The sequence below is a fragment of the Gemmobacter aquarius genome (assembly GCF_003060865.1).
GTDB lineage: Bacteria > Pseudomonadota > Alphaproteobacteria > Rhodobacterales > Rhodobacteraceae > Paragemmobacter > Paragemmobacter aquarius.
On record NZ_CP028918.1, the window covers coordinates 1739705 to 1795806 of the forward strand.

54 protein-coding genes, 1 tRNA gene and 3 pseudogenes (2 of these 58 running past the window's edge) are annotated in these 56102 nt (G+C 63.9%); 31 read left to right on the forward strand and 27 right to left on the reverse strand.

Translation table 11 applies throughout. The features are described from left to right. Window positions 1-265, reverse strand: partial view of an IMP dehydrogenase gene (gene guaB / locus HYN69_RS08375; RefSeq protein ID WP_108435343.1) — the start only. The gene continues 1184 nt to the left of window position 1, outside the view; only the first 265 of its 1449 coding nucleotides appear in the window; the start codon lies at window positions 263-265; its stop codon lies off the left edge, out of view. Between the two features lie 260 nt (window positions 266-525). Here guaB and HYN69_RS08380 point away from each other — a divergent pair, with 260 nt between their 5' ends. Then, complete coding sequence (locus HYN69_RS08380; protein ID WP_108435344.1) at window positions 526-1224, forward strand: type 1 glutamine amidotransferase; 699 nt, start codon at window positions 526-528, stop codon at window positions 1222-1224. Here the strand turns inward: HYN69_RS08380 and HYN69_RS08385 are convergent. Beyond that, window positions 1221-2090 carry an NAD(P)-dependent oxidoreductase gene (locus tag HYN69_RS08385; RefSeq protein WP_108435345.1) on the reverse strand — a complete coding sequence of 290 codons (870 nt, stop codon included), beginning with the start codon at window positions 2088-2090 and terminating at the stop codon, window positions 1221-1223. The two genes, HYN69_RS08380 and HYN69_RS08385, sit on opposite strands and share 4 nt — an antisense overlap. Before the next feature lie 100 nt (window positions 2091-2190). Here HYN69_RS08385 and HYN69_RS08390 point away from each other — a divergent pair. Further along, window positions 2191-4655: pseudogene (locus HYN69_RS08390) on the forward strand (penicillin acylase family protein). After that, the gene (locus HYN69_RS08395; protein ID WP_108435346.1) at window positions 4652-5155 is read left to right on the forward strand and encodes a GNAT family N-acetyltransferase; all 504 of its coding nucleotides are present in this window, start codon (window positions 4652-4654) and stop codon (window positions 5153-5155) included. The pseudogene HYN69_RS08390 and the gene HYN69_RS08395 overlap by 4 nt, the downstream one beginning before the upstream one ends. Before the next feature lie 16 nt (window positions 5156-5171). Here HYN69_RS08395 and HYN69_RS08400 read toward each other — a convergent pair whose 3' ends face one another. Further along, window positions 5172-6005 (reverse strand): SDR family oxidoreductase, encoded by an 834-nt coding sequence (locus tag HYN69_RS08400; RefSeq protein WP_108435347.1) that lies wholly within the window; start codon window positions 6003-6005, stop codon window positions 5172-5174. 104 nt (window positions 6006-6109) lie between these two features. On the opposite strand from HYN69_RS08400, the gene HYN69_RS08405 reads away from it, so the two are divergent. After that, complete coding sequence (locus HYN69_RS08405) at window positions 6110-6481, forward strand: winged helix-turn-helix transcriptional regulator (protein ID WP_108435348.1); 372 nt, start codon at window positions 6110-6112, stop codon at window positions 6479-6481. Here the strand turns inward: HYN69_RS08405 and hflX are convergent. The 9 genes and pseudogenes from hflX to dusB form a co-directional block, all read right to left on the reverse strand. Further along, window positions 6466-7800: a GTPase HflX gene (gene hflX / locus HYN69_RS08410; RefSeq protein WP_407925257.1), complete on the reverse strand. Its 1335-nt coding sequence runs from the start codon at window positions 7798-7800 to the stop codon at window positions 6466-6468. The genes HYN69_RS08405 and hflX overlap by 16 nt on opposite strands. Next, window positions 7800-8033, reverse strand: a complete 234-nt coding sequence (hfq, locus tag HYN69_RS08415) for an RNA chaperone Hfq (protein ID WP_108435350.1) — start codon at window positions 8031-8033, stop codon at window positions 7800-7802. The genes hflX and hfq overlap by 1 nt, the downstream gene beginning before the upstream one ends. 160 nt (window positions 8034-8193) lie before the next feature. Further along, a complete protein-coding gene (locus HYN69_RS08420; protein ID WP_108435351.1) occupies window positions 8194-9708 on the reverse strand; it encodes a TrkH family potassium uptake protein in 1515 nt (504 codons plus the stop codon). Then, window positions 9708-11084, reverse strand: coding sequence for a Trk system potassium transporter TrkA (gene trkA / locus HYN69_RS08425; RefSeq protein WP_108435352.1), 1377 nt, complete (start codon window positions 11082-11084; stop codon window positions 9708-9710). The genes HYN69_RS08420 and trkA overlap by 1 nt, the downstream gene beginning before the upstream one ends. Window positions 11085-11157: 73 nt before the next feature. Continuing rightward, window positions 11158-12591 carry a nitrogen assimilation response regulator NtrX gene (gene ntrX, locus HYN69_RS08430; protein WP_108435353.1) on the reverse strand — a complete coding sequence of 478 codons (1434 nt, stop codon included), beginning with the start codon at window positions 12589-12591 and terminating at the stop codon, window positions 11158-11160. Between the two features lie 25 nt (window positions 12592-12616). Continuing rightward, window positions 12617-14875, reverse strand: a pseudogene (locus HYN69_RS08435) (ATP-binding protein); the annotation flags it as partial. Window positions 14876-14970: 95 nt separating this feature from the next. After that, entirely contained in the window at window positions 14971-16335 is a 1365-nt protein-coding gene (locus tag HYN69_RS08440; RefSeq protein ID WP_108435354.1) for a response regulator, read from the reverse strand. Continuing rightward, window positions 16335-17441: a two-component system sensor histidine kinase NtrB gene (locus tag HYN69_RS08445; RefSeq protein ID WP_108435355.1), complete on the reverse strand. Its 1107-nt coding sequence runs from the start codon at window positions 17439-17441 to the stop codon at window positions 16335-16337. Before HYN69_RS08445 ends, HYN69_RS08440 begins: the two co-directional genes overlap by 1 nt. After that, window positions 17438-18418: a tRNA dihydrouridine synthase DusB gene (gene dusB / locus HYN69_RS08450; RefSeq protein WP_108435356.1), complete on the reverse strand. Its 981-nt coding sequence runs from the start codon at window positions 18416-18418 to the stop codon at window positions 17438-17440. Before dusB ends, HYN69_RS08445 begins: the two co-directional genes overlap by 4 nt. A 191-nt stretch (window positions 18419-18609) precedes the next feature. Here dusB and HYN69_RS08455 point away from each other — a divergent pair, with 191 nt between their 5' ends. Genes HYN69_RS08455 through HYN69_RS08465 form a run of 3 tightly spaced genes read left to right on the forward strand, consistent with a single transcriptional unit; the run spans window position 18610 to window position 20737 of the window. Then, window positions 18610-19764, forward strand: coding sequence for a bifunctional 2-C-methyl-D-erythritol 4-phosphate cytidylyltransferase/2-C-methyl-D-erythritol 2,4-cyclodiphosphate synthase (locus HYN69_RS08455; RefSeq protein WP_108435357.1), 1155 nt, complete (start codon window positions 18610-18612; stop codon window positions 19762-19764). Continuing rightward, window positions 19761-20258 (forward strand): phosphatidylglycerophosphatase A family protein, encoded by a 498-nt coding sequence (locus tag HYN69_RS08460; protein WP_108435358.1) that lies wholly within the window; start codon window positions 19761-19763, stop codon window positions 20256-20258. Before HYN69_RS08455 ends, HYN69_RS08460 begins: the two co-directional genes overlap by 4 nt. After that, window positions 20255-20737: a CinA family protein gene (locus HYN69_RS08465; RefSeq protein ID WP_108435359.1), complete on the forward strand. Its 483-nt coding sequence runs from the start codon at window positions 20255-20257 to the stop codon at window positions 20735-20737. The genes HYN69_RS08460 and HYN69_RS08465 overlap by 4 nt, the downstream gene beginning before the upstream one ends. A 97-nt stretch (window positions 20738-20834) precedes the next feature. Here HYN69_RS08465 and HYN69_RS08470 read toward each other — a convergent pair whose 3' ends face one another. Then, window positions 20835-21299 carry a type II toxin-antitoxin system RatA family toxin gene (locus HYN69_RS08470; protein WP_108437104.1) on the reverse strand — a complete coding sequence of 155 codons (465 nt, stop codon included), beginning with the start codon at window positions 21297-21299 and terminating at the stop codon, window positions 20835-20837. A gap of 85 nt (window positions 21300-21384) precedes the next feature. Between HYN69_RS08470 and hpt the strand changes: the two genes are divergently transcribed. From hpt to HYN69_RS08490, 5 genes are all read left to right on the forward strand, one after another. Then, window positions 21385-21924 (forward strand): hypoxanthine phosphoribosyltransferase, encoded by a 540-nt coding sequence (hpt, locus tag HYN69_RS08475; RefSeq protein WP_108435360.1) that lies wholly within the window; start codon window positions 21385-21387, stop codon window positions 21922-21924. After that, entirely contained in the window at window positions 21921-22088 is a 168-nt protein-coding gene (locus HYN69_RS20980; protein ID WP_174213610.1) for a hypothetical protein, read from the forward strand. Before hpt ends, HYN69_RS20980 begins: the two co-directional genes overlap by 4 nt. Before the next feature lie 103 nt (window positions 22089-22191). Beyond that, complete coding sequence (locus HYN69_RS08480) at window positions 22192-23082, forward strand: cytochrome c (protein ID WP_108435361.1); 891 nt, start codon at window positions 22192-22194, stop codon at window positions 23080-23082. 104 nt (window positions 23083-23186) lie between these two features. Continuing rightward, window positions 23187-24086: a hypothetical protein gene (locus HYN69_RS08485; protein WP_108435362.1), complete on the forward strand. Its 900-nt coding sequence runs from the start codon at window positions 23187-23189 to the stop codon at window positions 24084-24086. 205 nt (window positions 24087-24291) lie between these two features. Then, window positions 24292-25185, forward strand: a complete 894-nt coding sequence (locus tag HYN69_RS08490; protein ID WP_108435363.1) for a hypothetical protein — start codon at window positions 24292-24294, stop codon at window positions 25183-25185. Between the two features lie 40 nt (window positions 25186-25225). Here the strand turns inward: HYN69_RS08490 and lipA are convergent, their stop codons facing one another. After that, the gene (gene lipA, locus HYN69_RS08495) at window positions 25226-26176 is read right to left on the reverse strand and encodes a lipoyl synthase (protein WP_108435364.1); all 951 of its coding nucleotides are present in this window, start codon (window positions 26174-26176) and stop codon (window positions 25226-25228) included. Window positions 26177-26406: 230 nt separating this feature from the next. Here lipA and HYN69_RS08500 point away from each other — a divergent pair, with 230 nt between their 5' ends. After that, window positions 26407-26967, forward strand: a complete 561-nt coding sequence (locus HYN69_RS08500) for a hypothetical protein (protein WP_108435365.1) — start codon at window positions 26407-26409, stop codon at window positions 26965-26967. Here HYN69_RS08500 and HYN69_RS08505 read toward each other — a convergent pair. Beyond that, on the reverse strand, window positions 26964-28067 hold the full coding sequence (locus HYN69_RS08505) for a DUF6456 domain-containing protein (RefSeq protein ID WP_108435366.1): 1104 nt from the start codon (window positions 28065-28067) through the stop codon (window positions 26964-26966). The genes HYN69_RS08500 and HYN69_RS08505 overlap by 4 nt on opposite strands. A gap of 227 nt (window positions 28068-28294) precedes the next feature. Here HYN69_RS08505 and HYN69_RS08510 point away from each other — a divergent pair, with 227 nt between their 5' ends. Continuing rightward, complete coding sequence (locus HYN69_RS08510) at window positions 28295-28597, forward strand: DUF6477 family protein (RefSeq protein ID WP_230426531.1); 303 nt, start codon at window positions 28295-28297, stop codon at window positions 28595-28597. Between the two features lie 54 nt (window positions 28598-28651). Here HYN69_RS08510 and HYN69_RS08515 read toward each other — a convergent pair whose 3' ends face one another. Beyond that, complete coding sequence (locus HYN69_RS08515; protein WP_230426557.1) at window positions 28652-30217, reverse strand: trimethylamine methyltransferase family protein; 1566 nt, start codon at window positions 30215-30217, stop codon at window positions 28652-28654. A 245-nt stretch (window positions 30218-30462) separates the two neighbouring features. Here HYN69_RS08515 and guaA point away from each other — a divergent pair, with 245 nt between their 5' ends. Then, entirely contained in the window at window positions 30463-32025 is a 1563-nt protein-coding gene (gene guaA / locus HYN69_RS08520; protein WP_108435367.1) for a glutamine-hydrolyzing GMP synthase, read from the forward strand. Window positions 32026-32134: 109 nt separating this feature from the next. Here the strand turns inward: guaA and HYN69_RS08525 are convergent, their stop codons facing one another. Beyond that, complete coding sequence (locus tag HYN69_RS08525; RefSeq protein WP_216824674.1) at window positions 32135-32731, reverse strand: nitroreductase family protein; 597 nt, start codon at window positions 32729-32731, stop codon at window positions 32135-32137. A gap of 176 nt (window positions 32732-32907) precedes the next feature. Here HYN69_RS08525 and HYN69_RS08530 point away from each other — a divergent pair, with 176 nt between their 5' ends. The 9 genes and pseudogenes from HYN69_RS08530 (at window position 32908) to HYN69_RS08570 (ending at window position 41705) form a co-directional block, all read left to right on the forward strand. After that, complete coding sequence (locus tag HYN69_RS08530; RefSeq protein ID WP_108435369.1) at window positions 32908-33903, forward strand: alcohol dehydrogenase catalytic domain-containing protein; 996 nt, start codon at window positions 32908-32910, stop codon at window positions 33901-33903. Between the two features lie 42 nt (window positions 33904-33945). Beyond that, the gene (locus HYN69_RS08535) at window positions 33946-35241 is read left to right on the forward strand and encodes an MFS transporter (RefSeq protein WP_108435370.1); all 1296 of its coding nucleotides are present in this window, start codon (window positions 33946-33948) and stop codon (window positions 35239-35241) included. Next, window positions 35238-36008, forward strand: a complete 771-nt coding sequence (locus HYN69_RS08540; RefSeq protein ID WP_108435371.1) for an SDR family NAD(P)-dependent oxidoreductase — start codon at window positions 35238-35240, stop codon at window positions 36006-36008. The genes HYN69_RS08535 and HYN69_RS08540 overlap by 4 nt, the downstream gene beginning before the upstream one ends. A gap of 219 nt (window positions 36009-36227) precedes the next feature. Further along, on the forward strand, window positions 36228-37304 hold the full coding sequence (locus HYN69_RS08545; RefSeq protein WP_108435372.1) for an OmpP1/FadL family transporter: 1077 nt from the start codon (window positions 36228-36230) through the stop codon (window positions 37302-37304). 115 nt (window positions 37305-37419) lie between these two features. Next, on the forward strand, window positions 37420-38283 hold the full coding sequence (locus HYN69_RS08550; protein ID WP_108435373.1) for an ATPase: 864 nt from the start codon (window positions 37420-37422) through the stop codon (window positions 38281-38283). 31 nt (window positions 38284-38314) lie between these two features. Next, the gene (gene metA / locus HYN69_RS08555; RefSeq protein ID WP_108435374.1) at window positions 38315-39232 is read left to right on the forward strand and encodes a homoserine O-acetyltransferase MetA; all 918 of its coding nucleotides are present in this window, start codon (window positions 38315-38317) and stop codon (window positions 39230-39232) included. Continuing rightward, complete coding sequence (locus tag HYN69_RS08560) at window positions 39207-40166, forward strand: alpha/beta fold hydrolase (RefSeq protein WP_108435375.1); 960 nt, start codon at window positions 39207-39209, stop codon at window positions 40164-40166. Before metA ends, HYN69_RS08560 begins: the two co-directional genes overlap by 26 nt. A gap of 48 nt (window positions 40167-40214) precedes the next feature. After that, a complete protein-coding gene (ppk2, locus tag HYN69_RS08565; protein WP_230426532.1) occupies window positions 40215-41093 on the forward strand; it encodes a polyphosphate kinase 2 in 879 nt (292 codons plus the stop codon). Window position 41094: 1 nt separating this feature from the next. Next, window positions 41095-41705 (forward strand): annotated as a pseudogene (locus tag HYN69_RS08570) (TetR/AcrR family transcriptional regulator). A 103-nt stretch (window positions 41706-41808) separates the two neighbouring features. Here HYN69_RS08570 and HYN69_RS08575 read toward each other — a convergent pair. The 5 genes from HYN69_RS08575 to HYN69_RS08595 form a co-directional block, all read right to left on the reverse strand. Beyond that, complete coding sequence (locus HYN69_RS08575) at window positions 41809-42885, reverse strand: ABC transporter ATP-binding protein (RefSeq protein ID WP_108437108.1); 1077 nt, start codon at window positions 42883-42885, stop codon at window positions 41809-41811. 14 nt (window positions 42886-42899) lie between these two features. After that, window positions 42900-43706, reverse strand: coding sequence for an ABC transporter permease (locus HYN69_RS08580; protein ID WP_108435376.1), 807 nt, complete (start codon window positions 43704-43706; stop codon window positions 42900-42902). Further along, complete coding sequence (locus HYN69_RS08585; RefSeq protein ID WP_108435377.1) at window positions 43703-44575, reverse strand: ABC transporter permease; 873 nt, start codon at window positions 44573-44575, stop codon at window positions 43703-43705. Before HYN69_RS08585 ends, HYN69_RS08580 begins: the two co-directional genes overlap by 4 nt. Window positions 44576-44712: 137 nt before the next feature. Continuing rightward, on the reverse strand, window positions 44713-44970 hold the full coding sequence (locus tag HYN69_RS08590) for a hypothetical protein (protein WP_108435378.1): 258 nt from the start codon (window positions 44968-44970) through the stop codon (window positions 44713-44715). Window positions 44971-45087: 117 nt separating this feature from the next. Beyond that, window positions 45088-46482, reverse strand: coding sequence for an aminotransferase-like domain-containing protein (locus HYN69_RS08595; RefSeq protein ID WP_108437109.1), 1395 nt, complete (start codon window positions 46480-46482; stop codon window positions 45088-45090). An 85-nt stretch (window positions 46483-46567) separates the two neighbouring features. On the opposite strand from HYN69_RS08595, the gene HYN69_RS08600 reads away from it, so the two are divergent. Next, window positions 46568-46780: a DUF1127 domain-containing protein gene (locus HYN69_RS08600; RefSeq protein WP_108435379.1), complete on the forward strand. Its 213-nt coding sequence runs from the start codon at window positions 46568-46570 to the stop codon at window positions 46778-46780. Between the two features lie 53 nt (window positions 46781-46833). On the opposite strand, the gene kdsA is transcribed toward HYN69_RS08600, so the two are convergent. The 4 genes from kdsA to HYN69_RS08620 form a co-directional block, all read right to left on the reverse strand. Beyond that, the gene (kdsA, locus tag HYN69_RS08605; RefSeq protein ID WP_108435380.1) at window positions 46834-47664 is read right to left on the reverse strand and encodes a 3-deoxy-8-phosphooctulonate synthase; all 831 of its coding nucleotides are present in this window, start codon (window positions 47662-47664) and stop codon (window positions 46834-46836) included. 10 nt (window positions 47665-47674) lie between these two features. Further along, window positions 47675-49492 carry a capsule biosynthesis protein gene (locus HYN69_RS08610; RefSeq protein ID WP_108435381.1) on the reverse strand — a complete coding sequence of 606 codons (1818 nt, stop codon included), beginning with the start codon at window positions 49490-49492 and terminating at the stop codon, window positions 47675-47677. Continuing rightward, window positions 49476-50135, reverse strand: coding sequence for an ABC transporter ATP-binding protein (locus HYN69_RS08615; protein ID WP_108435382.1), 660 nt, complete (start codon window positions 50133-50135; stop codon window positions 49476-49478). Before HYN69_RS08615 ends, HYN69_RS08610 begins: the two co-directional genes overlap by 17 nt. 145 nt (window positions 50136-50280) lie before the next feature. Next, the gene (locus tag HYN69_RS08620; RefSeq protein WP_108435383.1) at window positions 50281-51492 is read right to left on the reverse strand and encodes a Na+/H+ antiporter NhaA; all 1212 of its coding nucleotides are present in this window, start codon (window positions 51490-51492) and stop codon (window positions 50281-50283) included. A 148-nt stretch (window positions 51493-51640) separates the two neighbouring features. Between HYN69_RS08620 and HYN69_RS08625 the strand changes: the two genes are divergently transcribed. The 4 genes from HYN69_RS08625 to rpsI all read left to right on the forward strand — a co-directional run bounded on the left by HYN69_RS08625 (window position 51641) and on the right by rpsI (window position 54214). Then, a complete protein-coding gene (locus HYN69_RS08625) occupies window positions 51641-52246 on the forward strand; it encodes a uracil-DNA glycosylase family protein (protein WP_108435384.1) in 606 nt (201 codons plus the stop codon). Between the two features lie 9 nt (window positions 52247-52255). Continuing rightward, a complete protein-coding gene (locus HYN69_RS08630) occupies window positions 52256-53038 on the forward strand; it encodes an SseB family protein (protein WP_108435385.1) in 783 nt (260 codons plus the stop codon). Window positions 53039-53258: 220 nt separating this feature from the next. After that, entirely contained in the window at window positions 53259-53723 is a 465-nt protein-coding gene (rplM, locus tag HYN69_RS08635; RefSeq protein WP_108435386.1) for a 50S ribosomal protein L13, read from the forward strand. Window positions 53724-53725: 2 nt separating this feature from the next. Continuing rightward, window positions 53726-54214, forward strand: a complete 489-nt coding sequence (rpsI, locus tag HYN69_RS08640) for a 30S ribosomal protein S9 (RefSeq protein WP_108437110.1) — start codon at window positions 53726-53728, stop codon at window positions 54212-54214. 137 nt (window positions 54215-54351) lie between these two features. Here the strand turns inward: rpsI and HYN69_RS08645 are convergent, their stop codons facing one another. Next, complete coding sequence (locus tag HYN69_RS08645; protein ID WP_108435387.1) at window positions 54352-55530, reverse strand: BaiN/RdsA family NAD(P)/FAD-dependent oxidoreductase; 1179 nt, start codon at window positions 55528-55530, stop codon at window positions 54352-54354. 104 nt (window positions 55531-55634) lie between these two features. Here HYN69_RS08645 and HYN69_RS08650 point away from each other — a divergent pair. Both HYN69_RS08650 and HYN69_RS08655 read left to right on the forward strand, forming a co-directional pair. Next, window positions 55635-55709 (forward strand) — tRNA-Gln (locus tag HYN69_RS08650). 177 nt (window positions 55710-55886) lie between these two features. Next, window positions 55887-56102, forward strand: the 5' end (the start) of a protein-coding gene (locus tag HYN69_RS08655; RefSeq protein ID WP_108435388.1) for a WD40/YVTN/BNR-like repeat-containing protein. Its footprint extends 927 nt past the window's final position; 216 of the gene's 1143 nt are visible here — the first part of the coding sequence; the start codon lies at window positions 55887-55889; its stop codon lies off the right edge, out of view.

The following is a 56102-nucleotide window of genomic DNA, read 5'->3' on the forward strand; positions in this document are numbered from 1 at the left end:
TTTCGAAACGTTTGACCCGTCGCACTTCGGTCGCCTGCGCCTCGGTGTCGAGGTTGCGGTGGATCACCCCGATCCCGCCCGCCTGCGCCATGGCGATCGCCATGCGGCCTTCGGTCACGGTATCCATCGCGCTCGACAGGAGCGGGATGTTCATCCGGATCGATTTGGTCACGAATGTGGACGTATCCGCCTCGGACGGCAGTACCGAGCTTGCCGCCGGAACCAGCAGAACATCATCAAAGGTGTAAGCCTCGCGAATCTCCATGGGTCGCCTCCGTGGGAGTGTTCGTTTGGCAATTCCCCCTTTCACGACCCGTGCCGACGCGCAAGCGGGAATCCCCCGGTTTCCGACCGACACCCGCGTTTGCAGGATATAAGATGAGTATTTGGGCAAGGGTGAAACCGCAGACCACCTTCCTTTCACGCTGGCTAAATATCCCGGGGGTGCGGGGGCTGGCCCCCGCTTTCGCGCTTGCCCCCGCACCCCCGCCATGCAGATTGGGCGCACAAGCCGAAAGGGACATCATGCGCGTCGCCATCGTCGAGAACACCCGCATCACCCATCACGGTCAGGTCGGCGTGGCGCTGCACGAACAGGCCGCCCGCATAGATCTTTACAAACCCTGGGCTGATGGACGCCTGCCCGAGCTTGGCGACCATGACGCGCTGGTGGTGTTCGGGGGCGAACAATCGGCGCGGTCCGATGACACGCATCCCTATCTGCCCGCCCTTGCCGACCTGATGCGAGAAACCGCAGCCATGGACCGCGCCGTTCTGGGCATCTGCCTCGGGGCACAGATCCTCGCCCGTGGCCATGGCGCCGAGAACCAGCTTGGCGCCGCGCCCGAATTCGGCTGGCGCGACGTGACACAAACCGAAGCCGCAAAGACCGATCCGGTGCTTTCGGGCCTGCCCGCCAGCTTTCCGATCTTCCAGTGGCATTCCGACACCTTCACCCTGCCCGACACTGCCGCCCGCCTCGCCTCGTCACCCGCCGCGCAAAACCAGTGCTTCCGCATCGGCCGCGCCACCTATGGCATGCAGTTCCATTTCGAGGCCTCGCGCCCCATGGTCGCCGACTGGACACGCGAATTCGCGCCCCTCACCGACCGCCTCGAACCGGGGTGGAGCGGGGGTGGCCACAGCACCGCCGCCGCGCGTTTCGGCGCGCGGGCCGATGCGGCGGGGCTCGCCATCGCCCGCGCCTGGGTTGCGCTGATCTAGCCTTTGCGAAGCCGGCGGATCAGGCTTGATGTGTCGTTGCGTCCGCCACCCATTTGCTGCACGTCCTTGTAGAACTGGTCCACCAACGCTGTCACAGGCAGGCTTGCCCCGATCGCGTCGGCGGTTTCCAGACAGATCTTCAGATCTTTCCGCATCCAGTCCACGGCAAAGCCGAAGTCGAAATTGCCCGCCAGCATGGTCTTGTGCCGGTTGACCATCTGCCAAGACCCCGCCGCGCCTTGGGCGATCACCTCGACCACCGCCTCGCCATCCAGTCCCGCCTTCTCGCCAAAGGCCAGCGCCTCGGACAATCCCTGCACCAGCCCCGCGATGCAGATCTGGTTCATCATCTTGGCAATCTGGCCAGCACCACTTTCGCCCAAGCGCTTGCAGACCCGCGCATAGGCGGCGATCACCGCCTCGGCCCGTGCATAATCGGTCCCAGTCCCGCCGCACATCACCGACAGCGCGCCATTCTCGGCCCCGGCCTGCCCGCCCGACACCGGAGCGTCGACAAACCCGATCCCCAGCCCCGCCGCCACGCCCGCCAACTCGCGCGTCACCTGCGCCGACACCGTGGTGTGATCGACAAACAGCGTCCCCGCTGCCATCCCCGCAAAGGCTCCGTCAGGCCCCGTGCAGACCGACCGCAGATCATCATCATTGCCGACGCAAGCCAGCACCACATCCGCCCCCGCTGCAGCATCACGCGGGGTGGCGGCCATTTGCCCGCCATGCGCGGCAACCCATGCCTCGGCCCGCGCCGCCGTGCGGTTGTAAACCGTCACCTCATGCCCCTTGGCCGCCAGATGCCGCGCCATCGGGCCACCCATCACGCCCAAGCCCAGAAACGCCAGTTTCGCCATGCCGCTGATCCTTTGCCGATACGTTGCCCTTCGGGCGGTTCTGGACTAGGAAACCATCGCACCCCTGCCGTCAAGAACACCCCTAAAGAACTGGCACCCGATGTTTCTCGTATTTCGTTGGCTCATGCGTCTTCTGACCGGCCTGATCGTGCTGGGCGTGCTGTGCCTTGTGGTTGGCTATTACTTCCTGTCGCGGTCCTTGCCCGATTATTCCGCCGATTACACCCTGCCCGGCCTGTCGCAGCCGGTCGAGATCGTTCGCAACAACGACAACGTGCCCCATATCTTCGGCAAGGCCGATGCCGATGTCTATTACGCGCTCGGCTTTGCCCATGCCCAGGACCGGCTTTGGCAGATGACGATGCTGCGCCGCACCGCCCAAGGCCGCCTGTCCGAGGTGTTCGGCACCCGCACCCTGCGGATAGACGAGTTGATCCGCCGCTTCGACCTTTACACCCTCGCGCAATCCTCGCTTTCCGCACAGGACGCGGCGACCCACGCCGCGCTCGATGCCTATTCGCGCGGGGTGAACGCATGGATCGCACAGGTCAACAAAGACGCTCTTGGCCGCGGCGCGCCCGAATTCTTCTTCTTTTCCAACGAAATCGCCGCTTGGCAACCCGCCGATTCCATCGCGATCATCAAGCTCATGGCGCTGCAAATGTCTGGCCAGCTTGAAAACGAGGTTCTGCGCGCCCGCCTGTCGCTGCTTTTGCCCGCCGCACGGCTGGCCGACATCCTTCCCGACGATCCGGGACAGGGCATCATGGCCTTGCCCGATTACGCCAGCATCGTCCCCAAGGTTTCGCCCAGCACGGCCCCGTTCCGCAAAGCCGACCTCGGCCCGCTTTCGCCCTTTCCCGACCGCGACACGGCCGGAGCGTCGAACGCTTGGGCGGCAAGCCCTAACCGCTCGGCAGCGGGCGGCTCGCTGCTGGCCAACGACCCGCACCTTGGCTTTACCGCGCCGACCATCTGGTATCTTGCCCGCCTGCAACTGCAATCGGGCGGCGTGATCGGGGCCACCATCCCCGGCATCCCTGCCGTGCTTGTCGGTCGGTCCGATGTGCTGGGATGGGGCCTGACCTCCAGCTACCTCGACGATCAAGACCTGTTCATCGAAGAGGTGAACCCAGCCAACCCGAAGAATACCGCACCCCGAACGGCTGGAAACCCTTCCTCACCCGCAAATCCATCATCACGGTGAAAGACGCCGCCCCCGTCACCATCACCCTGCGCTGGACCGACAATGGCCCCGTCTTTCCCGGCAGTCATTACGACATCGGCTCGATCACCCCCGCAGGCCATGTCGCCGCCCTGTCATGGACCGGCCTTTCGCCCGCCGATACCAGCATGACCTCGGCCATCCGGCTGATGCAGTCCAAGACCGTGGATCAGGCGATCGAGGCAGGCCGCCTGTTCGTCGCGCCCTCGCAGAACCTGATGCTGGCAGACCAGAACGGCATCGCCCTGCAAATGGTCGGCGCCATGCCCAAGCGCGACCCTGCCAGCCAGAGCAAGGGCCGCATGCCTCAACCGGGCTGGATCGCAGCGAACCGCTGGCAGGGCGTGTTCCCCTATGAGGACAACCCGCGCGAGGTGAACCCCCGCTCGGGCCTGATCGGCAACACCAACAACAAGACCGTCGACCGCCCCTTCCCGTTGCATGTCAGCTATGACTGGGGCGACACCCAACGCATCCAGCGCTGGCTGTCGCTGATGAAAACGCGCGAGGTGCATACCCGCGAAAGCTTCATCGAAGCACAGCTCGATACCGTGTCGTTCACCGCCCGTTCGCTCTTGCCGCTGATCGGCGCCGATCTGTGGTTCACCGGCGAGGCCGCGCCCGAAGGCACGCCAGACCGCCTGCGCCAACAGGCGCTGCAACTGCTCGCGGCATGGAACGGCGAGATGAACGAACACCTGCCGGAACCCCTGATCTATCAGGCGTGGCTGCGCGCCCTGCAAGACCGGCTGATCCGCGATGATCTCGGCCCGCTTGCCGACACCTTCACGCATGTCGAACCGCTGCTGATCGAACGCATCTTCCGCAACATCGACGGCGCCAGCATCTGGTGCGATGTGGTGCAATCGGCCCCCGTGGAAAGCTGTACCGACACGGCCCGCATGGCGCTGGACGACGCGCTGTTGCAACTGACCGAAACCTACGGCCCCAACCCCGAAAGCTGGCGCTGGGGCGATGCCCACCTTGCCGCCCAGAACCACCCGATCCTCGGCGAGGTGCCGGTGGTGCGCTATTTCGTCAACATCACCCAATCGACCAGCGGCGACGACAACACCCTGATGCGCGGCGTGACCAAGGGCAGCGGTCCCGACCCTTTCCTGAACGTGCATGGCGCGGGCTATCGCGGGGTTTACGATTTTGCCGACCCCGACTCCTCGGTCTTCATTACTTCGACCGGCCAATCGGGCCATCCGCTGTCACGCTTCTACGATGATCTTGGCGAACTCTGGCGGCGCGGAGAATACGTGCCCATGTCGCTCGACCCCGACCTTGCCCGCGCCGCCGCCGTGGGCATCACCCACCTGAACCCGCCCCCATGATCCGCACACCGCGCCTGATCCTGCGCCCTGCGCGGCCCAGTGATCTGGCCGATGTCCACGCCATGCTGTCAGACCGCCGCGCCATGCGCTATTGGTCGCGCCCCGAACACGAAACGATGCAAGAAAGCCGCGACTGGCTGGCCGCGTTGATCGCCAATGATGCCGACGATTACCTGATCGAACATCAGGGCCGCATCATCGGCAAGGCCGGCATGTGGCGCATCCCCGAGGTGGGTTTCCTGCTGCACCCCGATTTCCAAAGACAAGGCCTTGCGTCCGAGGCGATGGAGGCCGTCATCCCGCATCTCTTTGCCACCCACGCCCTGCCCGAACTGGTGGCCGAGGCCGACCCCCGCAACGCAGCCAGCCTGAAACTGCTGTCCCGTCTCGGCTTTGTCGAAACCCGCCGCGCCAGCCGCACGATGCAGTGGCGCGACGAATGGTGCGACTCGGTCTATTTCGCGCTCAAGCGCGACGATTGGCAGAGACGGGGGCGCTGACCGCCCCCGCCTTTGGTCAGATCGCCGCCGCGACCGTTTGCGCCATCGGCGTCGTCGCCCGCCCGATCAGGCGCGACAGAGTGCCCGAATTCTCCTCCAAGGCCCCCCGCGACGCATGCACATCGCTGTCTGCCAGCACATGGGCAAAGCCCGCAGGCAGGCCAAAGGACTGCAGGATGCCGGCATAGGTTTCCGGCGGCAGGTCGCTGTAGCCTACCGCCTTGCCAGTCTGCCGCGCCACCTCCGCCGCCATCTCGGCCAGCGAATAGGACACATCTCCGCCAAGCTCGTAAACCTTGCCCGAATGCCCGTCACCCAGCGCCACGGCGGCAATCGCCTCGGCATAATCGGCCCGCGCCGCAGAACTGAACCGCCCCGCGCCCGCCGACCCGATCATCGCCCCCGCGGCAATGGCACCGCCCAGCGATCCGGTGTGGTTTTCGGTATACCAGCCATTGCGGAGCACGGTATAGCCAAGCCCCGATGCCTTGATATGCGCCTCGGTCGCCTTGTGATCGGCTGCCAGCAGCATGGGCGACGTATCGGCCCGCAGCAGGCTGGTATAAATCACCCGCCCAACGCCCGCCGCCTTGGCGGCATCGATCACGCGGGTATGCTGGCCAATGCGATCGTCGAAATCGTTCGACGAGATCAGCACCAGCGTCTTCACCCCCGCCAACGACGCAAAACTCGCAGGGTCGGTATAATCAAAGGCCCGCGCCTCGACCCCCTTATCGGCAGCTTTCGCGGGGGAACGCGCAAGGGCAACGGCACTTCCGCCCCGCGCCTTGATTGCGGAAATGGCAAGACGGCCCAATTGGCCCGTGGCTCCGGTAACGGCGATGGTCATGAACAAACTCTCTTTTCGCTGGTTGCCCACCCCAGTTACGCCTTTACTTACGAAAAGGAAGTACGTACATTTCTGTTAGTATGAACTTTTCACCAAGGCACCCGATGGACGGCTCTTTCGCCCCGAATGTCCTGCACCCCGCCTGCCCGTCTCGGCAGGTCCTGCACCACCTGACCAGTCGCTGGGGTGCGCTGGTTCTGGTGGCGCTATCCGGCAAGACGATGCGCTTTTCCGCCCTGCGACGCGCCGTGGGCGATGTCAGCGAACGGATGCTGGCGCAAACCCTGCAAGGGCTGGAAGCCGACGGCATGGTCACGCGCGTCGCCCATGACGTGGTCCCGCCGCATGTCGATTATTCGCTCACCCCCATCGGGACCGAGGCGGCGGGATTGGTGCGCCAACTGGCCGCTTGGGTCGAAACCCGCCTGCCAGATATCCTCGCCCACCGCGAATCCGCACCTCACAAGTCGCGGTAACGCTTTTCCTGCCGCGCGGTCCAGCGCACCTGAACGGCAAAGCCGGTATCGGTCGCGTTTTCCGACAGCACCACGCCTTCGGCATGCAACCACGCCCGCCGCCGCCCGTCACTGAACGGCACGGCGATCAAACGCTCGGTCTTTTCCTCGTCGAAGACGCCGGAAATCACGTCGAGCAGATGCGAAATCCCCTCGCCGGTCAGCGCCGACACCGGAAACACCCGCTCGCGCGTGGTGGCCTGTGCAGTCAAAGCCTCGCGCTGGCTGGCATCCACAAGGTCAAGCTTGTTCCAAACCTCAAGCTGCGGCGTCCCCGCACCAACGCCCAAGGATTGCAGGATATCGGCCACATCCTGCGCCTGTTCGCCGCTTTCGGGATGGCTGATATCGCGCACATGCACCACCAGGTCGGCTTCCAGAACCTCTTCCAGCGTCGCGCGGAAAGCGGCAACCAGTTGCGTCGGCAGGTCCGAGATGAAGCCCACCGTATCGGAAACGATGATCTTGCGCCCCGAAGGCAGCATCACCCCCCGCATGGTGGGGTCGAGCGTGGCAAAGAGCATGTCCTTTGCCAGCACATCCGCACCGGTCATCCGGTTGAACAGCGTCGATTTGCCCGCGTTGGTGTAACCCACCAGGGCAACGATCGGGAACGGCACCTTGCGCCGCGCCGCGCGGTGCAATTCGCGCGTCCGTACCACCTTGTCGAGCTGCCGCTTAAGGCGGATCACCTGATCGTCGATGGCCCTGCGGTCCGCCTCGATCTGCGTCTCGCCCGGACCGCCGACGAAGCCGAAGCCGCCGCGCTGCCGTTCAAGGTGGGTCCAGGCCCGCACCAGCCGCGTGCGCTGATAGGACAGCGCGGCCAGTTCCACCTGCAACACGCCTTCGCGCGTGCGTGCCCTGTCGGCAAAGATTTCGAGGATCAGGCCGGTCCGATCCAGCAGCTTGACCTCCCATTCCTTTTCGAGATTGCGCTGCTGCACGGGCGACACCGGCCCGTCCACCAGCACAAGCCCCACGTTCAATTCGTGGAACTTGTCGTGCAATTCCTTGACCTTGCCCGACCCGAACAGCATCCCCGGCTGCAAGCGCGGCAGGCGCACCACTTCGGCCCCCACCACCTCCATGTCTGGAAGTGCGGCGGCAAGACTGACCGCCTCGGCCAAGCCATGCTCGGGCAAGCGCCGCGAGCGGTCGTTGCGGATATCGGGATGCAGCACATAAGCGCGCATCACCTCGGCGGCGGTAGAACGGTCACGCTCTTCCCGCCGATACGGCAGGAGGTCGTCTTCGTCATCTTCTGGCAGGTCGGTAATCAGTCTTCGCCTTCATAAAGGTTGATCGGCGCGCCCGGCATGATGGTCGAAATCGCATGCTTGTAGACCAGCTGCGATTGCCCGTCCCGGCGCAGAAGAACGCAAAAATTGTCGAACCAGGTGATCACGCCCTGCAACTTTACGCCGTTGATCAGGAAAATGGTGACCGGAACCTTGGCCTTCCGCACATGATTAAGAAACGCGTCCTGCAAATTTTGTTTGTCGCTGGCCATTTTTTGTCTTTGCCTTTTTTCTTGGTCTTGTCGCGCAATCCCGGTCGCTCCTGTGTCCCTCGCACAGGTCAGCGGCCCAACGGGTAAAGTATGGTACGGGTTGCGCCGAGTTTCCAGCGCGAAAATCCCGATTTGCGTATCTTGCCCTGAATTGCCGGTGTCAGCGTCGCCAGACGTCGGGTGACAAAAGCACAAGGATCGCCAAGAGTTCGACCCGGCCCAGCACCATCACGCCCGCCAAAATCACCTTCGGCTCCGGCCCAAGGGCCGCATAGCTAAGCGGATCGGTCGCTGCAATCTCGGCCAAGGGACCAGACGAGGTCAGCGCGGCCACCGTCAGGATCATCGCCGGTTCGAACTCCACGCCAACAAGCGTCAGCAAGGCGATCGAAACCCCTATCGCGCAGGCGAACAGGATGAAGAAGATCCAGGCCGTATAGGCCCCTTCCCCCCGCAACCGGCGCAGGGTCGCACCGGCCCCGCCGATGGAATTGGGATGCACCAATCGTTCCAGCTCGCGTTCGCCCTGCCGCAGCAGCGCATAGACCCGCAACAGCTTGACCCCGCCCGCCGTGGTGGCAATCCCGCCGCCAAAGATCGCCAGACCCGCCAGCACCAGACCCGGCGTTCCCAGCCCCGACCACCCCGTCGCCGCCTGCCAGTCGACCGAGACAAAGCCCGTCGTCGTAAGGAACGACAACGTCGTAAAGGCCCCGCCCCACAGCGCGTGGAGGGCGCTTGCCACGCTGTCCGCCGCATCTTCGGGCGCGTAAAGCCAATGCCGCAGGAACAACAGCACCGGCAGGACCACCACGATCGACAGGCCCAGCCGCACCTCGGGGTCGTTGACCAACCGCGCGCCACGGTCGTAAAGCGCCGCTCCCGGCCAGGCCCGGCGCGACAGTGCCGCCAGCAGCACAACAAACACCGCCATCTCGCCCCAAAGCCCCGAAGCCGCCCCCTCCAGCCCCCCTACCGGACTGATCCCGCTGGTCGAAACCGACGACATCGCGTGACAGAAGGCCACAAGGCTGCGTTCCCCCGCAATGACAAGAACCCCCCACAAAATCACAGTCAGCCCGACATAGGCAGGAAAGACTGCAGCCCCTTGCTGCGCCATCCGGCGGGCGGGGGTGGCGGTATGGGTGATCTGGCTCAACCCTTCCGCACTGCGCCCCGGCACCTTGCCCGATACCACCTCGACCCCGCCAAGATTCATCGGCGCGAGGATCGCAATTCCTGCCACAAGGATGAAGAACCCGCCCATCCAGCCCACCAGCGCCCGCCACAAATGTACCGATTCGGGTAACCGGTCCACGTCATAGACCGTGGCCCCCGTGGTGGTGAAGGATGACACCATTTCGAACCAAGCGTTGATGAAACGCGTGTCGCCCAAGGCTTCGTATACCGGCAAGGCCATCGCGAAGGGCAGAACGGCATAGGCCAGCACCAGCGCGGCAAGGCTGGCCCGCACCGGATTGCGGGGCCGCCGGTTTGCCACCGCGATCCCGATCATGCCGGTCAGAACCAGCAAGATCAGGCTGGAGTAGAAGAACGCCCGCGCCGTCTTGTGGTCGGAATGGATCACCGCATGCGATGCAGGAAGCCACATCGCCACCGCCGTCAGCCCCAAGAGCAACAGCAAAAGCGGCAGATCGGCCAGACGCCGCAGCATCAGAAAAAGTCGATCGAGACTTGCAGCAACCGCTCGACCTCGCGCACATCGGACGCCATCACGAAAAGCGCGATCACATCGCCCGCCTCGATCCGCAAATCGCCCGTGGGTTTCACCACCTTTTCGCCCTTCATCAGCGCGCCGACCAGCACGCCTTCGGGAAATTCGACATCCCTGATCAGCTTTCCCGCCAGTGGCGAGGTCGACAGCACCTGCGCCTCGATCATCTCGGCCTCGCTGTCGCCGAGCGAATAGATCGCCCGCACCTTGCCATGCCGGATATGGCGCAGGATCGACGACACCGTGGTTGCCCGCGGGTTGATATAGGCGTCGATATCCAGCGGCCCCATCAGGGGCGCAAGCGTCGGGTCGTTCACCAGCGCGATCGACATCTTGCAGCCCGCCTGCTTGGCGCGCACGGCGACAAGGATGTTGGTCTTGTCGTCATCGGTCACCGCCAGCACCGCATCGGCGCGGTCGATGGCGGCTTCCATCAGGATGTCCATATCCATCCCGTCGCCGTTCAGCACGATGGTCCGCTCCAGCGCGTCGGCCGCCCGTTCGGCCACGGCGCGGTTCTTCTCGATCACCTTGGCACGCACCCTGTCGGTCCGCGCCTCAAGCGCGCGGGCCACGCCAAGGCCCACGTTGCCCCCGCCGATTATGACGATGCGTTCCTGCTTTTTCGTTTGCTTTCCAAAGATTTCCAAGGCGCGGTTCACGTCCTCGGAATGGGCAAAGACGTAAATCTGGTCTGCGGCGAACAACTGGTCGCCCGCTTCGGGTGCGAACAGCCGTCCGTCGCGGCGCACCCCCACCACGATGGCCCGCAGCGAAGGGAACAACTCGTTCAACTGCCGCAGCGGCGTGTTCAGAACCGGACAATCCCCGTCCAGCTGGATGCCCAAAAGCTGCGCTCGGCCCAGCATGAAACTTTCTGTGTCAAAGGTCGCGGGTGCGGCCAGCCGCTGCAAGGCCGCCTCGGCCACCTCGCGCTCGGGGCTGATCACCACGTCGATGGGCAGGTGGTCACGGCGGTAAAGGTCGGAATAGATCGCATCCAGATAGCTTTGCGCCCGCAGCCGCGCGATTTTGCGGGGTACAGAAAAGATCGAATGGGCGACCTGACAGGCCACCATGTTCACCTCGTCCGAATGGGTCGCGGCGATGATCATGTCGGCATCCCGCGCCCCGGCCTTTTCAAGCACATCGGGATACGAGGCAAATCCGACGACGCCCTGCACATCCAGCGTATCCGACGCCCGCCGCACCAGATCGGCGTTCACGTCGATCAGCGTCACGTCGTTCTTCTCGCCCGACAACTGGCGGGCAATCTGCCAGCCGACCTGCCCCGCGCCGCAGATGATCACCTTCATGCAAGCCTCCGGTCGCCGCTGTGCGAGGCGTTGTCTTGGCAGAGGATGACATGCCGGTCAACCGGCGCAGGCCTCACACCGCTTCGTCCTCGTCCTCGTCCACCCCGTCGAAATCCTCGTCCAGCCGCGCCATGCGCCCGCCCGATTTCGCCGTGGTGACAACGCCAAGCGATTTCAGCTTGCGGTGCAACGCCGACCGCTCCATGCCCACGAAACTGGCGGTGCGGCTGATATTGCCGCCGAAGCGGTTGATCTGGGTCAGCAGATACTCGCGCTCGAACACCTCGCGGGCCTCGCGCAGCGGCAGCGTGGCCATGGCCCCGCCCAGCACCAGACGGTTGCCCTCGCCGGTCGGAGCCTCTTGCCCCGGCAACTCGCGCGCCTCGATCAGCCCCGGCCCGTCGCCCAATATAAGCACCCGCTCGATCACGTTGCGTAACTGCCGCACGTTTCCGGGCCATGGCATGGTCTGCAACATCGCCTCGGCCTCGCTTGTCAGTTCGCGCAGGGGCAGGCCCTGACCGCGATGGAACAGATCGATGAAATGCCGCGTCAGTTCCGGAATATCCTCGCGCCGCTCCTCAAGGCTCGGCACCGCGATCGGCACCACGTTCAGCCGGTCATACAGTTCCTGCCGGAAGCGCCCCGCCGCGATTTCAGCCCGCAGGTCGCGCGTGGTCGAGGAAATCACCCGCAGATCGACCCGCACCTTGTCGGTCCCGCCGGCCCGCGTGAATTGCTGCTCGGTCAGCACGCGCAAGATCTTCGATTGTGTTCCCACCGGCATATCGGCCACTTCGTCGAAATAGACGACCCCGCCATGCCCCTGTTCCAGCAAGCCCTTCTCGACCCCGCGCTCGGATGTCTCGCGTCCGAACAGCACCTCTTCCATCCGTTCCGGTTCGATCGTCGCCGACGACACCGAAATGAACGGCGCCCCTGCACGGTTCGAGTTCACATGGACATAGCGCGCCGCCATCTCCTTGCCCGAACCGGCAGGTCCGGTCAGCATCACCCGCCCGTTCGATTTCGTCACCTTGTCCAACTGCGCCTTCAGCGCCTTGAACGCGGGGCTCGACCCCAGCATCTCGGTGCTGCTCACATCCTTGCGCCGCAACTCGATGTTCTCGCGGCGCAGGCGGCTCGTTTCCATCGCGCGGCTCACCACCACCATCAACTGGTCGATGTTGAAGGGCTTTTCGATGAAGTCATAGGCCCCCTGTTTGATCGCGGCGACCGCAATCTCGATATTGCCATGCCCCGAGATGATGACGACCGGCACGTCGGGATTGTCGCGCTTGACCGTCTTCAAAATGTCGATCCCGTCCATCCGGCTGTCCTTCAGCCAGATATCGAGGATCATCAGCGCGGGCGGCTCGGCGTTGATTTCGGCCATGCAGGCATCGGAAGTGCCAGCCAGACGCACCTGATACCCCTCGTCCTTCAGGATATCGGCGATCAGCTCGCGGATGTCTTTTTCGTCGTCTACGATCAGGATGCTGCTCATGATCCCCCTCGGTGGCGGTCAGCGTTTCATTTGCGGCTTGTGCCGCCTGTTTCTTGGGCCGTGCTGCACGTGCAGCCCTCGGCAAGCGCAACTCGGCCATTGCGCCCTGATGGTCGTTTCCGTCGAACACCGGCGCATCGAGCAAAGCCAGCGTTCCGCCATGCTCCTCGATGATCTTCTTGACGATGGGCAGGCCCAGTCCTGTGCCCTTTTCCCGCGTGGTCACATAAGGCTCGAAAAGCCGCGCCCTATCGGGGGGCAGGCCCGTCCCGTTGTCCATGATCCGGATCACCGCAGCGTCGGGTTCGGTCACGAACTCGACGCGGATTTCAGGAACGAAGCCGTCCGAAATGCCGGTTTCGCGATAACTTTCAATCGCTTCACCGGCGTTCTTGATCAGGTTCGTCAGCGCCTGCGAAATCATCGAGCCGTCGACCTCCATCAGCACGGGCCCTTCGGGCAGCGTCTTGCGGAAGGTCACCCCCGGCTGGCCGCTTTCCTGCAACAACAGCGCGTCGCGCAAGATCGCGCCAAGGTCGGTCTCGCGGCGGTCAGGCTCGGGCATTCGCGCGAATTTGGAAAATTCATCGACGATCCGGCGCAGGTCGTTGGTCTGGCGCACGATCACGTCGGTATACTGGTCCAGATCCTCGGGCACGGAAACCTGACTGCGGAACTTGCGCTTGATGCGTTCAGCCGACAGCGCGATCGGCGTCAGGGGGTTCTTGATCTCGTGCGCGATGCGGCGTGCCACATCACCCCAGGCCGCCATCCGCTGCGCGCTGACCAGATCGGTCACATCGTCAAAGGCCACGACATAGCCTTCCAGCCGTCCCTGCTCGCTCCGCCGGACCGACATCCGAACCAGCAGGCTTTCCAGCTTGCCCTTGCGCGTCAGCCGCACCTCTTCCTGCGCCGCGGGCATCGCACCGTCGCGCAGACGCTCGAACAGATGCGCGAATTCCGGCACTGCGACCGACAGGGGCACTTCCGAAGACCCGTCGCTGATATCCAAAAGCCGTTCCGCCGCGCGGTTGGCGAAGTCCACACGCCCCTCGCTGTCCAGCCCGATCACGCCTGCCGTGACATTCGACAGGACCGAATCGAACAGCCGCCGCCGCCGTTCCGTCTGGCTGTGGCTGACCACAAGCGCGTCGCGCTGCCCTTTCAACTGCCGCGTCATCTGGTTGAACAGCCGCCCCAGCATGGCGATCTCGTCATCGCCCTCGTCCTCGACCACCTGCACATCCAGATCGCCCGCGCCGACCCTTTGCGCCGCACCGGCCAGACGCCCCACGGGCCGCGACAACCGCTCGGCAAACCAAAGCCCGACCCAGACCGCCGCGAGGATCAGGATCAGCGCGAACCCCAGATACAACAGCCCGAACTCGAACAAGAGCCGCCCGCGTTCGCTTTCCAGCTGGTGGTACAGGTTCACCGTCGCCCGCGTCTCGTCGAGCAGCGACAGGATCGACCCGTCCACCGTGCGCGAGACATAAAGATAGCGGTCCGCAAAGGCATCAAGATGGACAAGCGCGCGGAATTCGTTATTTGCCCAATCCTGAATAAGAACCGTTTCTCCGGCCCTTGCGCGGTCTAGTTCATCTAGCGTCGGGGTTTCGAAATCGAACAGATAGCTCCGCTCGCCCCGCGTCCGCAACGCCCCGCCGCCGTCGATCAGATAGGCCTCTTTCAACCCGCGCTGGATGGTCGATTGCGCCTGCGTCAGGAAAGGACGCATCTGGCTGTCTTCCAGAAAGAATGCCGATTGTTTTTGCAGGTTCAGATCGGCCGCCAGTTTTCCGGCGTCGTTGACCAGATCCTGCCGGTGTTCGGCCTCATAGGCTTCGGCTGCCGCCATGCTCGTGCCCACGACAGACCGCACCCGATCGGAAAACCAGCCCTCGAGGCCAAAGTTTACCGTCACCACCGCAAAGACGGCCACCAGCACGGTCGGCACCAACGCCACACCCGCGAAAACCCCCGTCAGCCGCATATGCAACCGCGATCCTGCCGACTGGCTGCGCCTGTCCGAAACGATCCGCACCACCCGCGCCATGACAAGCGTGGCTGCAATCAGGATATAGACAAGGTCCACCAGCAGGATCAGCCGCAGCGCCGGCGAATTGCCGCCTTGATTCAGCGGGCCGAACGCCAGAAACGTACCCACCGCCAGCAACGGCCCCAGAAACACCAGACCAAAGGTCATGGCGTTCTGCACCTGCCGTTTGCGGCGCAACCGCACCAGCCTTGCCCAAGTGTCGCTTCCGACCGTGCGATGCACGCAAGCCCCCCTTTGCGGTAGGCAAGCCTTGCCCCCCGCCACATCTTGTGCCCATCCCGCGGTGATACCTGCAGGACACGCTTGATGTTGCGGTTTTACATCAGTTTGCGGCGGCGTGTCACGCGTATATCGAGGTCGGTAATCTTCTTACGCAAAGTATTGCGGTTGATACCCAAAAGATCGGCACATTTTGCCTGATTTCCGGCCGTGGCATCCAGCGCCAGCTCGATCAGCGGCATCTCGACCTCGCGCAGGATGCGCTGGTAGACCCCCGCAGGCGGCAATTGCCCGCCATGCAGATCGAAATAGCGCTTCAGATGACGCGCGACGCTCGCTGAAAGTTTCTCGCCTTCGCCACCGCCCTTCAGCGGCTCCATCGCGGGCTGGTTGCCAAGCACCGCCTCTACCTCGCCGCGCGCGATTTCGGCCTCGGAACTGGTGACCATCAGCCGCCGCAGCGTGTTTTCCAACTGGCGCACGTTGCCCGGCCAGCTATAGGCCCGCACCAATTCGCGCGCGTCGCCCGAAAGCCGCCGGATCGACCCGAAATCGCGTTCGCCCTTGGCAAGGAAATGTTCGGCCAGAAGTGGAATGTCATCGACCCTTTCGCGCAAACTGGGCACATGCAGCGTCACGCCCGACAGACGGTAGAACAGATCCTGCCGGAAACTGCCCGCCTCCATCCGCCCCGACAGATCGCTTTGCGAGGTCGCCATGATGCGCGGCGCGTTGTCGGTCATCATGTCGAGCATCCGCACGATCCGCGCCTGCGTGTCGTCGTCGTAATCCGAGATCTCGTCGAAGACGAGGCTGCCGCCCTTGGCCCGCGCCATAAGCGCCGAAGGCCCGTCCACTCCGGCAAGGTCGGACGATTGCACGACCACGAAGGGCTGGCTGCGACGGTCGGAAAAATCGTGGATCGCCTTGGCGATCAGGCTTTTGCCGGTGCCCGATTCGCCTGTCACAAGCACCGCCAGATCGGTGTTCATCACCCGCGCCACCAGCCGGTACAGTGCCTGCATCGCCGCTGTCCGCCCCACCAGCGGCAGGTCATCCGCCGCCTCGCGCACCTGCACCGGCTTGGCCGGAGCGCGGCGCTTCAACTCGAGCGCACGGGCCGAACGCTTCATCAGATCGGGGAGGTCAAACGGCTTGGGCAGGTAATCGTAAGCCTCGGCCTCGGCCGCCTGAATCGCCGTCATGATCGTATTTTGCGCCGAAATCACGATTACCGGCAGACCGGGGCGCAACTTGCCGATGCGGGGCAGTGCATCCAACCCGTTCCCGTCCGGCATGATCACATCCGAGATCACCAGATCGCCCTTCCCTTCCTCGACCCAGCGCATCAGCGTCATCAGGCTGCTGGTGGCGTGCACCTTGCACCCCGCCCGCGTCAGCGCCTGCGTCAGGACCGTGCGGATCGTCCGGTCGTCATCCGCCACAAGCACCGTGCCATCCATCACTTTTGCTCCTTTTTAACCCTTGGCACCATCGGCAGGGACACCCTGAAAACGGTGCGTCCCGGCACCGAATCCACGGAAATCCACCCCTCATGGTCCGATATGATCTTCGAGACCAGCGCGAGGCCCAGCCCCGTCCCGTTCTCGCGCCCCGAAACGAATGGCTCGAATATGTCACCCGACAGATCGGGCGGAATCCCCGGCCCGTCATCGATGATCTCGATCTGTAACGGCAGCGCGGCAGGCGTGCCATCCTTGCGCCGCAGCCGCAGCGACAGGTCGTAAAACGTCCTCAGCCGGATGGTGCTGCCCTCGCCCGCGCGCTGGCAGGCCTCGGCCGCGTTCTTGATCAGGTTCAGGAACACCTGCATCAACTGGTCGGGGTCGGCAAAGGTCGGCGGCAGCGACGGGTCGTATTCCTCGACGATATGCATATGCGCGGCAAAACCGACCATCGCCGATTTGCGCGCACGGTCCAGCGCATCGTGGATGTTCACCGCCCGCAACTCGGGCGGGCGCACATTGCCGAATTGCTCGACCTGTTCCAGCAGCTTCACGATCCGCCGCGTCTCCTCGACGATCAGATCGGTCAATTCGCGGTCCTCGGCCTCCAGCCCCATCGACAGCAATTGCGCCGCCCCCGAAATACCGGCCAGCGGGTTCTTGATTTCGTGCGCCAGCATCTCGGCCATGCCGATCGCCGATTTCGCTGCCGATTTCACATGCATCGACCGGCCCAGACGGTCGGCGATGTCGCGGGGCGAGATGATCAGCAGGATCACATCGGCATTGTCATGCATCGGTGCGATCTGGATGTTGCATTGCACCGGCGCCCGCTCTCCGGTGGTCATGTCGACATCGTTGATGAACAAAGGCGACTGGTTCGCCCGCGCCCGCCGCAGCGCATCTTCCATCGGCGCGTCGATCGACAGCCGGTCAAAGGCGGGCTGGCCCATCAAGGACCGGCTCGACGCGTTCAGGAAAATCTCGCCTGCCGGATTCACCTCGGCAATGCGGTTGTCCGGCCCGATCAGCAAGGCAGGCAAGGGAAGCGAGGCCCAGACCACCCCCGGAACCGGATAGGGCGATCGATAGGCCGGATTCATGCCGCCACCTGCGCTGCATCGGCAAAGGCGGCGCTGACCAGCCGCAGCACCACGGCAGGGTCTTCCGCCGTCAGCACAGCCCCCCGCGCCGCCTGCAAGCCCGCCTCGTCCAGATACCAGCCAAGGTGCTTGCGCGCGCATTTCATGCCCAGATCGCGCCCGTAAAAGCCAAGCATATCCTCGTAATGTGCGCCCACCATGTCGCCCAAGGCAGCGCCTTGGGGCACCTCGGGCGCAGGCGTGCCGTAAAGCGCGTGCGAAATCTGCGCCAGCCGCCACGGCGCGCCTTGCGCTCCGCGACCGACCATCACGCCGTCCGCCCCCGATTGCGCCAGCGCCGCCGCAGCCGTGCCCGCGTCGACGATATCGCCATTGGCAATCACCGGAATCGTCACGGCATCTTTCACCGCGCGAATGGCCCGCCAATCGGCAGCCCCCTTGTAGAACTGGCAGCGCGTGCGCCCGTGGATCACCACCATCTTCACGCCGTTATCCTCGGCCCGTTTGGCCAATTCCGGCGCATTCAGCAGCGCATCATCCCAGCCCAATCGCGTCTTCAACGTAACCGGAACCGAAACCGCCCGCACCACGGCGCGGATCAGGTCAAGCGCAAGGTCCAGATCGCGCAACAGCGCCGACCCGCACAAGCCAGTCGTCACCCGCTTTGACGGGCAGCCCATGTTGATGTCGATGATCTTTGCCCCCTGCGCCTCCATCAGCTTGGCCGCTTCCGCCATCCAGTAAGGCTCGCGCCCCGCCAGTTGCACCGATGTCGCCTGTTCCCCAAGCCCAAGCTCGGCCCGCGCCCGCGCCTCGGGTTGGGCGCGCACGACCTCTTGGCTTGCCACCATCTCCGACACGACAAGACCCGCCCCGAACCGCGCCACAAGACGGCGGAACGGCAGGTCGGTGATACCGGCCAGCGGAGCCAGCAGAACAGGAGGGTCGATGAGATGCGGTCCGAGGCAGAGCGACAAAATGCCTGTTCCTTGTGCGTTCAGGGTGGAGTTAGCGCCCCCTTCGCCAGCAGGCCAAGGTTAAGCGCAGTGAATATGATCGAAAAACAGCAATTGCACAAATTTTGTGCAATTGGTCCGTTTCGACGCCAGATTGTCAGGCGCGACACTCTGGCCTAACTAGGACAGAACGTTTCTTATCCGGTCATAGCATGAACGTAACACCCCAGACAGCGGCCCGCACGGCAGCGATCATCGTCGCCGCAGGCCGTGGCACCCGCGCGGGTGGCGATCTGCCCAAGCAGTGGCAAAGGCTTGCCGGACAGCCGGTGCTTGCCCATACCATCGCCGCCTTCCGCTCCGCAGGCGTATCGCAGCTCGTGCTCGTCATCCATCCCGATGACCGCGCCCGCGCCGAGCAGCTTTCGGGCGTCACCCTCGTCGAAGGTGGCACCACCCGCGATGCCTCGGTCCGCAACGCGCTCGAAGCGCTCGATGGCTCGGGCATCGACACCGTGCTGATCCATGATGGTGCCCGCCCCCTCGTCTCGGCGGCGCTGATCCACCGCGTCCTTGCCGCACTTGCCACCAGCCCCGGTGCCGCGCCGGCCCTCGCCGTGACCGATGCGCTCTGGCGCGGCACCGGCGGCCTTGTGTCGGGCACACAAGACCGCACCCAGCTCTACCGCGCACAGACCCCGCAAGGCTTCCGCTTCGACGCAATCCTGCAAGCCCACCGCGCCCTTACCGGCCCCGCCGCCGACGATGTCGAAGTCGCCCGCGCCGCCGGGATCGACGTTACAATCGTCGAAGGCGACGACTCCAACATCAAACTCACCTTCCCCGCCGATTTCGCGCGGGCAAAGGCCATACTCAAGGACCGCTCCATGACCCTTCGCATCGGCAACGGCTATGATGTCCATGCCTTCACGGCCGGAGACCACGTCTGGCTCTGCGGGGTGAAAGTCCCGCATGACAAGGCGCTTTTGGGCCATTCTGACGCCGATGTCGGCATGCACGCCTTGACCGATGCGATCTATGGCGCTTTGGCGCTGGGCGACATAGGCCGCCACTTCCCGCCAAGCGACCCGCAATGGAAGGGTGCCGCCAGCCACATCTTCCTTGCCCATGCCATCGCCCTTGCCGCCGAACACGGCTGGCGGCTTGGCAATTGCGATATCACATTGGTCTGCGAACGCCCGAAGATCGGCCCGCACGCAGCCGCCATGCAGGCCGAACTCGCCCGCATAATGGGGGTTGCGGCGGATCAGGTCAGCGTCAAGGCCACCACCTCCGAACGGCTCGGCTTTACCGGGCGCGAAGAAGGCATCGCCGCCCTTGCCACAGCCTGCATGGTGCGCGCATGACCCTCACCTTTCGCATCGCCACCGTCTTCGGCATCGGCCACCTGCGCCCCGCACCCGGCACATGGGGATCGGCCGCGGCCATCCTTGTCGGCCTTCTCATCGACCGTTACCTCGGCGCACCGGTCCTCGTGCTCGCTACCGTTGCCGCAACACTTGCCGGCTTCTGGGCCTGCCGCGCCGAACTTGCCGGCAAACCCGGTGCTGACCCGTCCGAATTCGTGATAGACGAGGTCGCAGGCCAGTGGATCGCCCTGCTTTTCCCAGCCCTCGCCTTCTGGTCGCGCGGATGGGATGCTTTTTTGCCCTGGCCCGCATGGGTCGGCGCGTTTCTCGCCTTCCGCCTGTTCGACATCTGGAAACCATGGCTCATAGGCCGTGCCGACGCCCGAGGTGACGCCGACGGGGTGATGATCGACGACCTCTGGGCCGGTCTGTTCGCGGGCCTCGCCGTCATCGCGGGCGGGGTGCTCTATCACGGGGTATTCCTGCTGTGACCAAAGCCGCCGAAGTCCTGCAAGCCGCCCGCGCCAAGGGCCTTTGCATCGCCACCGCCGAAAGCTGCACGGGTGGCCTGATCTCGGGCGAGCTGACCGAGGTCGCGGGCTCGTCCGATGTCTTCGACCGCGGCTTCGTCACGTATTCCAACGCCGCCAAACGCGACATGCTCGGCGTCACCCAAGCCAGCCTCGCTGCCTTCGGCGCTGTAAGCGAGCAGGTCGCCCGCGAAATGGCCGAAGGCGCGCTTTCCCGTTCGGCGTCACAGCTCGCCGTCTCGGTCACAGGCATCGCAGGCCCCGGCGGATCGGCCCACAAACCCGAAGGCCGCGTCTGTTTCGGCCTTGCGCGCAGCGGCAGGCCAACCCGGACCGAAACCGTCGATTTCGGCGCGCTTGGCCGCGCCAACGTGCGGCGCGCCACAGTGGACCACGCGCTCGACCTGCTGGCCGAAAGCATGCGCGACAGCGAAGTTTGACGCAAACTTCGCAACGGAATTTGACGCAAATTCCGGGTGCCCGGCCTGCCACCGGTTTTTGCGTCAAAAACCGGCGCGAAATCTGCGTCAGATTTCGCTAGAACTTTGGCCCGTGCAATTCCGCCGCCCGCCGCTCGAACGCCCGCACCACGCGCTGCATCGCATCGTTGAACACGACCCCGATGATCCCCTGCAAAATCGCGTTGCGAAACTCGAAATCCACGAAGAATTCGACCTCGCAGCCGCCCTCGACGTCGCGGAAACCCCAGGTCGAGCGCATATGCCGGAACGGCCCGTCCAGATATTCCGTCTCGATCCGCTTCGATACCGGCCACAGCGTCACACGGCTGCCAAAGCGTTCGCGGAACACTTTGAAGCTGATCACGAGATCCGCCTCCATCACCTCGCCCGTCTCTCCCGCAGCCGTGACCGGCACGCGCGACCGGATACGCGCAGCCGAATTCCAGGGCAGAAACTTCGGATACTGGCCCACATCGGCCACAAGGTCGTACATCTGCTGCGCCGTATAGGGCAGGCGTTTGATTTCATGATGCGTCGGCATCCGATCCATCCCGTGACTTGCCCCACGGTATTGGGTAAGCCTGAGGCGGAAATCAAGAGGCCCCTCCGCCGCAGGACAGGATCACATGCCCGACAGACCCTATGTCATAGACCAGATGATCAGCGCCAAGGCCATCGCCGCGCGGGTCGAGGCTCTGGCCGCCGAAATCACCACCCATTACGCGGGCACCGACAAGCTGACCGTGGTCGGCCTGCTGCGCGGGTCATTCGTCTTCATCGCCGATCTGGTCCGCGAAATCGATCTGCCGGTCGAGGTCGATTTCCTCGAAGCCTCCTCCTATGGCGACGCGATGCATTCCAGCCGTGAGGTCCGCATCCTGAAAGACCTGCGCGGCGAAATCGCGGGCCGCGACGTTCTGGTGGTCGAAGACATCGTCGACACCGGCTTTACGCTGCACCATGTCAAAAACCTGCTCCTGTCGCGCGAACCAAAGTGGCTCGAGGTCTGTGCCCTGCTCGACAAACCCTCGCGGCGCGAGGTGGACATCCGCGCCACATGGACGGGCTTCGAGATCCCTGACGAATTCGTCGTCGGCTACGGGATCGACTTCGCGCAAAGGAACCGCAACCTGCCCTATATCGGCAAGGTCCGGTTCACCGCATGAACCCGATCTGGCTGATCCGCATGGCCCGCTGGGCCCGCAACCCGCCCTCGATGGGGCGGGTCAAGCTGGTGCTTGCGGTGGTGGCCTTCTGCATCGCCGTCGTGCTGCTCGAACGCCTGTTCGGCTTTCCCGCTTGGCTTGCCCCGCAAAAGCTGAAACCCTGACGAAAGGCGCGTCGCATGACTTCGTCACTTGGCGAAAACGTCATTTGTGCCGATCCTGCCCCAAGGCCTAGGCTCTCTGCAGCATAGCAAGTGGAACAGACAGATGCGGCGCATTCTCGGTCTTCTCGGCGCTCTTGCCATCCTCGGCTTCGGGGCCTTCTGGTTTCTTACCCTGCCCGACCGCTTGCCCGACGACGCTTTCGCAAACCTCACGCCCGACGCAGCGCATGGCCAGCAGGTGTTCACCGCCGCAGGCTGCGCCTCGTGCCACATGGCCAGCGATGCCACAGGCGACGCGGAACTTGTCCTGTCGGGCGGGCAAAAATTTCCATCGGCCTTCGGCACCTTTATCGCGCCCAACATCTCGCCCGACCCCGACCATGGCATCGGCGCGTGGAGCGTAGAAGACCTCGGCAACGCCCTGCAGCGCGGCATCGGGCGCGAGGGCGAGCACCTTTACCCTGCCCTGCCCTATACCGCATATCAACACATGGCACCGCAGGATGTGGTCGACCTTTACGCCTATCTGCAAACCCTGCCGCCCGATGCGACCCCCAGCCAGCCGCATGACATGTCTTTCCCCTTTACCCTGCGCCGCGGGCTTGGCCTGTGGAAAGTGCTGTTCCTCGACCCGGACTACGTGGTGACAGCAGACCTGACGCCCGAGGAAACCCGTGGCCGCTACATCGCAGAAGCCATGGCCCATTGCGGCGAATGTCACACCCCGCGCAACGCGCTGGGCGGGCTTGACCGCTCGCGCTGGCTTGCAGGGGCACCAAACCCTTCGGGCCAAGGCACCATCCCGAACATCACCCCTGCCAAATTGTCATGGTCGCCCGACGAGGTCGTCGAATACCTGACCACCGGCTTCACGCCCGAATTCGACTCGGTCGGCGGACATATGGCGCATGTGGTCGAAAACATGTCCAAACTCCCCGAGTCCGACCGCGCCGCCGTCGCAGCCTACCTGCAACGCGTCGCGCCCTCGCAATAGCGTGACCGGGCAGCGCCGTTCCGCCTGCCCGCCTGCCGACAGGTTGCAGCATGACGCAACCTGTGGTATCAGTTAAAAAAACCGAGCAGCAGGTTGTATAATAAATGAACAGGCATTCACGCGCCCTTGCGGCGCTTCTCGTCACTATTTGCCCGCTTTCCGCCCATGCCCAAGGTCTCGAAACCTCGGGTCAGGTCGAGCTTGAATTCCTGCGCGGCAACGATGCGTCCACCACACTTCTGTCGGGTGATGTCATGCTGCGCTACCGCAGCGGCAGCTTCGGTGGAGAGCTTGGCACCGACGCCGATTTCGCCCTCGATGGCGGGGGCGAGTTCAAATCGATCTATGCCGCGGCCCTGTTCGCAACCCCCTTCGGCGAATTTGCCGTCGGCGCGCCCGAATCCGCCGCAGACATGCTGATCGACGTACCGTCCTTTGCCGGAATGAAGGGCATCGACGCGGGCGGTCTGTTGCCCGGCCAGCCCGTCACCCTCGGCACGCCCTCGGTCGTCGGCGCGATCGCCAAGGGCGAGAACCGCCAAAGCTACGGCCTGCGCTATTCGGGCAGCAGCGGAGACATCCGCTACGGCGCGTCGATCCACCGCTTCGACGGCAGCGATACGACCATCCTGCAAGGCGCTGCCGAATACACCTTCGGCCAGACCCAGGTGGAAGGCATGATCGAAAACGCCAGCCTCGAAGGCGGCTTCTCGGGCCTGATCGGCGTGGCGCATGACCAAGGGCAATACAGCGTCTCGGCCTATCTCTCGCGCCAGACCATCACCGCCGACGGCACCACCTTCCAGCTCAACGGCGCTTACCGCATCTCCGACAGCCTGACCGTGGGTGGCAGTTTCGCGCGCAAGGATTTCGGCACCGAGCAATACTTTTACGGCGTCACCGCAGGCTGGGGCTTCGGCAACGGCGCCTACCTGTCGGGCGGCATCGCCGACGGCGACGATACCGGCCTGCTTATGGATGCCTCGGTCGGGTATAAATTCTGATCTTCACATTTTTCGCCCTATCTTTCGGCACAAAGTGAAATAGGCGGGGCATTCCCCGCCTTTTTTACCATACTGCCCTGTCCATCGACCGAGTCCGCGACATAGCCGCTATCCGGGTGTCTGATTTTGCCGTTCAGGTATTAACGTATGTAAATTATCTTCCCGCAGGGCGTGAGTGTCTTGCTCCCGGTCCAAATGAGTTCCCATGAAACATAGCATCCTTGTCTCGGCACTCATGCTCGGCGCGTCATCGCTTCCGTCCGTCGCATTCGACTTCGGCAACGGATTATCAGCGACCGGCGAAGTCGAGATCGAATACTTCGACGCGGACGGCGACAGCGAAACGCTGGCCTATGGCTCGGCTGACCTGACCTTCCGGCAACCCGGCGGGGCCTTCGGCGGCTTCATCGGTCTCGATGCGATTGCGATTTCGGGCGATAGCGAAAGCATTTTCTACGGCGCACTCACCTACACCGCCGATTTCGGTAATATCCAGATCGGCGCGCCGCGTCCGGTCGTCGACGATTACTTCGACGCACCCGTAATCGGCGGCGCACGCATCGTCGATCTGATCGTGCCTGTCGGACGCAGTTTCCGCAGCACCATCCTGACGCTCGGCGGCAACCTCGATACCCCGGCCGGCATCCGCTACGATGGCACGTTCGGCAACTTGCAGGCCGGAGCGTCCTACAACAGGTTCGACGGTGGAGACATCATCGATGCGGCAGCGCGCTTGAACCTCGACACCGTCTCGTTCAGCGGTTCTGTCGAGCGGCTCGCAGACGACGGCAATTTCGCCCAGACAATCTATAACATCGGTGCCGAAGCGCGCCTCGACAAGCTGACAATGGGCGCGATCTACACGTCGCTTGGCATGTTCGACCAGTCGGCAACGCAAATCTACGCCATCTACAGCCTCGTCGAAAACCTCGATCTCGCCGCAAGCTATATGGTGTTCGACAGCGCCTTCGGCGGCGACGACGCTTTCGGCCTGTCGGCGAAATACGGTTTTACCAACGGGCTTTACGCTGAAGCCGGTTTTTCCGAAGGCGTCATCAGCGACGAACTTTACACCGCATCTGTCGGCATCAGCTTCTGACGATGTCCCCAGCGCCGGGGCTGTCCGCCCCGGCGTCAGGTCACGCCCGCCCCAGCTTCGCCATCCGCGCCGCGCGCAATTGCGCGAAATCGTCACCCGCGTGATAGGATGACCGCGTAAGCGGCGTGGCCGAAACCATCAGGAATCCCTTGCCATAGGCGCTGGTCTCATAGGCCTTGAACTCTTCGGGGGTCACGAAACGCGCGACGCGGTGATGTTTCGGTGTGGGCTGCAAATACTGTCCGATGGTCAGGAAATCGACATCCGCCGCCCGCATGTCATCCATCACCTGCAACACGCCTTGCCGTTCCTCGCCAAGGCCCACCATGATGCCCGACTTGGTGAACATCGTCGGGTCAAGCTCTTTCACCTTTTGCAACAGCCGCAACGAATGGAAATACCGCGCGCCGGGCCGCACCTCGGGGTAAAGCCCCGGCACGGTTTCGAGGTTGTGGTTGAACACGTCGGGCCGCGCCTCGACCACCATTTCCAGCGCGCTGGCCGGGCATTTCAAGAAATCGGGCGTCAAAATCTCGATCGTCGTCTCGGGTGACCGGTGCCGTATCGCACGGATCGTCTGGGCGAAATGCTCGGCCCCGCCATCGTCCAGATCATCGCGATCAACGCTTGTGATCACCACATGTTTCAGCCCCAGTTCGGCCACCGCATGCGCCACGCGCCCCGGTTCGAACGCATCCAGCGTCTGCGGCTTTCCGGTCGCCACGTTGCAGAATGTGCAGCCCCGCGTGCAAATCTCGCCCATGATCATCATGGTGGCGTGGCCCTGGCTCCAGCATTCCCCCACATTGGGGCAACCGGCCTCCTCGCAGACCGTGACCAGCTTTTTCTCGCGCAGGATGTCGCGGGTCTTTTTATACCCTTCGGACGTCGGCGCCTTGACCCGTATCCACGCCGGTTTCTTGGGCTGCTCGTTGTCGGGGCGATGCGCCTTTTCGGGGTGGCGCTGATCGGGCAATTTAAGGTCGCGCAAGGCAAAACTCCTGACCGCGGCCTGCCCTTGCCGCCACGGGCGACATATCCGGCACAGCCGACTTGACGTTCAGATAAGCCCTTTCCCCGTCCCGCGCAACCGACCGGCCCCGCACCCGCACCATTTGCCGCAAGGCTTTGCCCTTTGCCGCGTCGGTGCTAATAGTCCCAAGTCATTCATGCGGCCCCGACATGGTGCCAGATGCGCCGTACCAACCGGAAAGTCACCCGATGCCGACCGCCGCCTTGCTGCTCGCCCTGCTCGGACTTCTGCTCACGCCGGGCCCGACCAATACGCTGATGCTGCTTGCGGGTTCCGATCGCGGCTTTCGCGCAACGCTGCGCCTGATCCCGGTCGAGCTTGCGGCCTATCTTCTGACCGTCACCCCGCTATTGCTGCTGGCGGGGGCGGCCGCGCCCCATCTGGCCGCCATGCGCCCCGCCATCGCTCTGGTCGCCGGTGTCTGGGTGCTCTTGCTCGCCCTCACCCTCTGGCGCGGCCCTGCCGAGGGGCACGGCGTTACGGTTGTGACGCCCCGGCACCTGTTCGTCACCACCCTTCTCAACCCCAAGGCGCTGATCTTCGGCCTCGTCCTGCTGCCGGGCGCGCCGCCCGTCACCGGCCTTACCGTCTTCGCCCTGCTTGTCGTTGGCACAGCGCTCCTCTGGGCAGGCCTCGGCGCGGTCCTTCCCCGCACCAGGGCCGCCAGCCCGATAGCCTTTCGCCGCGCCGCGGCCTGCTGGCTGGCACTCGTCTCGTTCGGCATCCTCGCCAACGGCTTTTCCGCCTAACCGAACAACGGCCCCGAAGGCCCGTAGCGGTCCTCGTAATGGCGCTTCAGCCGCTGCAAGGCGATCCGCAGCACAATCTTGCCCGACCGCGCGGCCCATCCCATATGCCGCTCGGTCGTCTCGATCCCCTCGACGAAACAGCACACCCGCAGCACCACATCGCCCAGACCGGGGCCGAGGTCTTGCAGCGCCTTCAAGACCCGTTCGCGCGCCGCCCTCGGCCCCTCGGCCAGCCCCGAATCCGACCGGAACCCGCCACGGTCCCCTGCCGTCAGGAAGCGGTCCCAGTTCTGCGCCACGCGCGGCCCCATCTGCGCCAGTTCGAAATCCTCGCGCAGCCTTTCCGCCACACGGATCAGGTCGGCCGCCAGATAGGGCTTGCCGTCCTTGTCCTTCTTGCGCCCCAGCATCACGATCGGGCTTTCCGCGACATTGACGCGGATCCGCATCCGCCCGTCAGCCCCCTCGATCTCGCGCATCTCCATCTGGCGGTGCTGTGCGCCAAAGACCGCGTCGAACTGTGCGGCCCCTTTGCGCCGCAGCATGCTGCGCCCCGCTACGGTGATCCGGTAGACCGAAACCCGCCCCGGCCCCGCGCCCGCCTTGGCTGCATCGCAGACGATCCAGTCGTTCAGCGCGAAGGCCTGCGCCACCGACCGCTCGACCGTGCAAAGCCGTTGTGTCTTGCCGTCGGCGCATTGCCGCAACACCACGGCCCGCTCCAACCCGGCCGAGACGACCAGAACCGTCGCTGTCTCCAGCATCCGTCCCAGCACCCGCTGCGCCTCGGCTCCCAGATCCGCCGCATCGACGGCCGACGCCGTCGCCTTGCCGGTTCCCCCGCTTGTCTGTGTTCGCATAACCCCGCCCCCTTCGCTCGACCGTAATCCGTCCAGCGCCGCATCGACCAAAGGATCGTCGCGCCGGCTTTCGTAGCGCCGCACCTGCCGCAGGATCGTCGACGCATGAACCCCCTGCTGGCGCGCCACCTCGCGCAAGGACAGGCCACCGTCGACATGTGCCAGATAGCTTCGCACCGCTTCCGGCACCCAGATTGGCACCCAGACCGGCACCCGCCCTGCAATCGGTTGATCGGCCATGTCCCCCAAACCTGTCGATTTCACCAGTCAACTCCCTGTCAATCACGTCTTACACACAACCCCAACGTGTAATGGTTACTGAATGGTTAACGTGGCCCGTTCCTTATGAAATATGCCAATACTTCGTTAAACTCTGCTCCCCCGACCGTGCGCTGCTCTGTCGATCGCGCAACGGTAGGTTGCATCGCGCTATTCTTGCATCACCGTCAAGGAAAGGTGCTGCTCCCATGTCCTTCAACTTCCCCCCTCCCCGCCCCGACGAGGCCCCCGTTGCCCTGCCGCAGGTCATAGACCGCCGCCGCCCGCGCCTTCTGCTCAGCGCGGCCCGCCACGGTCTGGCGCTTTACCGCCGTGATCGCGACCTGCCGCGCCTGACGGCCCGCGCCCAAGGCCAGACCCCGCTTGACGCCCTGACCGAAGCCGAAGCCCGCATGGAATCATCGCGACGCAGCGGCGGCGCGACCTACTCATTCGCCCGCCACATCGAACTGCTCATCGCACTCCTCGCCGAAGAACGGTTGCGGCCATGAAAAAACCCGCGCCTTCCGGCACGGGTTTCTCTTCGGTTCTCGCGTCGGCTTCGCTCAGATAAAGGCGTCCGGCATCGAGGCCTTCTTCTTGGCCACATATTCGTCAAGGCTCTCGCGGATGCCCTCGTCCAGAGCGGGCTGCTGGTAATCGCCCAGCATCTTCTTCACCCGCTCTGCCGCCAGCGCCTGCGTGTCGCGCGCGCCTTCCTCGGCCCAGGTCTCGAACGGTTTGTAATCGAACAGGTCCGACCGCCAGAAGGCCGATTTGAAATTGTCCTGCGTGTGCTGGCAGCCCAGGAAATGCCCGCCCGGACCCACCTCGCGCAGCGCGTCCATGCCCTGCCCGTTCGCGTCCATGTGGATGCCTTGGGCCAGATGGTGCAGCGTGCCCAACTGGTCGGCATCCATCACATATTTCTCGTAGGACGAAACAAGCCCGCCTTCCAGCCAGCCGCAGGCATGCAGCATGAAGTTCACACCGGCCAGCAGCGCCATGTTCAGGCTGTTCGCGGTTTCATAAGCCGCCTGCGCATCAGGCAGTTTCGATCCGCAGAATGACCCGCCCGACCGGTAAGGCAGGTTCAACCGCCGCGCCAATTGCCCCGCGCCATAGGTGATGTGGCTCGCCTCGGGCGTGCCGAATGTCGGCGCGCCCGAGTTCATGTCGATGCTGGTCACGAAAGCGCCAAAGATCACCGGCGCACCGGGGCGCACCAACTGGCTATAGGCCACGCCCGCCAGCACTTCGGCCAGCACCTGCGTCAGCGTGCCTGCCACCGTGACGGGGGCCATCGCACCGCCCACGATGAAGGGCGAGATGATCGCGGCCTGATTGGCCTTGGCGAAAACCTCCAGCGCCCCCATCATGATCCCGTCGAATGTCAACGGGCTGTTGATGTTGATCAGGCTGGTCATCACCGTGTTCTGATCGACGAAATCCGCCCCGAACAGCAGCTTCGACATCTCGACCGAATCCGCAGCACGGCTCGGTTCGGTAACCGACCCCATATAGGGCTTGTCCGACAGCACCATATGCGCGTGCAGCATATCAAGGTGGCGCTTGTTTACCGGAACATCGGTCGGCTCGCAGACCGTGCCGCCCGAATGGTGCAGCCATTTCGACATATAACCCAGCTTCACGAACTTCTGGAAATCATCCAGCGTCGCATAGCGCCGCCCGCCTTCGATATCGCGCACGAAGGGGGGGCCATAAACCGGCGCCAGCACCAGATTGCGGCCACCGACAACGACATTGCGTTCAGGGTTGCGCGCGTGCTGGGTATAGGTCGAGGGCGCGGTCGCACACAGCTTGCGCGCAAGCCCGCGTGGAATTTTGACCCGTTCGCCCTGCACATCGGCGCCCGCTTCCTTCCAACGCCGCAGCGCCTCGGGGTTCTCGACGAAATTGACCCCGATCTCCTCAAGCACGGTATCCGCGTTCCATTCGATGATCTGCAGCGCTTCCTCGTTCAGAATCTCGAAATTCGGGATGTTGCGCTGGATGAACTTCGCCGTCTCGAGGCTGACCGCCGTGCGCTCGGCCCGACGCGCCGACCCGCCGCCCCCCCGCACCTGACGCCGTCCGCCCGCGCTTGCGCCCGCAACATCCATATCGCCCATCGCCATTCTCCATCCATTGCCGCGCGCGGCTCGTTTTGCCCTGCTTATGCGCCCGAAACGAAAAAGCCCCGCCCCCGAATGCGTCGCTTGAGGCGCAAAAGCGACATCGCGGCACATCAACAGCGACCTGCCTTCCCCGTTCTCCTTGGTCCAAATATCCCGGGGGTGCGGGGGCCGGCCCCCGCCCGCTTCGCAAGCAGCTTTGCCCCCCTTGAAGATTTCGCGACTTCATCCTATGCGGGCGCATGACACAAATCGCACACGACCGCCTCCTCATCATCGACTTCGGCAGCCAGGTGACGCAGCTCATCGCCCGTCGCCTGCGCGAGTTGAACGTCTATTGCGAAATCCACCCTTTCAACAAAGTGGACGGCGCCTTCCTCGCGTCCTTCGCCCCGAAAGCGGTGATATTCTCGGGCGGCCCCGCCTCGGTCTTTGCCGATGGCGCGCCGATGCCGCCCGCCGGTGTCTTTGACATGGGCGTGCCGATCCTCGGGATATGCTACGGCCAGCAGGTCATGATGCACTGCCTCGGCGGCAAGGTCGAACGCGGCCACGGCACCGCCGAATTCGGCCGCGCCTATGTCACGCCTGCCGACAAGCGCGACCCGATGCTCGACGGCTGGTTCACCGAAGGCCGCGAACAGGTCTGGATGAGCCACGGCGACCATGTCTCTGAAATCGCACCGGGATTCGAAGTTCTGGGCACCTCTCCCAACGCGCCTTTCGCCATAACCGCCGACCGCGCACGCCACTTTTACGCCGTCCAGTTCCACCCCGAGGTGCACCACACCCCCAAAGGCGCGAAGCTATACGAAAACTTCGTGAAACTCGCAGGCTTCAAGGGCGACTGGACCATGGGCGCCTACCGCGAGGAAGCGATCCGCAAGATCCGCGAACAGGTCGGCACCGAACGCGTCATCTGCGGCCTTTCGGGCGGGGTCGATTCATCGGTCGCCGCCGTGCTGATCCACGAAGCCATCGGTGACCAGCTTACCTGCGTCTTCGTCGACCACGGCCTTCTGCGGCTGGGTGAGGCCGAACAGGTCGTCACCATGTTCCGCGACACCTACAACATCCCGCTGATCCACGCCGACGAATCCGACCTGTTCCTCGGCGCGCTCGAAGGCGTCTCGGACCCCGAGGTCAAGCGCAAGACCATCGGGCGGCTGTTCATCGAGGTGTTCGAGAAACACGCCAAATCCATCGGCGGCGCGCGCTTCCTTGCCCAAGGCACGCTCTATCCCGACGTTATCGAAAGCGTCAGCTTTTCGGGCGGGCCGTCGGTCACCATCAAATCGCACCACAATGTCGGCGGCCTGCCTGAAAAGATGGGCATGAAACTGGTCGAACCCCTGCGCGAGCTGTTCAAGGACGAAGTCCGCGCCCTTGGCCGCGAACTCGGCCTGCCCGTGCCTTTCATCGGTCGCCACCCCTTCCCCGGCCCCGGCCTCGCTATCCGCTGCCCCGGTGAAATCACGCGCGAAAAGCTCGACATCCTACGCCGCGCCGATGCGGTCTATATCGACCAGATCCGCAAACACGGGCTTTACGACGACATCTGGCAAGCCTTCGCCGCGATCCTGCCGATGAAGACGGTGGGCGTGATGGGCGACGGACGGACCTACGATTACGCACTCGCATTGCGCGCCGTCACATCGGTCGATGGCATGACGGCAGATTACTACCCCTTCACCCATGATTTCCTCGGCGAAACCGCCACGCGGATCATAAACGAGGTGCAGGGCGTCAACCGCGTCTTCTACGATTGCACCTCTAAACCGCCGGGCACCATCGAACTCGAGTAGAATTTCCGAGCGGTAAATTCTTGTCACGATCCTTTTGCGAAGGATCCGATCCAAAAGGACCGTGCTTCGCAGCACGCCCCTTTTGGTTTTTTCGAAAAAATCCAGACCCTTACGCGGTGAAGCTTCCACGCTTTGCGATCTCCGCCAAAGGCACTCGCGGGCTCGGGGCCTCGCGCGATTGCAGCATTTCGGGCAGGTTGGCCACATCGCCGCGATAGCCCACCGCGACCACCGCATGCAGCACATGATCCTCGGGCAGATGGATGGCAGCAGCGGTCTTGGCGTGATCGAACCCGCCCATCGCATGGGCAGACAGCCCGTCAAGATGCGCCTGAAGCGCCAGATGCCCCCAAGCCGTTCCGGCGTCAAAGGCGTGGAACCCGTTTGCCTGCTTCGCGCCGTCCTTGTCGACCACGGTGCGCGAAGCAACGACGATCAGCGCCCCCGCCTTCTCGGCCCAGGCCTTGTTGAATGGCACGAGGCTATCGGCAATCGCCGCAAACCCTGCTTCGCCCCGCAAAGCCCAGACAAAGCGCCACGGCTGGTTGTTCGACGCCGATGGCGCCCACCGCGCCGCTTCGAGCAGCGCCAGAACCTGTGCCTCGCTCACTGCCTTGTCGGCAAAGGCACGGGGCGACCAACGGCCCACAAACTGCGGATCGACCGGATGGTCGGCAACACGGATATTCGTCACGGGAGCATTCACGGCTTCACCTGCCTTTTGATACTGAACATTGCCGTAAACTAAACCATCCGCAGCCAGTGGACAAGATTGCCGCCACGCAGAGATGGCTCTGCAAAGATAAACAGAACTGCCGCGCCATGATCCGTCTTGACGTCAGCCCCCTCATCCCCCATCCTGCCGCCAACAGGAGAATTCCCATGCGTGCTGTCCGGCTTCTTGGTCTGAACGACCTCCACCTGTGCGATGTCCCGATTCCCGACCCCGCCCCCGGCGAGGTGCTGGTCAAGGTCGAGGCTTGCGGTATCTGCGGCACCGACCGGCATCTGCTGAAAGGCGAGTTCCCCTCGAAACCACCGCTCACACTTGGCCATGAATTTTCCGGTCACGTCGTGGCCTGCGGCACAGGCGTCAGCATCCCCCTCGGCACCCGCGTCACCTGCGACCCGAACACATGGTGCGGCAACTGCTCCGAATGCCGCCGTGGCCGCGTCAACCTCTGCGCCAACAACGTCGCAACCGGTCTTGGCCGCGATGGCGGCTTTGCCGAATACTGCGCCTTTCCCGCGCACAAGGCGCACGTCCTGCCCGCCGATCTGCACCACCTGCACGGCGCCTTTGCCGAACCGCTTGCCTGCACTATCCACGGGCTCGACATCGGCGCGCCCAAGGCTGGCGAGCGCGTCATCATCCTCGGCGGCGGCGTCATCGGCATGCTGGCCCTGCAACTCGCCGCCCTCGCAGGGGTCGAGGTGATGCTCGTCACCCGCCAAGCCGACAAACGCACCCTCGGCCATTCGCTCGGCGCCCATGCCAGCGCCGCCACCGAACAGGAAGCCCGCGATCTCTGGCCCCAAGGCGCCGACCTTGTCATCGAATGTGCCGGTGTCGTCGAAACCGTCGAAATGGCCCCGCGACTTACCCGGTCGGGCGGGCGCGTCGTCATCCTCGGCGTCCTTGCCGCAGGCCAAAAAGTGCAGATCGAACCCTTCGACCTTCTGTTCCGCGAAGTGCAGTTCCTTTCTTCCTTCATCAACCCCTTCACCCAAGACCGCGCGGCCGCGATGATCGCCGCAGGCACGATCCGGATCGCCCCGCTCATTTCGCGCACCCTGTCCTTCGATGACGCGGTTGACGCCATCCTGAAGCCGCCCCGCCGTGGCGAGATCAGGGCCCTCGTCCTGCCGAACGGTTGATTGCCCGTGGCAATCCGCACCCGCCGCCGTTAGGACAATGCGATGAACATCCGCACCAGCTTTCCCTTCCGCCACCGCGACTTTGGCCTGTTCTGGGCCGGCATCTTCCTTGTGAACATCGCCGTGCAGATCGAGGCCGTCACCATCGGCTGGCAAATCTACGGCATCGGCCGCCAGACCATGAGCATCGGCGAAAGCGCCTTTCTCGTCGGCATGGTGGGGCTGGCGCAATTCGTGCCGCTGTTCCTGCTCACCCTCTGGGCCGGATCGCTGGCCGACCGCCATTCGCGGCGCGGCATCGTCATGCTTGCCCTGCTGGTCGAGGCGATTTGCGTCATCGGCCTCGTCTTCGTGGCGCTCGAACCCACCCCGAACGTCACCCATATCTTCGCCATCGCCGCCGTCTTCGGGGCTGCCCGCGCGTTTCTTTCGCCCGCATCGTCCGCCACCGTGCCCATGCTGGTGCCGAAATCGGAAATGCCGCAGGCGATCAGCCTAAAATCCCTTGCATGGCAAACCGCCGTCATCGTCGGCCCGTGGATCGGCGGGCTGCTTTGCGCCATTTCCACCGCCACCTCTTACGGTGTGACCGCGGCACTCTACCTCGCTGGCCTCTTCATCATCCTTTTCATGCGGACAAACACCACACCCGAACGCCAGCCGGGCAGCCAGATCGAGCAGATCAAGGAAGGTCTGGTCTATACATGGCAAAACAAAATCATTTTCGGCGCGATCAGCCTTGACCTCTTCGCCGTCCTGCTTGGCGGGGCGACCGCCCTTTTGCCAGCCTTCGCCTCTGACATCCTGCAAGTCGGCCCCGAAGGCTTCGGCATCCTGCGCTCTGGCCCCGCCTTGGGCGCGGTCGTCATGGCGCTCGCCCTCTCGCGCTGGCCGCTGAAACGCAAGGCGGGCATCCGCATGTTCCTTGCCGTGGGTGCCTTCGGCCTTGCCACCATCGTCTTCGCCCTCTCGCGCAGCATGTGGCTTTCGGTCGCCGCCCTTGCCGTTCTGGGCGCTGCCGACATGATCTCGGTCTATGTCCGCCAGACCCTCGTGCAGATCGTCACCCCCGACCACATGCGCGGCCGCGTCTCGTCGGTGTCTGGCCTGTTCATCTCGGGCTCCAACGAACTGGGTGAATTCGAATCCGGTGTCGTGTCGCGCTTCATCGGGCCTGTCATGGCGGCGGTCGTGGGCGGGGTCGGCACCATCGGTGTCACGGCACTTTGGGCATGGATGTTCCCCGCCCTTCGCAAGGCCGACCGTCTGGATGGCAACGACGATCTCAGCCCCCTTCCCGCCCACCCCGCCACCTCAGCGGCGAGCACAGGCGGATGATCTTCGCCCCCTGCCTTTTCGACGGCAAGGTCGTGCTGGTCAGCGGTGCGGGCGGCGGCGTGGGCGCTGCAACCGCCCGCCTGATGCACAGGCTCGGCGCGACGCTCGCGCTGACCGACAACAACGCCAAATCGCTTTACACCACCGCAACCCCTCTCAAGGCCACCTCGATGCTGGCCGATATCTCCAGCCCCATGGCCTGCGAGGAGATCATCGCCCGCACCCTGCAAAAGCACGGCCGCCTCGACGCCTTGGTCAACGCCGCTGGCGTCTGGACCGAAGGCGAATCCGCCACCGCGACCGAGGCCGACTGGAACCGCTGCATCGATACCAACCTCAAGGGCACCTTCTTTCTCTGTGCCCGCGCCATCCCCGCGCTGACCGAATCGCGTGGCGCAATCGTCAACCTGTCGTCCGATGCGGGCATCACCGGCAATGCCGGCGCCGCGATCTATTGCGCGTCAAAGGGTGGCGTCACGCTGTTGACCAAATCCCTTGCCCGCGAACTCGCGCCGCTTGGCATCCGCGTCAACGCGCTGTGCCCTTCCGACATCAACACGCCGATGCTTGCCGCACAGGCCCGCGCGTCACGCGACCCGCAGGCCTATACCGAACGGCTTTTGTCACTTTACCCGCAAGGTGCCGCCGCCCGCTTCCTGTCGCCCGACGAAGTGGCAGCGCAGATCGCCTTCCTGCTCTCGCCCGCAGCCGCAGGCATCACCGGTTCTGCCGTGATGATGGATTTCGGCCTCACCGCCGGCTATTGACCCTTGCCCAACCCTCTGCAGGCCATCTCGACAGCCGAATGGACAGGTCGTTTGTACCTTATGAGTGGCCCAAGCGCCAGAGATTGACGCTATAGGGACACAGAGAGAGGCCTCGATATCGTGACGCCGCGTTACCGATTGACCCGATTGAAGGGGCTACACTAGCGTAAACCGCGATACTTCGCCGCAGGGGAAGCGGCGATACAAAGGGGAAAATACATGTCCAAGATCCTGATGGGCGCAGCCGCATCTTTGCTGTGCAGCACGGCGCTCGGCCACGCCGGTGGCGTCGAAAGATCGATCTTCAACCCCGGCTTCCTGTTCGAGGACGGAAACTACGTCGAACTCAGCTTCGGCAGCGTCGCACCGACCGTGTCGGGCACCTTCTTCGTCAGCTCCGGCGATATGGCAGACAGCTTCACCGTCCTCTCTGGCTCGATGAAACAGCAGGTCAGCGACAAATTCGCGCTCGGTCTCATGATCGACCAGCCCGCAGGCGCGAATGTCACCTATCCGTCCGGAACCGGCTACCCCTTCGCGGGCGCCACTGCCGAGATCACGACAACGCAAGTGACCGGCATCGGCCTGTACAGTTTTTCCGACAATTTCAGTGCCTACGCCGGTCTGCGTGCCAGCCTCGCCAAGGGTACGGTCGACAATATCCCCCTGCCCTCGCCGCCCTTCCCGGTGTCGAGCTATGACATGCAGACGCAATCGAACGTGGCTTACGGCTACCTCGTCGGGGCCGCCTACGAACGCCCCGACATCGCGCTGCGCGTTTCCTTGACCTATGTCTCGGACCTGACCCACGGCTTTACCGCAACCGATACGCTCGGGCCGGGCGCAGGGTTCGACACCACGATCCCGCAGTCCTGGAACCTCGACTTCCAGACCGGTGTTGCAGCCGGTACTCTGGTCTTCGGCTCGATCCGCTGGCGCGACTGGTCCAGCTTCAACATCGTTCCGCGTGGCCTCGTGCCGCTCTCGACCAACAACCGCGACACGGTGACTTACACGCTCGGCGTCGGGCGGAAATTCACCGACAGCCTGTCGGGCGCCGTGTCGATCGGCTACGAACCGCCCGTCGGCGGCGCTGCCGGTAACCTCGCCCCGACCGATGGCTTCAAAAGCGTGACGCTGGCTGCGATCTACACCATGCCCGCCGGTGCCAAAATCACCGTGGGCGCCACCTATGGCCAGATCGGCGATGCCTACACCAACATCGGCCCCGCCCAATCCAGCTTTACCGACAACGACTACGCCGGCGTCGGCGTGAAAGTCGGCTGGAACTTCTGACCGGCCTTGCACCCCCTGCAAAGACCCCGCCCCGCCCGGCGGGGTCTTTCGTTTTCTGCGTGAATTCCCGCCCCGCCCGCGCTATCACCCCAGCGTGTGGCGAACGGGGCGCGTGATGATCTACAAAACCGGAGCAGATTTCCTTGGCGCGGGCCAGAAACGCGTCCTCCTTTTCGGCATGTCGGGCCTTGGCAAGACGCATCTGTCGAACTTGTTGCGTGAAGCGGGCGGCTGGTTCCACTATTCCATCGATTACCGCATCGGCACCCGCTACATGGGCGAATTCATCGCCGACAATTTCAAGCGCGAGGCGATGAAGGTTCCGCTCCTGCGCGAACTTCTTATGACCGACTCGGTCTATATCGCGTCCAACATCACATTCGACAATCTCGCGCCGCTTTCCACCTATCTCGGCAAACCGGGCGATCCCGCACGCGGCGGCGTTCCCTTCGCCGAATATGCCAAGCGCCAAGCCCAGCACCGCGATGCCGAAATCTCGGCCCTGCTAGACACGCCGCGCTTCATCGACCGCGCGCATGACATCTACGGCTATTCCAATTTCGTCTGCGACTCGGGCGGGTCGATCTGCGAAGTCGTCGATGCCGCGAACCCCGCCGATCCGGTGATGAAGACGCTGTCCGACACCCTGCTCCTTGTCTGGATCAAAGGCTCCGAAGCCCACCGCGAAGAACTGAAGCGCCGCTTCGACCGCGCGCCCAAGCCGATGTATTACCAGCCCGATTTCCTGCGCGCCCTCTGGGCCGAATACACCGATGGCAAGGACGCCGCAGCCGTAGACCCCGATGCCTTCCTGCGCTTCGGCTACGCCCGCCTTCTGGAACACCGCCAGCCCCGCTATGCCGCCATGGCCAAATGGGGCCTCACCGTCACCGCCGAAGAGGTCGCAACCGTCAAGGATGCGGCGGGCTTCCACGCGCTGATCGCTACCGCACTCGATCGCCACGCCGCTGCCGCCTAAATCTGCCGCCCCGTAACCCGTAAGGTCAATCATGCCCATTACCCTGCCCGAGAGCCTGCCCGCCTATGACGTTCTGCGGAACGAGGGCGTCTCGGTCATGTCGCCCGAACGCGCCGCGCGTCAGGATATCCGCCCCTTGCGGATCGGCCTGTTGAACCTGATGCCCAAGAAGATCCAGACCGAGAACCAATTCGCCCGACTGATCGGGGCCACGCCCTTGCAGATCGACCTGCACCTGATCCGCATGACCGAACACCAGACGCGCAACACCGCCGCCGAACACATGGAAACCTTCTACCGCCCGTTTCAGGACGTGAAGGGGGAAAAGTTCGACGGCCTCATCATCACCGGCGCGCCCATCGAACACCTGCCCTTCCACGAAGTCACCTATTGGTCCGAACTTGAGCAGGTGATGGACTGGACCCAGACCAACGTCCAATCCACCTTCGGCGTCTGCTGGGGCGGAATGGCGATGATCAACCACTTCCACGGCGTCGAAAAGCACATGCTGCCCGCGAAAGCCTTCGGCTGCTTCCGCCACCGCAACCTTTGCCCCACCTCGCCCTTCCTGCGCGGCTTTTCCGATGATTTCGTCATCCCCGTGTCGCGCTGGACCGAGATGCGGCAAGCGGAAATCGACGCCCGCCCCGCCCTGACCACGCTGCTCGGGTCCGACGAGGTCGGGCCCTGCCTCGTCGAAGACCCCGCCCACCGCGCGCTCTATATCTTCAACCATTTCGAATATGACAGCGACACGCTGAAACAGGAATACGACCGCGACATTGCCAATGGCACGCCGATCAACGTGCCTGCCAATTACTATCCCGATGACAATCCCGCGATGCCGCCGCTCAATCGCTGGAGAAGCCACGCCCACCTTCTATATGGTAACTGGATAAACGAGATTTACCAGTCCACGCCCTATGAGATTGAAAAGATTGGCACGTAGCCTCGCCTTCGCCGCAGCCCTGATCGCCACCGCCTCGGCGGCGACCGTCTACCGCGCCAAGGCCCGCGAAGCGCGCTCCTTGCGCGACCACCCGCCCGAAGGGCAATTCGTCCAGGTGGGCGATGCCCGCGTGCATGTGCTCGTCAAGGGCGATGGCCCCGACCTGATCCTGATCCACGGCGCTTCGGGTTCATCGCGCGATTTCAGTTTCGACCTGATCGACCGCCTTTCCCCCCGCTACCGCGTCATCGCCTTCGACCGCCCCGGCCTTGGCCATTCCGACCCGCTGCCCGATGGCGAAGCCTCGCTCGCCGCCCAGGTCACCGTGCTCAAGGCCGCCGCCGACCAGCTTGGCGCGACCAAGCCCATCCTCGTCGGTCAAAGCTACGGCGGCACGGTTGCGCTGTCATGGGCGCTCGACCACCCCGCAGCCGCCCTCGTCACCATCTCGTCGCCCTCGCTGCCGTGGCCCGGCACGCTCGATCCGTGGTATCGGCTGAACGAACGTCCCTACGCACGGGCCATCCTGACCGAACTCGCCGCCGCCTGGGTGCCCGAGGCTTACGTGAACGCCGCCGTCACCGCCGTCTTCGCGCCCCAGCCCGTGCCCGAAGGCTACCTCGCCCATCTCGGCAACGACCTGACTCTGCGCCAGACCGCGCTTTCGGCAAACGTCCAGCAGATCAATACCCTGCGCCCGCAGGTCGTGGCCTTTGAACACCGTCTGTCCACGCTTACCCTGCCCTTCGAAATGGTGCATGGCGACGCTGACACAATCGTGCCGCTCTCGATCCACTCCGGCCCGCTGTCGCAACGCCTGCCCAACGCCCGTCTGACCGTGCTGCCCGGTGTCGGCCACATGCCGCACCACACCAACCCCGAAGCCGTCGTCGCAGCCATTGACCGCGCCGCCGCCCGTGCCGGATTGCGCTAGGCCTGCCACCTGTCCTAGGCTCCGCCGGAACGAGTAACCCGGAGGCCCATGATGTCCGATCTTCCCTTCGACGGCGCAATCACCCGCTACTTCACCAAAGACGCGCCAAAAGCGGTCCGCAAAGCCATCGAGAAAGCGGGCAAGGACGACATCATTACCCCAAGCTATCCCTACCGCGAGGAGATGAAGCGCAAGGACTACGACGCGACGATCGAGGGGCTGCAACGCCAGCTCGTCCGCATGCAGGCCGACATAAAGGCCACTGGCAAGCGCGTCATCGTCATCTTCGAAGGCCGCGATGCAGCTGGCAAGGGCGGCACCATCGACACCATGCGCGAAAACCTCAACCCCCGCGTTGCCAATGTCGTGGCGCTCTCCAAACCCTCGGACCGCGAAGCCGCAAGCTGGTATTTCCAACGCTACATCGACTGGCTGCCCGCTGCGGGCGAAATGGTGATGTTCGACCGCTCGTGGTACAACCGCGGCATCGTCGAACATGTCTTCGGCTTCTGCACCGCCGACCAACGCGCCAAGTTCTTCCGCCAACTCCCTGATTTCGAAAGGATGTTGGTCGACGAAGGCATCACCCTCGTCAAGCTTTGGCTCGAAGTCGGCCGCGCCGAGCAACTGCGCCGCTTCCTCGCCCGCGAGGGCGACCCGCTCAAGCAATGGAAGCTGTCGTCCATCGACATCGACGGTCTGGGCAAATGGGACGCATACAGTCAGGCCATCGACGAAACGATGCAGAAATCACATTTCGACCATGCGCCTTGGACCGTCATCCTGTCGGATGACAAGAAACGCGCCCGCATCGCCGCGATCCAGACGGTTCTGCTTGCGGTCGATTACAAGGGCCGCGACAAGGCGCTGATAGGCACGCCCGATCCCGCGATCTGCGGCACGCCCGACCTGCGCCCCAAGGACTGAGATGAAACGCGGCTATCACCACGGCAACCTGCGTCAGGCCCTCGTCGATGCCGCCCTCATCCTCATTGCCGAAAAAGGCCCGACCGGATTCACCCTGTCAGAAGCCGCCAAACAGGCCGAGGTGACCCCCGCCGCCGTCTACCGCCACTTCGCAGGCCGCGACGACCTGATCGCCGAAGTCGCCCGCCAAGGCTACGAAGTCTTCGCCGCCCTGATGGATTTCGCCTATGCGGGCGGGCAGCCCTCTGCGCTCGCGGCGTTCGAAGCGACAGGCCGCGCCTATCTCGCCTTTGCCCGCAAATATCCGGGCCATTACATGGCGATGTTCGAAAGCGGGCTTTCGCTCAACGCCCACCCCGACCTTGCGCTTGCCGCCCACAAGGCCCGCGCCGTCTTTGAACAGGCGGCAACCGCCCTGTCCGAACAGATGCCCCCGACCGCCGCCCCCCTGCCACCATGTTCTCGGCCCATATCCTCGCGCTGTCGCATGGCGTGGTGGAACTCTACATGCGCGGAAACGGGGCCAAATCGCCATTCCCGCCCGAAGACCTGCTCGAAAGCGGTGTCGGCATCTACCTGCGCGGTCTTGGACTATTACCGCCCGATCGTTGAGCCGGCGCGGTTTTCTGCGAAAACCGCGCATAGGAAGTTTCTGCGAAACTTCCGATCCTTCGCAGGAGGATCGCCGCCGGATTTTTCGCAGAAAAATCCGGCCCTAGCGGAACAGCACCAGCGCCCCCGCAGACCACCCCACCCGCGCCCGCGCCCCGATGTCCAGCACAGGCCGCCCAAAGACGTTACGCATCGAAATACGCACCGCAGTTTCCGTCCCGTCGATCCGCACATCGTAATAGGTCATGTCGCCGAAATAGACGACCTCTTCGATTGTGCCGGCAGTCTCGCGGTCGCTTGGCGCCGATCCGTCGAACAGGATCGTCAGCGTCTCGGGGCGGAAGCCGACCGTGGCCCCCTCGTTCGTCTTGCCACCCATAACCTGCGACGGGGCAATCGCAAACCGGCCAAATCCCGCCGCGTCGATCTCGACACTCTCGCCCGTCTCGCCCACCACCTTGGCTGGCAGGAAATTCATCGTCCCGATGAAATCTGCCACCTTGCGGCTGTTTGGCCGCCGATACAGCGTTTCCGGATCGGCAAGCTGTGCGATCTCGCCCTCGAACATCACAGCGATCCGGTCCGACATGACCAAGGCTTCTTCCTGGTCATGCGTCACGAGGATAAAGGTGATCCCCACCTGCCGTTGCAGCTTGATCAGCTCCATCTGCATCTGTTCGCGCATCTTCTTGTCAAGCGCGCTCAGCGGCTCGTCCAGCAGCAGCACCTTCGGCTTCAGGATCAGCGCCCGCGCCAGCGCAACCCGCTGCCGCTGCCCGCCCGAAAGCGCATGCGCCGCCCGCTTGCCATAGCCCTTCAGGCCGACCATCTCCAAAGCCTCGCCCACTGCCCGCGCCTTGTCGGCGGCGGAACGCGGGTCTTTGCGAAGACCGAAGCCCACGTTTTCTTCCACGCTCAGATGCGGGAAGATAGCGTAGGACTGGAACACCATATTGGTCGGCCGCTTGTTGGCAGGCACCCCCGCCATGTCGCGCCCGTCCACCAGCACAGCGCCCGACGAAATCCCCTCGAACCCCGCAATCGTCCGCAGCAGCGTTGTCTTTCCACAGCCCGATGGCCCCAGCAGCGAAAAGAACTCGCCCGGCCGGATCGTGCCGGTGATCCCGCGCAAGGCGTGGTAATCGCCGTAATACTTATGCACATCCCTGAACTCGATCATGGCGTCTTTCGTGCTCACAGGAAGCCTCCGGTATCTTTACCGCCGGCTTTCGCGATGCCACGGCGGCGGAAATATTCTGCAATCGCAAGCAGGGTGATCGACAGGCAGACAAGGATGGTGCCAAGCGCCATGATCGCCGGCACCCGCGCCGGAAACCGGAACTGGCCAAAGATATAGGTCGACAGCACCGGCTCGTTCCCGCCAAGGAAATAGGCCATGATGAACTCGTCAAGGCTGATGGTGAAACAGATCAGCGCCGACGAGATGATCCCCGGCATGACCAAGGGCAGGATGATCAGCCAGAACGTCGAAAGCGGCGTCTCGCCCTGATCCAGCGCAGCTTCTTCAAGCGACTGGTCAAGCGACTGGAATGCCGATGTCAGGATCGCCACGGCAAAGGGCGTGCAGAGCAGGACATGCCCCAGAATGATGGTAAAGATCGACAAAGGCACGCCGACAGCCAGCAGAACCACCAGCATCGACATGGCCACGATCATCTCGGGCAACACCAAGGGCAGCATGATCAACCCGATCGCCGCACCTTTGGCCGGAAACTTGAACCGCGTCGTCGCCCGCGCGGCAAACAGGCCAAGCACCGTGGAAAACACAGCAACGGATGTCGATATCACCAATGAATTCTTCGCCGCGTTCCACAGGTTCTGGTCGGCCCACATCACCGAAAACCAGTTCGTGGTAAAGCCCGACAAGGGAAAGGCGATGACCTTGCTGTCGTTGAAGGCGAACAGCGGCAGCAGGATGATCGGGGCGTAAAGGAACACCAGATAGGCAATTGTATAGCTGCGTAGCGCCGGAGCCTTCATTTCGCCCCCCGCAGGAACCGCTTGTTCAGGAACAAAAAGACCAGACTGACCACTGCCACGATCAACATCGCCGTCATGGCAATCGCCGATCCCATATGCCGGTCGTTCTGTTTCAGCATCGTCACCTCGATCATATTGGCGATCATCGGCAGCTTGCCGCCCCCGATCAGGTCAGGCGTCACATAATCGCCAACCGTCGGAATGAACACGATCAGCACCGCCGCGATCACACCTGCCATCGACAGCGGCAAGGTCACCCGCAGGAACGTCAGCCAGCGGCTTTCGCCCAGATCCTGCCCCGCTTCCAGCAGCGAGCGGTCGATCTTTTCCAGACTGACGAAGATCGGCAGAATGGCAAAGGGCGCATAGGCATGGGCCAGGGTCAGGATCATCGCCTGAACGTTGTAATTGATCGCCTGCAACGGCTCGTCGATGATCCCGATGCTCATCAGGCCCGAATTGATCACGCCGTTATAGCCAAGGATGACTTTCCACAGAAACACGCGGATCAGATAGCTGGTCCAGAATGGAATCGTGATCAAGAACAGCCAGAGCGACTTTTTGCTCGGATGCACGTGGAAGCTGACGAAATAGGCCACCGGATAGGCCAGCAGCACCGTCACCACCGTCACCGAAAGCGAAACCGTCAGCGACCGGCCCATCAGCTTTTGGTAAATCGGCTTGGTCCAGACTTCCCAGAAATTACCAAAGCTGAACCCGCCCGTCTCTTTCAACGTCAGCGCATAGAACAGCACTGCAAGCAAAGGTGCGGCAAGCAGCAGCACGGCATAGATAAAGGTCGGGCTGATCAGCATCCAGCCGCTTGCGGCCTCGGATCGGCGTTCGGCGGCCCCATTGTTTTGCGCCATCTCTACCCCTGTCGACAGCCTGCCCGGCTTTGCGCCGCGTTTGATCAAATTAGACGCATCAGAACGCAAAGCGCAAGCCGCGTCACGACCCTGCGGTCAATAACCCTGCAACCGCCACAAATTCAAGCAGTTCTGGCTCAGCCAGCGATGCGTTCGACAGCAATAGACCGCTTCTTAAGCTCGTCATAAAGCGTGGGCACGACGCGCACCGCTCCCACGGCGGCCCGCAACGCCTCGTTCAGACGCGCCTCGCTTGCCGGGCCGGATACCCGCCAGACCATGCGCCGCGCAACGCCGTCATCATAGATGATTTCGGTTGCCCCGCTGCGATTGGTCCGGATGCCAAGAAAATCCGCCCCGCCATGCGGGGCGTGAAAAAACGCCTGTTGTCCCATGTTAGGGTCTTTCTGCTCGTTATTATATGCAAAAGACTCTGCCAAACCCGCCTTTCGGTCAAGTCACAGCTACGGGATAAAGATGAACAAGCGACCAATGCGCCACATAAAATCCGATCAAACCGCCGGATCATAGGGCGGCCGCGCCAAAAGGCCCGCCAGCGTCGCCATGGCGCGGCCAAATTCGTCGGGGCTGATATTGCCGGCAAAGGCGATCCGCACCGCATGGGGCGCACGCCCGTGGCTCAGCGCGTATTCATCGGCCGACCGCACGAGCACCCCGGCCGCTTCCGCCTCGCGCACAAATGTCGACCCTCGCCACCCCTGCGGCAGGCGCAGAAAGGCAAAGCGCAGACCCGGTTGCCATGTCAGATCATAGCGCCCGAGAGCTGCTACCACCGTTTCGACCTTCACCGCCAATTCTTCTGCCACCCGCGCGCGGATCTGCGCCGCAGCCCCGCTTTCGAACAGCGCAAGGCAGATGTCCGACACCGGCTTTGCCAGCGCGAAATAGGCATGTTGCACCGTGATCCGCCCCGTCTCGCCCATGCCCGCAGGGCAGACCACATAGCCGAAACGCAAGGCCGCACTCACCGTCTTTGAAAGGCTGCCTACGTGCCACACCCGTTCCGGCGCCAGCGCGCGCAGCGTCGGCCAATCCGATTCCGACAGGCTGTAGCAATCGTCCTCGATCACCTGCAAATTGAAATGCCGCGCCAGCGCCACGATCTTCTCGCGCCGCTCGACCGACATCCGCACCCCCGTCGGGTTCTGTGCTTCGGGAGTCACGCACAGCACCTGCGCCCCGTGGCGACGACAGGCAGCCTCGAGCGCCTCGGGGATCATGCCCTCGGCATCGGTTTCCACCCCCACCACATCGGCCCGCGCCAGCCGTGCGGCATGGCGAAAACCGGGATAGGCCAACTCCTCGGTCAGCACGACCGGGCGGTCCCCGCGCAGACAGCACAGCAAGATCAGGCTGATCGCATTCTGCCCGCCCGCCGTCAGCGCAATGTCATCCGGCCCGAACGCGCCGAGCATCCGGTCCGACAGCCAGTCGCAAACCGCCGTGCGTAACGGCTGCTCGGCCCGCTGCGTGGTGTAATCCACCCAATCCGGCCCCACCTTGCCCGCCAGATCGCGCAGCACCGCCGCAATCGCCGCCTCTTGCCCCACCTCGGGCAGGCGCGGGGCGCGCAGGTCGATCCGCCCGCCATTCTCGCGCTCGATGACCAAAGGCTGCGTCGGACCGAGCCGTGGTTCGCGGGCGGCCACAAAGGTGCCCCGCCCCACTGTCGCCGCCAAAAGCCCCTCTTGCGTTGCCAGCGCATAGGCCCGGCTCACCGTGCCCGGCGTCACCCCGAGCGACCATGCCAGATCGCGCACCGTCGGAAGCTGCACCCCCTCGGCCATCGCGCCTGACCGGATCGCCTCGCGCAGCGCCCTGCTAAGGGCGAGGTATTTCGGGCCGGGATATTGTGCCAGATCCGGCTTCCAAATTGTCTCTGTCACAATGTTCCCATGGCGCTGATACAAAATTTATTGTATCTATAAACTGCGTAAACACAAGCATTGTATCAACACAAAAGGAAAGATCATGTCTCCGCGGCTCCACGCCTTGCACCTGCCCGCCAGCCTGCCGCCGCTTTCGCGGATGCTGGTGTCCGTGGCTCTGGTTCTTGCAAACTGGGAGGACCGCCGCCGCACTCGTACATCACTGGCGCGGCTCGATGATCACCTGCTTCAGGATATCGGCCTTGGCGCAGACAGCGCGGCCAGCGAATTCGCCAAACCCTTTTGGCGCGACTGATCCGGCAACGGACCCCTGACTGGACGGGCCGGGGTTTCCCCGGCCCCTTTTTTTCACACCCGCAGCGGGTTTGCCTTGGCCAGACGGTCAAAATCCATCAGGCTGGCGACCAAGCCCGCCATTTCGGCCAGCGGTATCATGTTCGGCCCGTCGCTTGGCGCGGTATCGGGCGCTTCATGCGTTTCGATGAACACGCCCGCAATGCCGATCGCCACCGCACAGCGTGCCATGACCGGCGCGAATTCGCGCTGCCCGCCCGATGAATTGCCCTGACCTCCCGGTTGCTGCACCGAATGGGTCGCATCCATGATGACCGGGTAGCCGGTTTTCGCCATGGTCGGCAAAGACCGCATGTCGGCGACCAGCGTGTTATACCCGAAACTCGCGCCCCGCTCGGTCAGCAAGATCCGTTCGTTGCCGGTCGAAGCGACCTTTTCAGCCACATTCGCCATATCCCAGGGCGCCAGAAACTGCCCCTTCTTGATATTGACCACCGCTCCCGTCTCGCCAGCCGCGATCAAAAGGTCGGTCTGGCGGCACAGGAACGCCGGGATCTGGATGATATCCACCACCCCCGCCGCAGCCCGCGCCTGCTCGGCGTCGTGAATGTCGGTCAAGACCGGCATCCCCATCGCCTTGATGGCTTCCAGAACCCGAAGCCCGGCCTCCATCCCCAGCCCGCGCCGCCCCTTCAGGCTGGTGCGGTTCGCCTTGTCGTAGCTGGCCTTGAACACATATTGCGCGCCCGCCTTGGCACAGGCCTCGGCCATTGTGCCTGCGATCATCTGGGCATGGTCCAGACTTTCCAGCTGGCAAGGCCCCGCAATCACCAGAAGCGGGCTGTCATTGCTGACCGACAGCCCACCGATCTTAACCGTCTTCATCACGTCTTCCTCAGGCCGAGACCTGCTCCCGCAGGATTGCGGCGGTCATCGAGATCATCAGGTATATACCGGCAAAAATCAGCAGCGCCACCAGCGTGTTCTCGAAGGCCCTCGGATAGGCGGCCTCGTCGGGTGCCACGGGTGCCACCGAAAGCGAGATATACCGCGCCTGCCGGTTGGCCTCGATCCGCGCAAGCTCCATCGTCTCGAGCGCCTTTGCCAGCATCACCTGCCGCGTCTGCGCGTCGGCTTCTGCGGTCGTCATCTCGCTCTTCATCCGGGCAAGCGACTGGCCGCCCGCATCGTTCTCGACCAGCTTGGCCCGCAGCAAAGCGATCTCGCTCTCCAGCGTGGCAATCCTCCGCTTGAGAGGTTCGAGCCGCGCCGGGTTCGGCGTCTTGTTCGATTCGATCTGCGCCAGCGACAGACGGTCCTGCGTCATCTGCCCTTCCAAGGAACCGATCTGGCTGGTGATCAGCGACACCTCGACATCCGATGACAGAACCTTGAAGCGCTCTTGCAGGTCGACCGCCCGCGTGCGGGCATCGAGCAAGGCCGTCTCGGCATCGTCGTAATTTTCGCGCGCGCCCTTCATCGTGTCTTCGCGCAGGCGCTGCGTCAGCTTGTCGACCTGCTCCTCGGCGTAGCTGATCAGCGCCTTCGAGATGTCGACCGACATCTGCGGGTCCGGCGCGATCACTTCCAGCCGGACGATCCCTTCGGTCGGATCATAGGAAATCCGCACCATCTGCTTGTAAAGCTTGTAGGTGGCCTCATCCGTCGCATCCGGTGCAAGGCGCTGGATCGGGTCGATGTCAGGTTTCGAATAGATCGCGCGGAACCCGATGTCGCGGTCCAGCCGCAGCATCGCATCGCGCGACTGCAGATAGCCCTGTATCGCGATCGAATCCTGCATGTTCATCATCGGGTTCGACTGCAACCCGCCCATCGACGTGCCCGTCGCCGAAGGCGGCATCGCGGTCTGGATGATGAATTCGGTGTTCGATGCATAAAGCGGTGTGGCGATCGTATAGTAATAGATCCCCGCAAGCAGACCGGGCAACGCCACAAAGAACAGCAGGCGCAGCGTCAACAGAAGCGACCGCCGCTTCCTGCGACGCAGCAACTCCTCTTGCATCTTGCGGATTTCGGCGGCGTGGTTCACCTCGGCCCGCTGGTCGGGCGCGGGCACCTTCATCGGCTTGATCGTTTCGGGCAGCCGCTGCTGCGCGGGCACCAGTGCGGTGTTGCGCGCCGGTTCTTCCTCTTCGTCCTCGGCCAGCACCTCGATCATAGCGTTGCGCTGGAACGGATCGATCCCCGAAGCCCGCAGCAGGCGAACAGCGTCGAAATCCGACGTGGCCGGAAGCCCGTATTTCTGGGCCATCCGCCGCGCCATCCGCAACTGCCGCCCCGTCAACCCCTCGCGCTTGATGGCGTCGATGTCCGCATTGGCGGCTACGTCCTCGGGCGTGGCAGGGGCCGCGCCCCGCGCCGTCGGAAAGGCCTCTGAGCCGAACCCGTCTTCATGCGTATCAAAAAGCCTTTCCGTGACCGGAGCACCCGCCGTGGCCAGTGCAGCCCTCGGCGGTGCGATCTGCCCGTTCCCCGCCTGCCCGTTCCCCGCCTGCCCGCCCCCCGCCTGCCCGCCCCCCGCCAGCCCACCCCCGGCCGCCAACCGCATCTGCGGTGTCGCCGATGTCTGGGCTATTGCTGCCGGTGTCGGGCGCGCTGCAATTTGCGGGGCAACCCGCGGCGCGGCCGTGACGACAGGCTCGGCGACCGGATCGGGACGCCGCGTGTTGAACCGCTTAACCTTGAGTTTCATAATCGTAGAGCCGTTTCGCTTCTTCGAGGGTGTCAAACATGTAAAGCTGCCCGTGCCGCAGCACCGCCGCCGACTTGCAGAATTTTTCGATGGTCGAGGCCTGATGCGACACCACGATGACCGTGGCGTTCAGCAACTTCTCGCGCAGGATGGTGCCCGCCTTGCGGTTGAATTCGGGGTCGGTCGACGCGGGCATTCCCTCGTCGATCAGGTAATAGTCGAAATCCAGCGCCAGAAGCAGCGCAAAGGAAAACCGCGCGCGCATCCCTGACGAATAGGTGCCGACCGGCATGTCGAAGTATTCGCCGATCCCGCAGACCCAGCGACAGAAACTTTCGACGTAATCGGGGTCCAGCGAATAAAGCCGCGCGATGTAACGCGCGTTCTCGGTTGCCGAATGGCGCGTTACCACGCCACCCATGAACCCGAGCGGAAAGGATATGCGCGCCTTGCGCGTGATCCGCCCCTCGTCAGGTTGTTCCAGCCCTGCGATCATGTTGATCAAGGTGGTCTTGCCCGTCCCGTTGGGCGCAAGAATGCCGAGCGATTGGCCCATATCCACACGGAAGGACGCACGGTCCAGAATGACCTTGCGCGTTTTCCCGGTCCAAAAGGACTTCGACACATTGTCGAATTCGATCATACAGCACCCTTTCGGCCCGTCACGCAGGCCGACTGCCCCGATGGCGTTTGTGTCGCCTTTGGGATGATACTAGCCATCCTTTAAGGCATCATTATGATGCAAATGCCGTGCCGTTTACAATGGTCCGTATCGCTGCGCCATTGTTTCAGCGCCGCATCACACGCGACAGCGCCAGTGCCACAAAAGCGGCCAGCATCGAAAGCGCCAGCCCCAGCCGCGCCGCCTCGGCCATAGCGCCACCCGGAAGCGCCGTATCGACCGCTAGAACCGGCGCGGTAAATCCGATCCCGCTGATCACGGCGATCAGCACCAGATCGCGGATCCGCACCCCCGCGGGCATCGGCAATCGAAAGATCCGCGCCGCCAGCAACGCCCCCGCAACCAGCCCGAGGGGCTTGCCGATCCACATCGCAGCCAGAACCGTCGCGGTCGTCGGGGCCCAGGCCTGAAGGTCGATCCCGCCCCGCGTCAGCCCGAACAGGAACAAAACCACCGCCAAAGGTGCGGCCAGCAGATGCGCCAGCCGGTTCAGCGGGTCATGCAGCAACTCTTCGGCTTCGGCAAACAGGCCGAACGACCGGTCGGCATGCGGAATGGCCGGCAGCACCGGCAACAGCCCCAGTTCCGGCGGCAAGCCAGCCGCAGCAACGCCGATCCAGCTTGCCACACCTGCCAGCACATAGGGCCAAAGTGCCTGCGCGCGACGTCTGTCCCGCTCGGTCGCGCCGCGTGCGTCGGGCCGACCGTAAAGCCGCCAGACGAGGAATGAGGCCGCAAGCGGAGCCAGCAGCCACAACAGCTTCAACCCCGCCGCCGGATAAGCCACCCCGAGCATCAGCGTGCCAAGGATATTCGACGCGATGGATATCAGCAAAAGCAGATGCAGCGCCGGATGCCCCGCGCCAAAGACGCGCCGCCCCACGACATAGCCCACCACGATCTCCGACCCTATCGGCACCGGCCAGCCCGCCCCCGGAACCGCCTCGACGGCCCGCTCGAACAGCGCGGCGTAAAGCAGCCACACCGACACCGACCCCGCGATCGCCCCCGCCACCGCACCCGCGGGCAACAAGGCGCGCCGACCGGCCAGAGCGCCCCGTGCCAAGACCAGAGCCTCCCACAATTCCTTACCCACAAAGAACAGGAACAGCGACATCAGCACATCCGACACCAACGTCATAGGCGTCACGATCACCGCATCGCCTGAAATCCACAACGGCAAGGGCCGGTCGATCAGCCGCCACTCGATCACGTCGTAATAGCTCTCCGGCGACAGGTTCACCCAGACCGTCGCCAGCGCGATGCCGCCCAGAAGCGCCCAGGCAAAGCGGCGAACAAAGGGCGAGACGCGGTACATGCGGGTTCTCGGGTGAAATGTGGCGGATTAGTCCTGTCGCCTAACCCTCCCGCCGCGCATGGGCAAGGCACTCCCTTAGATTGCGACGCGGGTGTTGCCGTGCCGCCATGCGCGCCCCATCTTCAGCCCTCGCCCCGAAAGCAGCGCCATGTCCCTGCCCGTCACCCTCGCCGATGAAATCCGCGCCTGCACGGCCTGCGCGGGCCGCTTTGCCGCGACCCGCACCGCCCATTCCCCGCGCCCCGTGGCATGGTTCCAGCCCTCGGCCCGTCTGCTGATCGCAGGTCAGGCCCCTGGCGCGCGGGTCCACGCCTCGGGCCGCCCCTTCACCGACCCCAGCGGCGACCGCCTGCGCGACTGGACCGGCCTTTCGCCCGCCGAATTCTATGACCTTACCCGCATCGCAATCGTCCCCATGGCCTTTTGCTTTCCCGGATACGATGCCAAAGGCTCCGACCTGCCCCCGCCCCCCCTTTGCGCCACGCTCTGGCGCGCCCGCGTCATGGCCAGCCTGCCCGACCTGCGCCTGACCCTCGCCGTGGGCGGTGCCGCCATGCGCTGGCACCTCGGCCCCGCCGCCGCCAACGTCTCGGGTACCGTGGCAAACTGGCGCGTCCATGCAAGCAATGGCATCTGGCCCTTGCCCCACCCGTCATGGCGCAATACCGGATGGCTCAAACGCAACCCGTGGTTCGCCACGGACCTGCTTCCCGAATTGCGCGCAGCCGTCCGCGCCGCGCTGGCCAAGCCTTAGGATCACGCCATGACCCCGCTCGACGCCGCCTTCGCCGCAACCGAGGCCCACCCCGAGGATGACACCGCCCGCCTGCGCCTCTACCAGCAGATCGCCGACGCCGAACTCTTCCTGCTCCTTACCGGGGAACCCGCCGGCGAAACCCTCTCGCCCCGCGTCTTTCCGCTGGAGGATGGCCCCGTCGTCCTCGCCTTCGATAGCGAAGACCGCCTCGCGGCATTCACCGAAGGTCCCGCCCCCTATGCAGCCCTGCCCGGTCGCATCATCGCAGGCCAGCTTGCAGGCCAGGGCATCGGCCTCGGGCTCAACCTCGGCGTGGCGCCTTCCTCGACCATCCTGCCCGCCGCAGCGATGGACTGGCTTGCCACCACCCTCGCCAGCGCCCCGGAAGAGACCAGCGCCAAGCCCCGCGCCTTCCACGCACCGCGCGCCCTGCCCGAAACCCTCACGGCGGCCCTGACCGCCAAACTCGCCCATGCAGGCGGCCTCGCCTCGGCCGCGCTCCTTGCCGCCGTCGATTATGCCGACGACCGCCGCGGCCACATGCTCGCCTTTCTCGACGCCCGCCCCGGTGCCGAAAGCGCGCTGGCCCGCGCCGTGGCCGAAGCGCTCACCTTTTCAGGCGTCGAGGCCGGCGAACTCGACGTCACTTTCCTCGGCTCGTCCGACCCCGCCGCGCAGGCCCTTGTCCGCGTCGCCCGCCGCTTCGACTTGCCCGAACCGGTGCGGACCGAACCCGCAGCCCCCGCAGCCCCCGGCATGGACCCCGACCGCCCGCCCCGCCTGCGCTGACCAAAACGCCCACGTCGGCAGGCAGGGGCTGAATTTTCGCAGAAAATTCGTGGCCCCTCCCCCCGATCATATGGGGTAATATAATACCTTTTTAACAAACCTCTGATTTCAAACGATTTAATCTCGCCCCAATCGCTTGACCAATGCCTCGCTTCACGCGATAAGCCCCCATCCAAGACCACGGGGGAGCGATACCCCCGCTTCACTCATAGGGTTCAATATGAAAACCTTCACCGCTACTCCGGCGGACATCGAGAAGAAGTGGATCCTGATCGATGCCGAAGGCATCGTTCTGGGTCGCCTCGCCACGATCGTCGCCAACATCCTGCGCGGCAAGAACAAGCCGACCTTCACCCCGCACATGGACATGGGTGACAATGTCATCGTGATCAACGCGGACAAGATCCAGATGACCGGCAACAAGCGCGAAGACAAGCGCTACTACTGGCACACCGGCCACCCGGGCGGCATCAAGTTCCGCACCGCGCGTCAGGTTCTCGAAGGCGCCCACCCCGAGCGTGTCGTGACCAAAGCCGTCGAGCGTATGATCACCCGTAACAGCCTTGGCCGTCAGCAGATGACCAACCTGCGCGTCTATGCAAGCGCCGAGCATCCGCACGAAGCCCAGCAGCCCACCGTTCTCGACCTCAAGGTCCTGAACCCGAAGAACACGCGGAGCGCATGATCATGGCTGACATCAAGTCTCTCGACGATCTGAAATCGGCCGTCGCCGGTTCGGCCCCCGCCGTGGCGGAAGCCGCAGCCCCGAAAGCTCCGCAGCGTGACGCGCTTGGCCGTTCCTATGCGACCGGCAAGCGCAAAGACGCCGTCGCCCGCGTCTGGGTCAAGCCCGGCACCGGCAAGGTCGTGGTGAACGGCAAGGAAATGGCCGTCTACTTCGCGCGCCCTGTTCTGCAAATGATCCTCAAGCAGCCCTTCACCATCGCCAATGTGGAAGGCCAGTTCGACGTCTTCGCAACGGTCGCCGGTGGTGGCCTCTCGGGTCAGGCGGGCGCGGTCAAGCACGGCATCTCCAAAGCCCTGCAGCTTTACGAACCCACGCTCCGCAGTGCCCTGAAAGCCGCAGGCTTCCTGACCCGCGACAGCCGCGTCGTGGAACGCAAGAAGTACGGCAAGGCCAAAGCCCGCAAGAGCTTCCAGTTCTCCAAGCGCTGATTTTCGCGACATCGCTACCAAAAGGCCCGCGCAAGCGGGCCTTTTCTTTTGTCTTGTGTTTCTCACCGACAGCACCAGACCTGACCCATGGCAGATTCGCTGGTCGGTTCAGCATCGGCTCGCACGAACCGAGCAGCTCACGCCACCTGACCTGCCGCCCAGCCCGATGACCAGGCCCACTGGAAATTATACCCGCCGAGCCAACCGGTTACGTCGACAACCTCGCCCACGAAATAAAGCCCCGGCACGCCCTTTGCCTCCATCGTCCGGCCATCCAGCGCATCGGTATCCACCCCGCCAAGCGTGACCTCTGCCGTGCGGTAGCCTTCCGACCCGACAGGCACCAGCGACCAGCGCTGCACCATCGCGGCCACCTCGTCCAGCTTTGCGCGCCCCATCTCGGCCATCGGTCCCGTCACCCCCGCCGCCGCCTCGACATGGCGGGCAAGCCGCTCGGGCAGCAGCTTTCCCAGTGCGGTCCGCAGCATCGCCCGCCCCGCTGCCTGCTTTTCGGCCCGCAGCACCGCACCCACATCCACCCCCGGCGCAAGGTCCAGCATCACCGCCTCGCCCTCGCGCCAATAACTCGAGATTTGCAGCACCGCAGGCCCCGACAGCCCGCGATGCGTGAACAGCACCGCCTCGTCGAACCCGGTCTTGCCGCAACTCACCCGCGCCTGCCCGGAAACGCCGGCCAGCGGCGCCATCCACTCCAACTCCTGCGCTGCAAAGGTCAGCGGCACCAGCGCAGGCCGCGTCTCGACCAACGGCAAGCCGAATGCACCGGCCACCTGATAGCCGTAGCCCGTCGCCCCCATCTTCGGAATCGACTTGCCCCCCGTTGCAACGATCACCGCGCCGCCTGCCACCAAACCGCGCCCGGTCTCGACGCTGAAACCGCCTGCCTCGCGCCGCACCTCGCCGAGGGTGCAACCCAGCCATAACTCTACCCCCGCCGCCGCCATGTCGCGCAACAGCATCTGCACGATCTGTGTCGCCGACCCGTCGCAGAACAACTGGCCAAGCGTCTTTTCATGCCAGCCGATTCCCGCCGCATCGACCCGCGCCACGAAATCCCGCGCCGTATAGCGTTTCAGCGCCGAAAGGGCGAAGCGCGGATTGCGGCTGATGAATCGCTCGGGCGCAATCCCGAGGTTTGTGAAATTGCACCGCCCCCCGCCCGAGATGCGAATCTTCTCGCCCGCAGCCTTGGCATGATCGACGACAAGCACCCGCCGCCCGCGCCGCCCGGCCTCGATGGCGGCGAACATTCCGGCCGCTCCGGCCCCCAAAACGATGACATCGAACCGTTGCATGGTGCCAGACCTACCCTTCCCCCCAACCGCTGGCAATCACCGCTTTTTTCCGCAATTCCCCCCTTGCAGCCCCCCGAACCCTTCGCTAAACACCCGCTCACGGTTGGGGCGTCGCCAAGTGGTAAGGCATCGGTTTTTGGTACCGACATACCTAGGTTCGAATCCTAGCGCCCCAGCCAACCTCCTCTCTCTTGATTAATGTTACGCAATTACAATGTCGTAACATCGCCTGACCGGGGCGATCCGTGCATCAGGCAAACCCGGGCAAAGATCCGCAAGTCGCCGGCATCTCCACTGTTAAGCAATCGCCAAAAGGCGCAGCATCGGCACCAAAGCACTTGCCCCGGGGTTCGGCCATGCAGGATGTCTCGCTTCTCGTCGGCACGACAAAGGGTGCTTTCGTGATCACCGGCCAAAGAGCCGAATGGTCGCTCCGTGGTCCTTTCTGTCAGGGCTGGCCGATCAACCATTTCATTTCCGACGGATCGACACTCTGGGCTGCCGGTGGCAGCGACTGGCACGGCGCAGGCGTCTGGCGATCGACCGACCAAGGCGAAAGCTGGCAGCTTGCC

Coding starts and splice junctions, on each gene's coding strand:
- HYN69_RS08470 (WP_108437104.1), bottom strand. CDS start 21,299: ATGCCGACGCATCATGAAATCAAACGCCTGCCCTATACGGCGCAGCAG.
- hpt (WP_108435360.1), top strand. CDS start 21,385: ATGCCCGACAGACCCTATGTCATAGACCAGATGATCAGCGCCAAGGCC.
- HYN69_RS08400 (WP_108435347.1), bottom strand. CDS start 6,005: ATGACCATCGCCGTTACCGGAGCCACGGGCCAATTGGGCCGTCTTGCC.
- kdsA (WP_108435380.1), bottom strand. CDS start 47,664: ATGAAGACGGTTAAGATCGGTGGGCTGTCGGTCAGCAATGACAGCCCG.
- HYN69_RS08545 (WP_108435372.1), top strand. CDS start 36,228: ATGTCCAAGATCCTGATGGGCGCAGCCGCATCTTTGCTGTGCAGCACG.
- HYN69_RS08440 (WP_108435354.1), bottom strand. CDS start 16,335: ATGGATGGCACGGTGCTTGTGGCGGATGACGACCGGACGATCCGCACG.
- HYN69_RS08625 (WP_108435384.1), top strand. CDS start 51,641: ATGTCCCTGCCCGTCACCCTCGCCGATGAAATCCGCGCCTGCACGGCC.
- HYN69_RS08600 (WP_108435379.1), top strand. CDS start 46,568: ATGTCTCCGCGGCTCCACGCCTTGCACCTGCCCGCCAGCCTGCCGCCG.
- HYN69_RS08615 (WP_108435382.1), bottom strand. CDS start 50,135: ATGATCGAATTCGACAATGTGTCGAAGTCCTTTTGGACCGGGAAAACG.
- HYN69_RS08445 (WP_108435355.1), bottom strand. CDS start 17,441: ATGAATCCGGCCTATCGATCGCCCTATCCGGTTCCGGGGGTGGTCTGG.
- HYN69_RS08515 (WP_230426557.1), bottom strand. CDS start 30,217: ATGGGCGATATGGATGTTGCGGGCGCAAGCGCGGGCGGACGGCGTCAG.
- HYN69_RS08535 (WP_108435370.1), top strand. CDS start 33,946: ATGAACATCCGCACCAGCTTTCCCTTCCGCCACCGCGACTTTGGCCTG.
- HYN69_RS08590 (WP_108435378.1), bottom strand. CDS start 44,970: ATGGGACAACAGGCGTTTTTTCACGCCCCGCATGGCGGGGCGGATTTT.
- HYN69_RS08485 (WP_108435362.1), top strand. CDS start 23,187: ATGAACAGGCATTCACGCGCCCTTGCGGCGCTTCTCGTCACTATTTGC.
- guaA (WP_108435367.1), top strand. CDS start 30,463: ATGACACAAATCGCACACGACCGCCTCCTCATCATCGACTTCGGCAGC.
- HYN69_RS08395 (WP_108435346.1), top strand. CDS start 4,652: ATGATCCGCACACCGCGCCTGATCCTGCGCCCTGCGCGGCCCAGTGAT.
- HYN69_RS08560 (WP_108435375.1), top strand. CDS start 39,207: ATGAGATTGAAAAGATTGGCACGTAGCCTCGCCTTCGCCGCAGCCCTG.
- HYN69_RS08510 (WP_230426531.1), top strand. CDS start 28,295: ATGTCCTTCAACTTCCCCCCTCCCCGCCCCGACGAGGCCCCCGTTGCC.
- ntrX (WP_108435353.1), bottom strand. CDS start 12,591: ATGAGCAGCATCCTGATCGTAGACGACGAAAAAGACATCCGCGAGCTG.
- hfq (WP_108435350.1), bottom strand. CDS start 8,033: ATGGCCAGCGACAAACAAAATTTGCAGGACGCGTTTCTTAATCATGTG.
- HYN69_RS08620 (WP_108435383.1), bottom strand. CDS start 51,492: ATGTACCGCGTCTCGCCCTTTGTTCGCCGCTTTGCCTGGGCGCTTCTG.
- HYN69_RS08645 (WP_108435387.1), bottom strand. CDS start 55,530: ATGCAACGGTTCGATGTCATCGTTTTGGGGGCCGGAGCGGCCGGAATG.
- HYN69_RS20980 (WP_174213610.1), top strand. CDS start 21,921: ATGAACCCGATCTGGCTGATCCGCATGGCCCGCTGGGCCCGCAACCCG.
- HYN69_RS08505 (WP_108435366.1), bottom strand. CDS start 28,067: ATGGCCGATCAACCGATTGCAGGGCGGGTGCCGGTCTGGGTGCCAATC.
- HYN69_RS08380 (WP_108435344.1), top strand. CDS start 526: ATGCGCGTCGCCATCGTCGAGAACACCCGCATCACCCATCACGGTCAG.
- HYN69_RS08630 (WP_108435385.1), top strand. CDS start 52,256: ATGACCCCGCTCGACGCCGCCTTCGCCGCAACCGAGGCCCACCCCGAG.
- HYN69_RS08420 (WP_108435351.1), bottom strand. CDS start 9,708: ATGCTGCGGCGTCTGGCCGATCTGCCGCTTTTGCTGTTGCTCTTGGGG.
- HYN69_RS08540 (WP_108435371.1), top strand. CDS start 35,238: ATGATCTTCGCCCCCTGCCTTTTCGACGGCAAGGTCGTGCTGGTCAGC.
- HYN69_RS08575 (WP_108437108.1), bottom strand. CDS start 42,885: ATGATCGAGTTCAGGGATGTGCATAAGTATTACGGCGATTACCACGCC.
- HYN69_RS08460 (WP_108435358.1), top strand. CDS start 19,761: ATGACCCTCACCTTTCGCATCGCCACCGTCTTCGGCATCGGCCACCTG.
- rpsI (WP_108437110.1), top strand. CDS start 53,726: ATGGCTGACATCAAGTCTCTCGACGATCTGAAATCGGCCGTCGCCGGT.
- HYN69_RS08530 (WP_108435369.1), top strand. CDS start 32,908: ATGCGTGCTGTCCGGCTTCTTGGTCTGAACGACCTCCACCTGTGCGAT.
- HYN69_RS08385 (WP_108435345.1), bottom strand. CDS start 2,090: ATGGCGAAACTGGCGTTTCTGGGCTTGGGCGTGATGGGTGGCCCGATG.
- HYN69_RS08455 (WP_108435357.1), top strand. CDS start 18,610: ATGAACGTAACACCCCAGACAGCGGCCCGCACGGCAGCGATCATCGTC.
- HYN69_RS08610 (WP_108435381.1), bottom strand. CDS start 49,492: ATGAAACTCAAGGTTAAGCGGTTCAACACGCGGCGTCCCGATCCGGTC.
- metA (WP_108435374.1), top strand. CDS start 38,315: ATGCCCATTACCCTGCCCGAGAGCCTGCCCGCCTATGACGTTCTGCGG.
- HYN69_RS08580 (WP_108435376.1), bottom strand. CDS start 43,706: ATGAAGGCTCCGGCGCTACGCAGCTATACAATTGCCTATCTGGTGTTC.
- HYN69_RS08490 (WP_108435363.1), top strand. CDS start 24,292: ATGAAACATAGCATCCTTGTCTCGGCACTCATGCTCGGCGCGTCATCG.
- HYN69_RS08500 (WP_108435365.1), top strand. CDS start 26,407: ATGCCGACCGCCGCCTTGCTGCTCGCCCTGCTCGGACTTCTGCTCACG.
- ppk2 (WP_230426532.1), top strand. CDS start 40,215: ATGATGTCCGATCTTCCCTTCGACGGCGCAATCACCCGCTACTTCACC.
- HYN69_RS08550 (WP_108435373.1), top strand. CDS start 37,420: ATGATCTACAAAACCGGAGCAGATTTCCTTGGCGCGGGCCAGAAACGC.
- trkA (WP_108435352.1), bottom strand. CDS start 11,084: ATGAAGGTGATCATCTGCGGCGCGGGGCAGGTCGGCTGGCAGATTGCC.
- HYN69_RS08405 (WP_108435348.1), top strand. CDS start 6,110: ATGGACGGCTCTTTCGCCCCGAATGTCCTGCACCCCGCCTGCCCGTCT.
- rplM (WP_108435386.1), top strand. CDS start 53,259: ATGAAAACCTTCACCGCTACTCCGGCGGACATCGAGAAGAAGTGGATC.
- HYN69_RS08585 (WP_108435377.1), bottom strand. CDS start 44,575: ATGGCGCAAAACAATGGGGCCGCCGAACGCCGATCCGAGGCCGCAAGC.
- HYN69_RS08480 (WP_108435361.1), top strand. CDS start 22,192: ATGCGGCGCATTCTCGGTCTTCTCGGCGCTCTTGCCATCCTCGGCTTC.